General features: G+C 71.0%; 52 protein-coding genes and 1 tRNA gene (2 of these 53 cut by a window edge). 29 read left to right on the forward strand and 24 right to left on the reverse strand.

The genetic code is table 11. The annotated features are described in order from the left end of the window. Nucleotides 1–389 carry the 3' portion of a DUF5956 family protein gene (locus tag AB0O21_RS01975; RefSeq protein WP_365164994.1) on the forward strand. Its footprint begins 136 nt before the window's first position, so the window shows 389 of its 525 coding nt (coding positions 137–525); its start codon lies off the left edge, out of view; it ends in the stop codon at nt 387–389. On the opposite strand, the gene AB0O21_RS01980 is transcribed toward AB0O21_RS01975, so the two are convergent. The 4 genes from AB0O21_RS01980 to AB0O21_RS01995 are packed head-to-tail and all read right to left on the reverse strand — an operon-like array spanning nt 386 to nt 4,715. After that, nucleotides 386–2,647 (reverse strand): bifunctional polysaccharide deacetylase/glycosyltransferase family 2 protein, encoded by a 2,262-nt coding sequence (locus tag AB0O21_RS01980; RefSeq protein ID WP_365164996.1) that lies wholly within the window; start codon nt 2,645–2,647, stop codon nt 386–388. The two genes, AB0O21_RS01975 and AB0O21_RS01980, sit on opposite strands and share 4 nt — an antisense overlap. 41 nt (nt 2,648–2,688) lie before the next feature. Further along, entirely contained in the window at nt 2,689–3,207 is a 519-nt protein-coding gene (locus tag AB0O21_RS01985; protein WP_365164998.1) for a hypothetical protein, read from the reverse strand. 15 nt (nt 3,208–3,222) lie between these two features. Then, nucleotides 3,223–4,089 (reverse strand): hypothetical protein, encoded by an 867-nt coding sequence (locus AB0O21_RS01990; RefSeq protein ID WP_365165000.1) that lies wholly within the window; start codon nt 4,087–4,089, stop codon nt 3,223–3,225. Further along, complete coding sequence (locus AB0O21_RS01995; RefSeq protein ID WP_365165433.1) at nt 4,086–4,715, reverse strand: sigma-70 family RNA polymerase sigma factor; 630 nt, start codon at nt 4,713–4,715, stop codon at nt 4,086–4,088. The genes AB0O21_RS01990 and AB0O21_RS01995 overlap by 4 nt, the downstream gene beginning before the upstream one ends. A 240-nt stretch (nt 4,716–4,955) precedes the next feature. Here AB0O21_RS01995 and AB0O21_RS02000 point away from each other — a divergent pair, with 240 nt between their 5' ends. Together AB0O21_RS02000 and AB0O21_RS02005 are read left to right on the forward strand one after the other, a co-directional pair. Beyond that, nucleotides 4,956–5,996, forward strand: a complete 1,041-nt coding sequence (locus AB0O21_RS02000) for a M4 family metallopeptidase (RefSeq protein WP_365165002.1) — start codon at nt 4,956–4,958, stop codon at nt 5,994–5,996. Nucleotides 5,997–6,279: 283 nt separating this feature from the next. After that, nucleotides 6,280–7,779, forward strand: a complete 1,500-nt coding sequence (locus AB0O21_RS02005; protein WP_365165435.1) for a M4 family metallopeptidase — start codon at nt 6,280–6,282, stop codon at nt 7,777–7,779. 409 nt (nt 7,780–8,188) lie between these two features. On the opposite strand, the gene AB0O21_RS02010 is transcribed toward AB0O21_RS02005, so the two are convergent. The 5 genes from AB0O21_RS02010 to AB0O21_RS02030 all read right to left on the reverse strand — a co-directional run bounded on the left by AB0O21_RS02010 (nt 8,189) and on the right by AB0O21_RS02030 (nt 11,813). Then, nucleotides 8,189–8,869, reverse strand: a complete 681-nt coding sequence (locus AB0O21_RS02010; protein WP_365165004.1) for a hypothetical protein — start codon at nt 8,867–8,869, stop codon at nt 8,189–8,191. Beyond that, on the reverse strand, nt 8,866–9,237 hold the full coding sequence (locus AB0O21_RS02015; protein ID WP_365165006.1) for a hypothetical protein: 372 nt from the start codon (nt 9,235–9,237) through the stop codon (nt 8,866–8,868). The genes AB0O21_RS02010 and AB0O21_RS02015 overlap by 4 nt, the downstream gene beginning before the upstream one ends. Before the next feature lie 150 nt (nt 9,238–9,387). Beyond that, the gene (locus AB0O21_RS02020) at nt 9,388–10,104 is read right to left on the reverse strand and encodes a creatininase family protein (RefSeq protein ID WP_365165008.1); all 717 of its coding nucleotides are present in this window, start codon (nt 10,102–10,104) and stop codon (nt 9,388–9,390) included. Next, nucleotides 10,101–11,303, reverse strand: coding sequence for a helix-turn-helix transcriptional regulator (locus AB0O21_RS02025; RefSeq protein ID WP_365165010.1), 1,203 nt, complete (start codon nt 11,301–11,303; stop codon nt 10,101–10,103). The genes AB0O21_RS02020 and AB0O21_RS02025 overlap by 4 nt, the downstream gene beginning before the upstream one ends. A 129-nt stretch (nt 11,304–11,432) precedes the next feature. Next, nucleotides 11,433–11,813 carry a GntR family transcriptional regulator gene (locus AB0O21_RS02030; protein WP_365165012.1) on the reverse strand — a complete coding sequence of 127 codons (381 nt, stop codon included), beginning with the start codon at nt 11,811–11,813 and terminating at the stop codon, nt 11,433–11,435. Nucleotides 11,814–12,635: 822 nt separating this feature from the next. Here AB0O21_RS02030 and AB0O21_RS02035 point away from each other — a divergent pair. From AB0O21_RS02035 to AB0O21_RS02095, 13 genes are all read left to right on the forward strand, one after another. Beyond that, complete coding sequence (locus tag AB0O21_RS02035; RefSeq protein WP_365165014.1) at nt 12,636–12,815, forward strand: hypothetical protein; 180 nt, start codon at nt 12,636–12,638, stop codon at nt 12,813–12,815. Nucleotides 12,816–12,913: 98 nt separating this feature from the next. After that, a complete protein-coding gene (locus AB0O21_RS02040) occupies nt 12,914–13,183 on the forward strand; it encodes a DUF6284 family protein (RefSeq protein WP_365165016.1) in 270 nt (89 codons plus the stop codon). Beyond that, nucleotides 13,180–13,506 carry a DUF6303 family protein gene (locus AB0O21_RS02045; protein ID WP_365165018.1) on the forward strand — a complete coding sequence of 109 codons (327 nt, stop codon included), beginning with the start codon at nt 13,180–13,182 and terminating at the stop codon, nt 13,504–13,506. Before AB0O21_RS02040 ends, AB0O21_RS02045 begins: the two co-directional genes overlap by 4 nt. Further along, nucleotides 13,503–14,384 (forward strand): DUF2637 domain-containing protein, encoded by an 882-nt coding sequence (locus AB0O21_RS02050; protein WP_365165020.1) that lies wholly within the window; start codon nt 13,503–13,505, stop codon nt 14,382–14,384. Before AB0O21_RS02045 ends, AB0O21_RS02050 begins: the two co-directional genes overlap by 4 nt. Next, the gene (locus tag AB0O21_RS02055) at nt 14,381–14,719 is read left to right on the forward strand and encodes an RRQRL motif-containing zinc-binding protein (RefSeq protein ID WP_365165022.1); all 339 of its coding nucleotides are present in this window, start codon (nt 14,381–14,383) and stop codon (nt 14,717–14,719) included. Before AB0O21_RS02050 ends, AB0O21_RS02055 begins: the two co-directional genes overlap by 4 nt. Before the next feature lie 78 nt (nt 14,720–14,797). Beyond that, entirely contained in the window at nt 14,798–16,402 is a 1,605-nt protein-coding gene (locus AB0O21_RS02060; RefSeq protein WP_365165024.1) for a hypothetical protein, read from the forward strand. 1 nt (nt 16,403) lies between these two features. Further along, nucleotides 16,404–18,491 carry a hypothetical protein gene (locus AB0O21_RS02065; protein ID WP_365165026.1) on the forward strand — a complete coding sequence of 696 codons (2,088 nt, stop codon included), beginning with the start codon at nt 16,404–16,406 and terminating at the stop codon, nt 18,489–18,491. Between the two features lie 223 nt (nt 18,492–18,714). Next, on the forward strand, nt 18,715–19,200 hold the full coding sequence (locus AB0O21_RS02070) for a hypothetical protein (protein ID WP_365165028.1): 486 nt from the start codon (nt 18,715–18,717) through the stop codon (nt 19,198–19,200). An 11-nt stretch (nt 19,201–19,211) separates the two neighbouring features. Continuing rightward, nucleotides 19,212–19,385, forward strand: a complete 174-nt coding sequence (locus tag AB0O21_RS02075) for a hypothetical protein (RefSeq protein WP_365165031.1) — start codon at nt 19,212–19,214, stop codon at nt 19,383–19,385. Between the two features lie 71 nt (nt 19,386–19,456). Then, complete coding sequence (locus tag AB0O21_RS02080) at nt 19,457–20,140, forward strand: SAM-dependent methyltransferase (RefSeq protein ID WP_365165033.1); 684 nt, start codon at nt 19,457–19,459, stop codon at nt 20,138–20,140. Then, nucleotides 20,137–21,036, forward strand: coding sequence for a bifunctional DNA primase/polymerase (locus tag AB0O21_RS02085; RefSeq protein ID WP_365165036.1), 900 nt, complete (start codon nt 20,137–20,139; stop codon nt 21,034–21,036). Before AB0O21_RS02080 ends, AB0O21_RS02085 begins: the two co-directional genes overlap by 4 nt. A gap of 309 nt (nt 21,037–21,345) precedes the next feature. Then, nucleotides 21,346–22,599: a DUF3631 domain-containing protein gene (locus tag AB0O21_RS02090; RefSeq protein ID WP_365165038.1), complete on the forward strand. Its 1,254-nt coding sequence runs from the start codon at nt 21,346–21,348 to the stop codon at nt 22,597–22,599. A 553-nt stretch (nt 22,600–23,152) separates the two neighbouring features. Beyond that, nucleotides 23,153–24,670 carry a LacI family DNA-binding transcriptional regulator gene (locus AB0O21_RS02095; protein ID WP_365165040.1) on the forward strand — a complete coding sequence of 506 codons (1,518 nt, stop codon included), beginning with the start codon at nt 23,153–23,155 and terminating at the stop codon, nt 24,668–24,670. 119 nt (nt 24,671–24,789) lie between these two features. On the opposite strand, the gene AB0O21_RS02100 is transcribed toward AB0O21_RS02095, so the two are convergent. The 3 genes from AB0O21_RS02100 to AB0O21_RS02110 all read right to left on the reverse strand — a co-directional run bounded on the left by AB0O21_RS02100 (nt 24,790) and on the right by AB0O21_RS02110 (nt 26,584). After that, nucleotides 24,790–24,863 (reverse strand) — tRNA-Pro (locus AB0O21_RS02100). Between the two features lie 39 nt (nt 24,864–24,902). Further along, nucleotides 24,903–25,610 carry a Pr6Pr family membrane protein gene (locus tag AB0O21_RS02105; RefSeq protein WP_365165043.1) on the reverse strand — a complete coding sequence of 236 codons (708 nt, stop codon included), beginning with the start codon at nt 25,608–25,610 and terminating at the stop codon, nt 24,903–24,905. A gap of 35 nt (nt 25,611–25,645) precedes the next feature. Next, a complete protein-coding gene (locus tag AB0O21_RS02110; RefSeq protein ID WP_365165045.1) occupies nt 25,646–26,584 on the reverse strand; it encodes a metallophosphoesterase in 939 nt (312 codons plus the stop codon). Nucleotides 26,585–26,652: 68 nt separating this feature from the next. Between AB0O21_RS02110 and AB0O21_RS02115 the strand changes: the two genes are divergently transcribed. Continuing rightward, nucleotides 26,653–27,114 (forward strand): GatB/YqeY domain-containing protein, encoded by a 462-nt coding sequence (locus AB0O21_RS02115; RefSeq protein WP_365165048.1) that lies wholly within the window; start codon nt 26,653–26,655, stop codon nt 27,112–27,114. 69 nt (nt 27,115–27,183) lie between these two features. Here AB0O21_RS02115 and AB0O21_RS02120 read toward each other — a convergent pair whose 3' ends face one another. Further along, on the reverse strand, nt 27,184–29,472 hold the full coding sequence (locus AB0O21_RS02120) for a transglycosylase domain-containing protein (protein ID WP_365165051.1): 2,289 nt from the start codon (nt 29,470–29,472) through the stop codon (nt 27,184–27,186). 386 nt (nt 29,473–29,858) lie between these two features. On the opposite strand from AB0O21_RS02120, the gene AB0O21_RS02125 reads away from it, so the two are divergent. Continuing rightward, on the forward strand, nt 29,859–30,209 hold the full coding sequence (locus AB0O21_RS02125; protein WP_319722166.1) for a WhiB family transcriptional regulator: 351 nt from the start codon (nt 29,859–29,861) through the stop codon (nt 30,207–30,209). Nucleotides 30,210–30,238: 29 nt separating this feature from the next. Here AB0O21_RS02125 and AB0O21_RS02130 read toward each other — a convergent pair whose 3' ends face one another. Together AB0O21_RS02130 and AB0O21_RS02135 are read right to left on the reverse strand one after the other, a co-directional pair. Further along, the gene (locus AB0O21_RS02130) at nt 30,239–31,525 is read right to left on the reverse strand and encodes an ArsA family ATPase (RefSeq protein ID WP_365165053.1); all 1,287 of its coding nucleotides are present in this window, start codon (nt 31,523–31,525) and stop codon (nt 30,239–30,241) included. Further along, nucleotides 31,522–32,505, reverse strand: coding sequence for an ArsA-related P-loop ATPase (locus AB0O21_RS02135; protein ID WP_365165056.1), 984 nt, complete (start codon nt 32,503–32,505; stop codon nt 31,522–31,524). Before AB0O21_RS02135 ends, AB0O21_RS02130 begins: the two co-directional genes overlap by 4 nt. 53 nt (nt 32,506–32,558) lie before the next feature. Here AB0O21_RS02135 and AB0O21_RS02140 point away from each other — a divergent pair, with 53 nt between their 5' ends. The 4 genes from AB0O21_RS02140 (at nt 32,559) to AB0O21_RS02155 (ending at nt 35,220) form a co-directional block, all read left to right on the forward strand. Beyond that, nucleotides 32,559–32,720, forward strand: a complete 162-nt coding sequence (locus AB0O21_RS02140) for a DUF4177 domain-containing protein (protein ID WP_007264966.1) — start codon at nt 32,559–32,561, stop codon at nt 32,718–32,720. Then, nucleotides 32,717–33,193 carry a RidA family protein gene (locus AB0O21_RS02145; RefSeq protein WP_365165058.1) on the forward strand — a complete coding sequence of 159 codons (477 nt, stop codon included), beginning with the start codon at nt 32,717–32,719 and terminating at the stop codon, nt 33,191–33,193. The genes AB0O21_RS02140 and AB0O21_RS02145 overlap by 4 nt, the downstream gene beginning before the upstream one ends. Before the next feature lie 225 nt (nt 33,194–33,418). Beyond that, nucleotides 33,419–34,375 (forward strand): NUDIX hydrolase, encoded by a 957-nt coding sequence (locus AB0O21_RS02150; RefSeq protein WP_365165061.1) that lies wholly within the window; start codon nt 33,419–33,421, stop codon nt 34,373–34,375. Next, a complete protein-coding gene (locus AB0O21_RS02155) occupies nt 34,372–35,220 on the forward strand; it encodes an MBL fold metallo-hydrolase (protein WP_365165063.1) in 849 nt (282 codons plus the stop codon). Before AB0O21_RS02150 ends, AB0O21_RS02155 begins: the two co-directional genes overlap by 4 nt. Before the next feature lie 15 nt (nt 35,221–35,235). On the opposite strand, the gene AB0O21_RS02160 is transcribed toward AB0O21_RS02155, so the two are convergent. Both AB0O21_RS02160 and AB0O21_RS02165 read right to left on the reverse strand, forming a co-directional pair. After that, nucleotides 35,236–36,042: a nucleotidyltransferase domain-containing protein gene (locus AB0O21_RS02160; protein WP_365165066.1), complete on the reverse strand. Its 807-nt coding sequence runs from the start codon at nt 36,040–36,042 to the stop codon at nt 35,236–35,238. 115 nt (nt 36,043–36,157) lie between these two features. Then, entirely contained in the window at nt 36,158–36,832 is a 675-nt protein-coding gene (locus AB0O21_RS02165) for a Crp/Fnr family transcriptional regulator (protein WP_003981529.1), read from the reverse strand. 233 nt (nt 36,833–37,065) lie between these two features. Here AB0O21_RS02165 and nth point away from each other — a divergent pair, with 233 nt between their 5' ends. The 3 genes from nth to AB0O21_RS02180 all read left to right on the forward strand — a co-directional run bounded on the left by nth (nt 37,066) and on the right by AB0O21_RS02180 (nt 39,995). Beyond that, entirely contained in the window at nt 37,066–37,950 is an 885-nt protein-coding gene (nth, locus tag AB0O21_RS02170) for an endonuclease III (protein WP_365165438.1), read from the forward strand. A gap of 106 nt (nt 37,951–38,056) precedes the next feature. Beyond that, nucleotides 38,057–38,779 carry a CoA pyrophosphatase gene (locus AB0O21_RS02175; protein ID WP_365165440.1) on the forward strand — a complete coding sequence of 241 codons (723 nt, stop codon included), beginning with the start codon at nt 38,057–38,059 and terminating at the stop codon, nt 38,777–38,779. Between the two features lie 13 nt (nt 38,780–38,792). Continuing rightward, a complete protein-coding gene (locus AB0O21_RS02180) occupies nt 38,793–39,995 on the forward strand; it encodes a MarP family serine protease (protein WP_365165068.1) in 1,203 nt (400 codons plus the stop codon). 319 nt (nt 39,996–40,314) lie between these two features. Here the strand turns inward: AB0O21_RS02180 and AB0O21_RS02185 are convergent, their stop codons facing one another. The 5 genes from AB0O21_RS02185 to AB0O21_RS02205 all read right to left on the reverse strand — a co-directional run bounded on the left by AB0O21_RS02185 (nt 40,315) and on the right by AB0O21_RS02205 (nt 47,916). After that, complete coding sequence (locus AB0O21_RS02185; protein WP_365165071.1) at nt 40,315–41,283, reverse strand: alpha/beta hydrolase; 969 nt, start codon at nt 41,281–41,283, stop codon at nt 40,315–40,317. Next, nucleotides 41,280–41,738 carry a phage holin family protein gene (locus AB0O21_RS02190; RefSeq protein WP_365165073.1) on the reverse strand — a complete coding sequence of 153 codons (459 nt, stop codon included), beginning with the start codon at nt 41,736–41,738 and terminating at the stop codon, nt 41,280–41,282. The genes AB0O21_RS02185 and AB0O21_RS02190 overlap by 4 nt, the downstream gene beginning before the upstream one ends. A gap of 72 nt (nt 41,739–41,810) precedes the next feature. Continuing rightward, nucleotides 41,811–43,232, reverse strand: a complete 1,422-nt coding sequence (nhaA, locus tag AB0O21_RS02195; RefSeq protein ID WP_365165075.1) for a Na+/H+ antiporter NhaA — start codon at nt 43,230–43,232, stop codon at nt 41,811–41,813. A gap of 192 nt (nt 43,233–43,424) precedes the next feature. Beyond that, nucleotides 43,425–45,422 (reverse strand): acetate--CoA ligase, encoded by a 1,998-nt coding sequence (gene acs, locus AB0O21_RS02200; RefSeq protein ID WP_365165077.1) that lies wholly within the window; start codon nt 45,420–45,422, stop codon nt 43,425–43,427. A gap of 184 nt (nt 45,423–45,606) precedes the next feature. Then, nucleotides 45,607–47,916, reverse strand: coding sequence for a SulP family inorganic anion transporter (locus AB0O21_RS02205; protein WP_365165079.1), 2,310 nt, complete (start codon nt 47,914–47,916; stop codon nt 45,607–45,609). A gap of 252 nt (nt 47,917–48,168) precedes the next feature. Here AB0O21_RS02205 and AB0O21_RS02210 point away from each other — a divergent pair, with 252 nt between their 5' ends. Beyond that, nucleotides 48,169–49,476 (forward strand): hypothetical protein, encoded by a 1,308-nt coding sequence (locus tag AB0O21_RS02210; protein ID WP_365165081.1) that lies wholly within the window; start codon nt 48,169–48,171, stop codon nt 49,474–49,476. Here AB0O21_RS02210 and AB0O21_RS02215 read toward each other — a convergent pair. Beyond that, nucleotides 49,430–50,461, reverse strand: a complete 1,032-nt coding sequence (locus AB0O21_RS02215; RefSeq protein WP_365165084.1) for an ATP-binding protein — start codon at nt 50,459–50,461, stop codon at nt 49,430–49,432. The genes AB0O21_RS02210 and AB0O21_RS02215 overlap by 47 nt on opposite strands. 109 nt (nt 50,462–50,570) lie before the next feature. Here AB0O21_RS02215 and AB0O21_RS02220 point away from each other — a divergent pair, with 109 nt between their 5' ends. After that, nucleotides 50,571–51,392, forward strand: coding sequence for an oxidoreductase (locus tag AB0O21_RS02220; protein WP_365165087.1), 822 nt, complete (start codon nt 50,571–50,573; stop codon nt 51,390–51,392). Between the two features lie 362 nt (nt 51,393–51,754). On the opposite strand, the gene AB0O21_RS02225 is transcribed toward AB0O21_RS02220, so the two are convergent. Continuing rightward, entirely contained in the window at nt 51,755–52,630 is an 876-nt protein-coding gene (locus tag AB0O21_RS02225) for an HAD-IB family hydrolase (RefSeq protein WP_365165090.1), read from the reverse strand. Between the two features lie 539 nt (nt 52,631–53,169). Between AB0O21_RS02225 and ssd the strand changes: the two genes are divergently transcribed. Together ssd and AB0O21_RS02235 are read left to right on the forward strand one after the other, a co-directional pair. Beyond that, nucleotides 53,170–54,288, forward strand: a complete 1,119-nt coding sequence (gene ssd / locus AB0O21_RS02230; RefSeq protein WP_365165443.1) for a septum site-determining protein Ssd — start codon at nt 53,170–53,172, stop codon at nt 54,286–54,288. Then, on the forward strand, nt 54,285–55,079 hold the 5' portion of the coding sequence (locus AB0O21_RS02235) for a TadA family conjugal transfer-associated ATPase (protein WP_365165093.1). It continues 354 nt past the right edge of the window; 795 of the gene's 1,149 nt are visible here — the first part of the coding sequence; its start codon is at nt 54,285–54,287; its stop codon lies off the right edge, out of view. Before ssd ends, AB0O21_RS02235 begins: the two co-directional genes overlap by 4 nt.

Below are 55,079 nucleotides of genomic sequence, written 5' to 3' on the forward strand. Positions count from 1 at the left end.
AGGAGCTGCGCTGGGTGTTCCTCCCGTACGTGTGGCCCCCGGCGGCCCGCACCTGGATCCCGGACCGCTCCACGCACTGGGCGGTGGAGACCTCCCTGGACGGCCACGGCCACATCACCGGCGTCGAGGCCGCCCCGCTCCCCGAGGCCGACCTGCACGAGCTCGACGCGGAGAGCGACGCGGCCGTCGCCGCCCTCGGCCTGCCGCCCCGGCCCGGGGGCAGGCTCTGGCTGCTGCGGCCGGTCGGCCCGTTCGCGAACGTCGCCGAAGTCCTCGGCCACCTCGACGCCGTGGCCGCGGAACGCGGGGTGGAGGCCGGGGCTGCCTCCACGGAGTTTCTCGCACTGGTCCGAGCCGAACTCGGCGCCCTGCGGGAGCACAGCGGCTAGCCGCGCGGCGGCCAGGGCGTCACGTCGTGGGTCTCCTGCGGCCACGGCCGGCCGGGTGCGGGTACGGGATCGGCCTGCGGCGGGTCGTACGACGGGAGTGGGAGCGGGGGCTGCGGTGCCGAGCCCGGGGTCGGGACCTGGAGGCTTCCGTAGCGCTCCATTCGCTGCCAGTGCAGGCGTGATCCGGCGATCGCGGTGAACACCGACTGGATGACGACCAGGTACATCAGCTGGCGGTAGACGAACTGCTGGAGCGGCAGGCTCCACAGCGGCCCGAGCCGTTCCCGGTCGAGGCGGAAGGCGTAGACGCCCATCAGGACCTGCAGGAGCAGGAAGGCGCACCACAGGCCGAGGATGCGGACCGGGTCGAGGAAGACCAGGCCGAAGACGGCGATGACGTCCACGACGGGCGCGAGCAGCGGCAGCAGCACCTGGAACATCAGCAGGTAGAGCAGCCCGCGGCGGCCCAGCTTCCCGGCCTGGCCCCGCTGGGTGAGGGCGCCCCGGTGCTTCCACATGGCCTGCAGGGTGCCGTAGCACCAGCGGTAGCGCTGCTTCCACAGCGCGCCGAGCGTGGCGGGGGCCTCGGTCCAGGCGATGGCCCGCTCCTCGTAGACCACCCGCCAGCCGTCGCGGCACAGCGCCATGGTGAGGTCGGTGTCCTCGGCGAGGGTGATGTCGCTGACCCCGCCGATCCGCAGCAGCGCCTCGCGGCGGAACGCGCCGACCGCGCCGGGCACGGTGGGCATGCATTCGGCGAGGTCGAAGAGGCGCCGGTCGAGGTTGAAGCCGACGACGTACTCGATGTGCTGCCAGCGGCCGAGCAGGCCGCCGCGGTTGACGACCTTCGCGTTGCCCGAGACGGCGCCGACCCGCCGGTTGGCGAAGGGCTGCACGATCATGCGGACCGCGTCCGGCTCGAAGACGGTGTCGCCGTCCACCATGACGAGCAGGTTGCACGAGGCGGCGGCTATGCCGGTGTTGAGCGCCGCGGGCTTTCCGGCGTTCTGCTGGCGGATGACGCGTACGCCCGGCAGGTTCAGGGCCTCGACGATGTCGGCGGTGCCGTCGGTGGAGCCGTCGTCGACCACGATGACCTCCACCTGGTGGTCCGACGCGACCAGGGAGCGGATGGCCGCTTCGATCCCGGCGCTCTCGTTGTAGGCGGGAACGATGATGCTGACCGGCTCGGTGACCGGCCTGCCCCACGGCCTGCGGCGGGTACGGACGTGCCGGCGCGCGGCGACGAACACCGCGATCGCGCGCAGCACGCTGAGCGCGCCGGCCGCCCACAGCAGCCAGCCGAGCACGTCGAGCACCCAGCCGCTGGCGCGCAGCGCGTTGATCAGGGCCAGGCCCTGCCACTCGTCGACGGCCGAGGCCGGCTTCACGGGGGAGGGAAGGCCGACGGCGTCGCTCACCGTGGCGAAGCGGAAGCCCGCCTTCTTGAGCTCGGGCAGCAGCTGCTCCAGTGCCGCGACCGTCTGCGAGCGGTCGCCGCCCGCGTCGTGCATCAGCAGGATCTGGCCGTCGGTGCCCCGGGGAGTGGAGTTGGCGACGATCTTCTCGATGCCCGGGCGACGCCAGTCCTCGCTGTCCTGCGTGGTGAGGACGGTGAGGTAGCCCTCCTGCCCGGCCTGCACGACGGTCTCCCAGTCGGCGTCGGTCAGCGCCTCGTTGGTCGAGGAGTAGGGCGGCCGCAGCAGCGGGGTGGTGACGCCGGTGGCGCCGGCGATGACGAGCTGGCTCTCGCGCAGCTCCAGGGAGCGCCGCCACGAGGAGGCCGAGCCGAGGTCGGTGTGGGTGAAGGTGTGGACGCCGATCTGGTGGCCGTCCGCGACGATCCGCCGGGCCAGCTCCGGATGGGCGGACACCTGGGCGCCGACGGTGAAGAAGGTGGCCGGCACCTGGTTGCGGCTCAGGACGTCGAGGACCTTCGGGGTCCAGACCGGGTCGGGGCCGTCGTCGAAGGTCAGGGCGATCGTGCGGGACCCGGGGCCGGCCACCCGTCCGGCCGCGCCCTCGACGACCGGGCCGCCCGAGCGGATCTGCTCCGGTACGGAAGCCGACGCACCGGCCCCGCGCGGAGCCCCGTCGGCGGTCGTGTCGAACATGTGGTGCGCGTAGCCCTGGAGCAGCAGCGCCGCCGAGAGGGTGAGGACGAGCGCGGTCAGCAGCAGCCAGTGGGTGCGCAGGGGGACGTTGCGCACCGTGCTGTGCCGCCCGCGGGGGAGGCGGCGGCGCCGGTTCTTCGACACGGGAGGGAGTGCTTCCTGCCTGTGGGGGGATCGGGTCGGGGTTACGGCTTGGCGGTGGGCTTGCCGCCGCCTTGGCCGGGCTGGGTGGTCGGCTTGCCGTGGCCGTTCGAGCCGGCGGCGGGGGAGGCGCCGGCGCCGGCGGTGGTGGGCCTGGTGGAGGGGGCCGTTGCGGGTTCGTTCCCGGCCGACGGCCTGCCGGGGGAGGGGGCCTGGGAGGCGGCGCCGGTGGGAGCGGCGGAACGGCGCGGTCCGGCGGAGGCCGAGGGGCGCGGCTCGGCGGCGGGCGACGTGCTCGGGGCGGCGTCCGCGACGCGGGGGGCGGGCAGGAACGGCGACCGGAGCGTCGGCCCGCCGAACAGCGAGCTGAGTACGAGGACCACGTACGCGGCCGCCGGCACGACGAGCAGCCACCCCAGGCGGCGGACCCGGCGCTGGCGCCGGCCCGAGGTGTCCACGAACACCGGGCTCGGCTCGGCCGCCTCCGCCGGGCTGGGGGAGGCCGCGGTGATACGCGGGAGCTCCAGCGTGTCGTCGTCCGCGTAACCCGGCTGTGGTCGCATGGGTGGGGTCTGCCTCTACGGGGTGGGGCGGGTGGTCGGGGCGTCGTTGCGGGGCTGGGGCGGTGTCGGGCCGGTGTCAGGCCGGTCGGTCGGCCGGCCGCCCGGGCCGCCCGGGCCGCCGGAGGTGCGGGTCGGCGCCGGATCCCCGGGCCGCTTCGTCGCCTCCGGCTTGCCGCTCTTCCCGGGCTTCGGGGAGGCGCCCCGCCGGTCCTCCGTCGGGCGCGGGGCAGGCGAGCCGCCGGGCGTCGTGCCCTGGCCGCCCACGACGGGCGCGCAGTAGCCGGGGACTCCGGCGGGTCCCCCGGCCGCGGCGACCAGCGGAGCGAACCGGGGCTCGGAGAGCACCTCGGAGGGCGCCGGGGCGGGCTGCGCACCGCCGCCGTTCGCGGCGTAGGCACGGCAGAGTTCGGCGAGCTCGGCGGGCACCGCCTCCGGCGAGCCGGCGAGCTTCCGCGGGGTGGGTTCCGCGGCGTCGAGCGAGGGCGCGGAAGCGGCGCGGGCCGGGGCGCTGCTCTCGGGCTTCCCGCCCAGCGCGGCGGGGAGGTTGCCCGTCCCGGCGGCCACGGCGACCCCGCCGAGGGCGGCGGCGGCCACGGTGGCCGCGACCTTCGCGCCCAGCAGCATCGCCGGCGTGCGCAGCTTCCGCTTCCGGGGAGCGGCCACAACGGCGGACGAACCATCCGAAACCGGGGCAAGACGAGCAGACCGGAACGCCGCCATGGCCGCCTGCTCACCGGCCAGTTCGCCGTCCCCAGCGGGAGCGGACACGGCGGCGAGCAGTCCGGCGAGGGCGTCGTGGCCGGGAGCCGCGCCGGCTCCGGCGCCGTCGAGCAGCTGCTCGGCCGTGGCGCGGTCGATCCGGCGGGATCGGTTGGTGCTCATCTCGCATCCTTCAGCGTCGGAGAGGTCGTCGGTGTCACTCCCGGGGCGAAACGTCCTTCGAGCGGCTGCTGGGCACCGCCGGGTCCCGCCGTCTGCTGTTTCTGCTGTTCGAGGAGGGCGGCGAGCTTGCGCAGGCCCCGGTGCGCGGCCGTGCGCACCGCTCCGGCCCGCTTGCCGAGCACGCGCGCCGCGCTCTCCGCGTCCAGGTCCATGACCACGCGCAGCAGCACGGCCTCGCCCTGGTCGCGAGGCAGCCGGGCTATGAGCGCGAGCGCGTCGGCCTCCGCGACGGTGGCCAGCGCGCTCGCCTCGGTGTCCTCGGGGGCCCGCCGGTCGAGCAGGTACTCGACCGGCAGATCGGCCACCGGACGCCGACGGCGCCGCCGCAGCAGGTCGAGCGCCCGGTTGCGGCCGATCGTCGTCAGCCACCCCCGGAACCCGTCGAAGTCCCCGTGGAACGTCCCCAGGTCCCGGGCGACCTGTAGCCAGGTCTCGGAGGCGACGTCCTCCGCCTCCTCCCCGACCAACACGGCCAGATAGCGCAGCAGTCCCGGCTGCACCTGCCGAAACAGCGCCCGGAAGGCCGCCTCGTCCCCCTGTTGCGCCGCCCTGACCTCCCGGGACATGTCTCCCGGACGTCCTGCCTCGCTGCCGGCCTCGCCGGACTCCTCCGCACTGTGCACGCGGGACATGATGCGTCACATGAATCCGGCAGTTCACCCGATGAGCCGGATATCACCTGATGTTCGCGGGAGGAGCGGGGTGTCAGGGCCTGGCCAAATCCCGCCGGGTTGGGCAAGGATCACGTTCCGCACCACGCCACGCACGTTCTTCCGGCACATCACGCCCTTCACAGGAGGATGTTCATGCCTCGCCGTATACCCAGCGGCCTGCTCGCCGCGGCCACCGCCACCGTGGCACTCGTCCTGGCCGCACCCGCCTCGGCGTCCCCGGCCGCCCCGGCCGCATCCCTCCCCCAGGGCCGCGTCTTCATGGTCAACCCCGTCCAGTCCTCCGGCGACCAGACGCTCGCCGACGCCAAGGACTCCGCCGCCTCCGTGCCCGCTTCCGCTTACGCCACGGCCGCGTTGCGCAACCTCGACGCGAGCGGAGGGCTGTCGGGGAAGTGGGCCCGCGTCAGGTCGGACACCGGCACCTCCGCGAAGACCGCGGACGCGGCCTCGTACAACCGCCGCGATGACCAGTTCGAGCAGGTCATGGCCTACTTCTGGGTCAACGAGTCGCAGGAGTACCTCCAGGGCCTCGGCTTCGGCACCGAGCTTCCCGGGGCCAACGACCGCGTCCAGCCGGTCCGCATCAACCAGTGGGGCGCCGACAACTCCTTCTTCACCGACAAGAAGGACGAGATCCGCTTCGGCAAGGGCGGGGTCGACGACGCCGAGGACGCCGAGGTGATCGTCCACGAGTACGGGCACGCCGTCCACGAGGCCCAGGTCCCCGGCTTCGGCTCCTCCCCGGAGGCCGGCGCGATCGGCGAGGCCTTCGGCGACTACCTGGCCGTCGAGGTCGGCACGCACGCCGTCGCCCGGTACGGCTGGACCCGTACGGCCGACGAGGCGTGCGTCGCCGACTGGGACTCGATCACCTACAGCGAGGCCCCGCACTGCCTGCGCCGGATCGACGGCTCCAAGGTCTACGCGGACCGGGTGGGCGAGGTCCACGCGGACGGCGAGATCTGGTCCCGCGCGCTCTTCGACATCCGGGGCGCCCTGGGAGCCCGTACGGCCGACCGCGTCATCGTGAACGCCCAGTTCGGCTTCGCGCCGGACACCAGCTTCACGGACGCGGCGCTGAAGACGATCGCGACCGCCGAGCGCATGTACGGCGCGAGTGCGGCGGACGCGGTGCGCGCCGCGTTCAAGGCCCGGCAGATCCCCGGCGTTTGACCGATCGCCGCTCGGCCCCGGAGCCCAACTGCCTCCGGGGCCAAGCGGAATGTTCCGTTTTTGACCGTTGAGCGGACGCGAGAATCCTCTCAACGGACAACAGCTGGTCAAATTCTTGTTGCATACCTGTCAATCGAGCCCTCCTTCCTGGCACTCTCGCAGCCGCCCCCACGGCCACGAAGGAGACCGAGTGACCCACCACACGTCCTCATCCCCCACCTCCACCACCTCCCGCAGCCGGACCCGCGTGCTGCGCACCGCCGCCCTCGTCGCCTCCGCGGCGATGGTCGCGCTCGCCGTCCAGAGCGGGTCCGCCAACGCGGCCGCCGAACGCGAGGACGGAGCCACCGCCCTGCGCCTGTCGGCCTCCGCGCGCGCCCAGGCGATCGCCGCCGCGCAGACCGAATCGGCCGGCACCGCCCGCGCCATCGGCCTCTCCGACCAGGAGGGCCTGGTGGCCCGCGACGTGATCAAGGACGCGAACGGCACGGTCCACACCCGCTACGAGCGCACCTACGCCGGCCTGCCCGTCCTCGGCGGCGACCTGGTCGTCCACCAGAAGAAGGACGGCAGCCGCAAGACCACCAAGGGCACCGAGGCCCGCATAGCCCCCGTCGCCGCCCGCTCCCTCCAGGCCGCGCCCGCCGGCGCCCGCCAGGTGGTCTGGGCCGCGACCGGCACCCCCGTCTTCGCCTACGAGGCCGTCGTCACCGGCACCCAGCCCGACGGCACCCCGAGCGAGCGCCACGTCATCACGGACGCGGCCACCGGCGCCGAGCTCTGGTCGTACGAGGCCATCGAGACCGGCACCGGCACCAGCCAGTACTCCGGCTCCGTCACCGTCGGCACCACCCCGAGCGGGTCGGCGTACGACCTGACCGACGCGGGCCGCGGCGGCCACAAGACGTACGACCTGAACGGCGGCACCAACGGCACCGGCAGCCTCTTCACCGACGCCGACGACAAGTGGGGCGACGGGCTGGCGACGAACCGGCAGACCGCCGCCGTCGACGCCCACTACGGCGCGGCCGTCACCTGGGACTTCTACCAGGCCGAGCTCGGCCGCAACGGCATCGCCGGCGACGGCAAGGCCGCGTACTCCCGGGTCCACTACGGCAACGCGTACGTCAACGCCTTCTGGTCCGACAACTGCTTCTGCATGACCTACGGCGACGGCGCGGGCAACCTCAAGCCGCTCACCTCGCTGGACGTCGCGGGCCACGAGATGAGCCACGGCCTGACCGCCGCGACCGCCAAGCTGAACTACAACCGCGAGTCCGGCGGCCTCAACGAGGCCACCAGCGACATCCTCGGCACCTCGGTGGAGTTCTTCGCGAACAACTCCTCCGACACCGGCGACTACCTCATCGGCGAGAAGATCGACATCCGCGGCAACGGAACCCCGCTGCGCTACATGGACAAGCCCAGCAAGGACGGCTCCTCCGCCGACTACTGGTCGAAGACGGTCGGCCGGCTCGACGTCCACCACTCCTCGGGCGTCGCCAACCACTTCTTCTACCTGCTCTCCGAGGGCAGCGGTGCGAAGACGATCAACGGCGTGTCCTACGACTCCCCGACCTACGACGGCTCCACCGTCACCGGCATCGGGCGGACCAAGGCCTACAAGATCTGGTACAAGGCGCTGTCCACCTACATGACGTCGACCACGAACTACGCGGGGGCCCGCACGGCGACCCTCCAGGCGACGGCGGACCTCTACGGCACGTCCGGCACCGAATACCAGCAGGTGGCGGCGGCGTGGAAGGCCGTCAACGTCAAGTGACGCCCTGACGGACCACAGGTCCGGCGCCGGAGGCGAGCCCCGCCCCCGGCTCCGGTCCTGTCACTCGGATGGTCACCCACGGAAACAGGTCAGCCCGCCTGCTCAATGAGCAGGCGGGCTGACCTGGTCTTACTCTGTCGGGGTGGCGGGATTTGAACCCACGACCTCTTCGTCCCGAATGAGGTCCGACCGACGTCCAGACAACGTCTTGGTCGTGTATGTGCAGGTCAAGCCGTTGGGTTGCGTCGGTCTGACCAGGGACTCGGAAGGCATCGGGAGAAGATTTTCTCCCAGCCTTCTCCCAGGCCGGCCTGTGTCGCGCGACAACCATCCAGCGCTTGGTGCCGTCGCAGCATGGGTGGCGTAGAACGCTGCTTGGTTCGGTCGGGCCCCGGGGTCGGCCGTTCTTCTAGACCGCGATGAACAACTGTGGAAGCTGCATAAGTTCGATGACGGTGGCCCGATATTGCTCGGTGGGGAGCATCGCGAGGAGCTTGGCTGTGATCTGGTCGACGGGTTCGTCCGGAGAGATCCGAAGCCCGGTCAACAGCGTCTCGAAGATTTGCCGATTCTCGTCGGAAATGGTGCTGTCGTAGCTATTCCACTCCTTTCGGATACGATCGGGCACCCGACCCTCGAAGTTCATGCCGTCGTGCCGGAACCGGCCCTTGGCGAATGTGCGCCATCCGCCGGGGATCATTTCACCCAGACGCAGGCTGTCGCCGGCTTCGGGCTCGGCGTACCGGCGGTGGGCGGTGCCGTAGATGATGCGGGCCTGTACGTAGAAGTCGGCTGCGGGGTGCGCGTGCCAGCCGACGGCTGGCATCTTTACGGCAGAGCGCCGGAGTTCGCCCCCGTACTGCCAGACGACGTGTAGGTGTTCGGGGGCGTCTGCACACTTGTCCGGGTGGTAGTTGACGATGCCCCACGGCTCGCCAAGGAGACTGCCGTCGTCCTTGATCAGCGGGGTTTCCTGGAGTTGGCGGAACACGGCCAGCGTGACCTGTTTCTTGCCGATGGTCAGGGCCTGCACCTGGATGGATGCGGTGGTGATCGTCGCGTTCTGTGGTGTGAGCTGGTTGCCTGTCACTGCCTTCCCCCATTAGCCCGGGCACCTTCGAGCTGGTGCTGGTGGTATTCGCCGTCGGCATCGTCAGTGAATGCGCTGGTGGCGTTGTGCGTGAGCTGCTTGAGGAAGACGCCAATGTCGTCCCACAGGTCCATCCATCCATCGCTGGCCGGATAGGCAGCGTGAAGCATGGCCTCGACCTTGCGTCCGCATTCGCCCTTGTGAGCGACGTACAACGGGGACTGGCTGTGGGTTCGACCGCGGTTGGCGATGGTGGTGGCCCAGGTGACGATGCCTGCGCCGACGACCTGTTGGCGGCATGCGTCGCAGATGAATGCCGGGCAGTTCATGGCTTCTGGGGGCCCGGATCGGGCGACGTATTCGATCACGCTCTCTCCTGGTCGCTTCGGGTGCGTCTGCTGTGACGTTACGACCGAGGGGGCTTGCAGGTCCGGTAGTTGGATCAACACGGCATGACTGAGCAGTGGAGTACTGCGAAGAGGCAAGGACCTGGACAACGAGCAGCGCGTGCGAAGGACTCACGTGGAGGCTTCACCCATCGCCTCAAGATGCGCCGCGAAGCTGTTCGTCAGGCTCTCCAGCACCGCCTTGCCCTTCTCGGCCGTTGCTCGGGAAGGGAATCCAATGACTCCCGTGTTGGTGTACGCCTTCATGCCGAGCGTGAGCAGGAATGGGCGATCACTCGCATCGTGGTCCGCGGCTTCGTAGCCCGGCCGGACTAGGCCCGGTTCAGAGTGGAGCAGGATCGAAGTCTCGATCTCCCCAGCGTGCATGTCGTCATGGGCGCTGCTGCTCAGGCCTGCGTGCTCGCGCGCCCGGTTCCATTCCCCGCTCTGCGGGAATAGGCTCATGCGCGGCTCTACGAGGTTGGCCTCCTGCACGATGTTCGACAGCACGTAGTTGCCCCCGTGGGCGTTGACGAGGACGAGCTTTCGTACGCCTGACGCCTCCAGCGACGCGGCAATGTCGGTGATCACCGCGTGCAGCGTACGGGCGCTGATGCTCACCGTTCCTGGCCACGTCCCATGCTCGTGGCTGCACGCGATGCTGATGGGCGGCAGGGTGAGCACCGGATAGGCCGCACTCAGCTCGCGCGCAATGATGCAGGCGATCGCGGTGTCGGTGATGAGCGGAAGGTAGGCACCGTGCTGCTCGTACGAACCGACCGGGAGCACGGCAACTCGCGGCGCCTGTTCCTGGACATCGACGGTGGTGATCGTGGGAAGCAGGTTCACGGCTCTCCTCTGGTCCGGTCAGCTCCCTTCATACTGCCCAAGAGTCGGTTGAGCTCCGCAATCTCAATCAGCTTTCGCCAGGGCGCGAGAAACGGCTGAAGCCTGGACAGCTCTCCGAGGATCCGCGCCGAGCCCGTCGCCTGAGCGATCGCCGCAGCCTGCGACGCTGCGTTGTACGCGCCTTCTACGTCCTCAAGCTGAGCGTAGGCCGTGGCGAGTCGGGCCAGGCACAGACCGCGGTCCCGCTGCTGCTCGGCCGGCCACTCCGTGAGGCTTGCTTCAAGGGTCGCGACGGCTTGCTCAGGACGTCCGAGGTGAAGGGCGCAGGCCGCGGCCTCCATGTCGATGTACGCGACCGAGCAGTACGGGGCGAGCCCTTCCCCGACCGGTCCCCGGTCAGCGAGTGTCCGCGCTTCGTCCAGTGCACGTGCGCTTTCGTCCCCCTGACCCAGCAGCGCATCCGCGTACGCCCGCGCTCGGAGCGCAACGGCTCGTACGTCTTGGGGTAGTCCCCCGGCATGCTTCAAAGCAGCGTTTGCAAGCCCGACCGCGTATCCGGCTTGGCCGGCCTCAGCCGCGATGTTGCTGCGTCGCTGGAAGACGTACGCGCTCAGGGCAGGGTCGTCCAACTCCGACGCGTAGTCCAACGCTCGGTTCGTCCACAGCATCGCCGACTGCGAGTCTCCCGAGTCCTGGTGAAGCCATCCGAGCAGCTCCGAGTACCGGGCCCCCACCCGAACCGCTTCGTCCCGAAGCGGCCCCTGCGCCCCCTTGCAGAGCTGTTCAATGAGCGGCATCTGGCTCTGAACGGCCGGTACGAGGAACCGCGGCCCCACCACGGGCTCCGCCTGCACATGCTGCAGGAACACTGCCTTCAGGTACCCGATGACTTCCGGGCTCCCCTGCATGGCTTCGACTCGCGGTGCTGGTAACGAGGGCAAAGTATCAAGCTGTGATGGGGCCGCGTCGATGGATAAGCCCAGCTCAACCCGCGTGGCCTGGTAGACCTCGCAGAAGAGTGTCTGATACTCCGGTCCGGGCGGCCGGCGGCCGTTCTCGAACATCGAGACCTGTGCTTTCAGGCTTGCCCGGGAGGGAAGCTGGATGCCGAGCCGAGCGGCTGCATCCTCCATGGCATCCATGAGGTCGGCTTGAGACCAACCCTGTGCCGCCCTGGCGGCTTGCAGCTTTGTCTTCATGGCACCCCCGAAGTCAGGTGACGCGGCAGACGCTCATGATGCCCAAACCTGCCGCTGACATGGGGAGTTAACAGGTAACAGCGGCTGACTGTTAACCCCTGTGCACTGTGTATCGGCTCGAAATGAGGCCTACTGGTTCTCGTCAGACGGGCCAGGCCGAGCGGCTTCGAGTTGCTCGACCCGGCCCTGGAGTTCGGAGACTCGGGAGGTGAGATGCACGAGCTGGTCCTGAAGCTCTCGGAGGCCGAGCGAGGTTTCCTGAGCCGTCGGATCGCCCTTCTTGGGGTCCAGCACGTATGTCCCGCTGCCCTGCCGGCCCACGACAAGGCCGTCCTCGGCAAGCTGCTTGTAGGCGCTCTGTACGGTCATGAGGCCTACGTGGAGGTGCCTGGCCAGGCCCTTGGCTCCGGGAAGCTGGCTTCCTGTCGGATACACGCCGTCGGCGATGTCCTTGCGGAACTTGGCGGCAATCTCCTTGGCGGTCGGGGCCTTCTCCGGGTTCCAGTCCATGGGTAGAGCGTAACCAACCTAGGTCTTTTTCAAAGGTCCACGGCGGATGCTTGACGACCCGCAAGCGACCTAGGTAACTTCGAAACGAGCGAGTGACCTAGGTAACTCTCTCTAGCTCCGTCTGTGTCCCCGTGCTTCGCGGCACGGGAGCCCTCTGGGTTTCCACGGCCAGTCGGGAGTACCTGCAGCTTGAGAACTGAACAGTGATCGTGCGGGGCTGACGCGAGTCGGCGGTCGCGGTAGGTGCCTAGGGCGAGGGTCCGGGGGCAAACCGCCGTGATGGATGTCGACTCCCCCTATGCGCTTGGCAGGCGCCACCCGGACTCGGGTGTGGGGATGGACAGCGGGGCCCCAATGCACGTGGCGGCAAGAGTGAGACCGCCCCCGAGGCGACCGGGTGATGTCGTCGGCGGCACGCCATCCTGCACCGATTCGTGCAGGCCGCCTGCTGGCGTCAGAGCAGTGACGATGACGCGCCCGATCCGTGGGCTCGGGACCGGTCAGCCGTGGCAACGGTACGCCGGTAAAGCCCACCACACCTCATCTGACCTGGCATTCAGGAGTCTTCGTGATGCGGTTAAGACCCTTGGCCGTCGCCCTGCTGGACCGGCAGGGCGACGTCGCCCTTCGCGTCTCCCCGATCCGCCGCTCAACCGCACCGGAAAAGCCGGTGACCCGCGGAATCGGGACACCTGCGCGGCTGTAGCCGCGGCCGGTTGCCTCCTCCGCCCGTCCGGCGCGTTGGCGCTGTACGGGCGGGGTTGAGGGGAGCCGGGGCCGGTTCGCCGGCCGCTCCACCACCCCAACTTCGAGGGAGTTCGCATGTTCGGCAGGAAGTCGTCTTCGCAGTCCTCCTCCTCCTCGTCCTCGGATCTGTCGTCGCCGCAGGCGGTGGCGAAGAGTCAGAAGGTCTACGACCGGATCGTCTCCGGCAAGTGCAAGGACGCCAGCGCCGAGCTGAACGCGGCGCACGGCCGCGGCGTCGGCAAGAAGGCCAGCTAGCCCCTCCGCCCTCTGTCCCGAACGTGGTGCGGCCCCCGGCGGTGCAACGCCGGGGGCCGCTGTTCGGGTCCCGTTCCTCTACCGAAGGAGCAAGACCCATGAAGTCCATCGCCGCACTTCAGAACGTCGTTACCCCGTGGTCGGACGGCCTGGAGCCGACCGACGCGGAACTGGCGGCCGTCGAGTCCGAGATGCCCGTGGTCCTGGCGGAGGTCGAGTTGCTGGACGCGCTGATCGCGCTGCTGGACCGGACCGCCTCCGAGTTCGACGCCCGCCGGATCCGACGAGCCCACAACAGGGTCCTGGCGGCCCGGCGGGACCTGGCCAACCGCACCGCCGGCACGGCAGTGTCGGGGGACGCGGCATGAGCAAGCAGATCTTCGGAGCACAGCTGTCGTTGCGCTGCTGCGGTACCACCCAGCCGGAAGCGACGCCCGGGCCGTGCTGGCAGGTGTATGTGGCCATGTCCGGTCTGGTCAGCGAGTGGCCCACCTACACGTGGCCGACGTCTGCCGAGATCCCGACCATCCACCAGCGGCTCAGGGCCCTGAGGGAACTCGGATTCACGCTCGTCCAGGACGCCGAGTGGGAGTGGACGGAGAGCATCGGGCCGGACTACCACCCACACCCCGTGCGGGTCCTCCTGCTCGGCACGGTCAAGGTCCGACCGATGGCCGGGGGCGGAGCATGAACGCCAAGGCCAAGGTGCTGCTCGTGCTCGCCCTGGTCGCCGTGGTCGCCGTGGCGTTCCGGGTCTCCTGGAACGCGTTGCGGGACGTCGCGAAGGCGATCGGCGCGGATGGGACGGCGGCGACGCTGTACCCGTTCGTGGTCGATGGCCTGATGGCCCTCGCCCTCGTCGCGACGCTCGTCCTGACCGGCGATGCCCGCAGGTTCGCACTGCGGGTCCTGGCCGCGTACACAGCCGCGTCTCTGGTCCTGAACTACGTCCATGGCCTCGTCCCGTCGCTGCACTCGGCGTCGGTCGACTGGATGCGGCTGGCCCAGTGGGACCCCGCGAACTACGCCCTCGTACTCCTGGCCACGTCGCTGCCGGTCGGCTCGATCTACTTCGGATCCGACCTCGTGGCGAAGGTGCTCCACCACCAGCCGATGCCTCAGGGTGCGGGGCCGGACGGGGAGCGTGCGGACCGGCCCGCACACTTCCCGCACACCCCTGGTACGGCCGAGATCAACCGCCCGCACACCGCCGTCCCCGAAACCCCGCACGCCATGGTGCGGGAGACGTTGCCGCAGCTCACCAGCCGTGCGGGCAGCGTGTTCGCTGAGGATCCGCACACCCCGCACACCTTCTCCGCACCGGCCGCGTCCCTGGACGAGGAAGCCGAGCGGCAGGACGTGTACGAGGAGGCGGAGCTGGAGCGGATGCGGCAGGAAGCACGCCGCACGTACGGCGAGTCCGTACAGGCCGCACGCCCCCTCTCGGCCCGTGCGCTGGGCGAGGCCTTTGGCATGAGCGAATCGTGGGGCCGCAAGCAGATCCTCGCCGCCCGCGACGACAACGACCGTCCCCACCTGTCCGCCGTACCGGCCAGGACCGGCGCATGAGCACCCTCCCCGTCTACACCTGGCGGCTCGCCCCGGACGGGTTGGCCACCCGCCGCCAGCTCCGCGCCGCCGGCCTCCGCCCCGGCGGACAAGACGTCGTCGCCCAGGTGGAGCGGCCCCGCTATCGGCGCGGCCCGCTGGTCGCCTTCCTCTACCGGATAGAGCTCGCGCTGCCGGTCCGCCCCATGACCCCGGCCAAGGCTGCGGCTCTGGCGAAGGCGAACACGGCCCGCCGGACCTGCCCCGAATGCCGCCGCGATGCCGGGTACGTGATCCCGTCCTCGCTCGGCATGTGCGTGCCCTGCGCCTACCCCGAAGAACAGTGCGCCGCCTGAACAACTCAGCAGGGCCCGGCCGTCCACCTCCTACAGCGTCGGCCGGGCCCTCTTCTCCCGTGAAGGAGCACGTTCAGCATGACCGAGACCATCACCGAACCGCAGGCTCCCCCCGAAGAATCCACCCCCGCTCCCGCCTCGCCCATCGACACTGAGAGCAGCACCGCCAAGCAGGTCGACCACACGCCGGGCGGTCTTCCGGTGGTCCCGCTCTCCCTGACCGGGGCGAACACCACGGCCAGCCTTCTGGCCACGGCCGCTCTGGCCGGGGGGCCGGTTGCCGCCGCTGTGGTGATGACCGGGGCTGTTGCTCTGGGTGCGGTGGCCTCCCGCAGGCGCGGTAAGTCCGCGAAGGGTAAGTCCTCGGCCGCGTCGAAGTCGGCGTCGGCCGGGGTCCGGGCCGGCGGGGGCCGTGGCCTCTTGGGGCGGGTCCCCACGCAGCCGCGGCCTGGATCCCGTGCTGGTGGTGCCGCAGGGTCCCGCAAGTCGGCTGGGCAGTCCCGGCACCGGGCGGGCAGTTCTGCAGGAGTCGGCCGCTCGGGTTCACACACGGCCAAGGGCCGTACCTCGTCGCCGCGGCAGCGTGCTGTGCAGGCGGCCGGCCGTCTGGCCGGGGGCCGCGCGGGGCAGGTGCGTGAACTGCGCGCCGCCACCCGCGCCCAGTCCCCGACCCGCAGTGCCTCGCGTACCGGGACGGTGCAGGCGCGGCGGCAGGTTGCCGACAACCGGCGGGCCGCCAAATCCGCCGAACGCGCCTCCTCCTCCGCCTCCAAGCCCCGTGGTCTGGCCGCGCGGACGCTCGCGAAGGGCTTGGGCAAGGCCGCGGCCGTCCGCGACAAGGCGGTAGCGGGGGCGCGTACGGTGCGGGACCGCAGCGCGGGCCGTGCGGTCGCCTCCGGCCGGGACGGCATCCGGCAGGCCGCGCACCGCAAGAGGGTCGAGCACCTCAAGGCCCCCGCCCGCAAGGCAGCCCGGAAGGCACTGCGGCGGTCCGCCGCCCGCTTCCACGCCCGCCGGGCTCTTGCCGGAGCCCTGGGTGCGGCGGCTGGCGTGCTCGGGATGGTCACCACTCCCCTGGGGCGGAAGCTGCGGATGCCGTCGCTGATGCACCCCGGCCGCCGCCTCTACCGCGCCCTTGTGAACCGGGCCCGGGCGGCCCGCGAGGCCCGGGACACCGCGATCCGCGACCGGTTGGAGCAGGACGAGCAGGCCGCCGAGCAGCAGGCGGTGGCCGAGCAGAACGACGACGAGCAGCACATCGGCGACCGCGTCGAGCGGCCCGCCGGACACGTCCCGGCACCTCCCACCACCCGCGAAGGAGCAGTCCACGTGAGCACCGTTTCCGGTTTCCGGTTCGAGGAGTACGCGGCGGAGATGGAGCAGGCCGCCCAGTCCTACGACCCCGACGGCGCCATGGAGATCCTCGCCATGATCGAGGGACTCCCGCAGGCCCTGGCCTCGGTCGCCAACGTCATGCAGATCCTCGGCGAGCGCTCCGACAGTGAGTTCCCGCTGGAGAAGGCCGTCGCCGAGACCTTCCGCGACTGCTTCGGCGCCGTCATGGCCGCCGTCTCGGTCGCCGAGGAGATGGGCCCGATCTTCCGCCAGCAGCACGAGCAGGACATCGCCCGCCACGAGGACCCCCGCAACGGCCACGACGCTGAGAAGGGCTGGAACGTCTGAGATGAGCGCCCACACCCTCAAGCACGACGGGGTGGCGCTGGACTGGGCCGCCGGTCACGGACCCGTGACCGGCGCCCTGTCCGCGGCCACCGGAGCCTTCGCCGTCGCCACCGTCGGCACCCTCGCCCACATGCCGCCCACCTGGGCCCTCGCCATCGGCACCGCCGGCGCGATCGGCCACACCGCCACCGGACTGCGCCAGAAACTCGCCGGGCGCACCATCGGCGCCCGCGCCGCCTCCTGGCTCCTGGGCTCCGGCTGGACCACATGGGCCCTCGCCACCGGCCCCCTGACCTGGACCGCCCTCGGCTCCCTCGCCACCATCGGCGTCGCCATCGGCGCGTCCGCCCGTGCCACCGGCCTCTACGAGGAGGCTCGTGAGCTGGAGGCGATCGAGGTCGCCGAGCGGCAGATCGCCCGGGAACTGTCCGCAGGACGCAGGGAGATCGCCGCCGAGTGGGTCGACCGCATCGAGCGGGTCTGCCACCTCACCATCCGCGTCCTCGCGGTCGAGACGTGGCCGACCGGCGCGGGATTCACCATCGACGCCGAACTCCCCGCGGGCGGTGTCACCTACGAGAAGATCGCCTCCGAGGCTGCGCGCCTGTCCGCCGATGCGCGTCTGCCGCATGGCTGCACCGCCACTGCGAGCAAGGGCATCCATCAGGGCCGCGTGCTCATCGACGTGACCACGGTCAACGTCCTGGAACAGGAGATGCCCTACCCGAGCAATTACGGGCCGCTCTCGATCCTGACCGGAATCCCCTGGGGCATCCGCACCAACGGCGACGAGGTGCCGGTGTTCCTGCGCGAGCAGTGCGCGCTTGTCGTCGGTCCCACCGGATCCGGCAAGACCAACATGGTCCACACGATCCTCGCCGGATTCGCCCGTGCCACCGACGTCGTCACCTGGGTCATCGACCTGAACGCCGGGTCCGCCGGCCTGCCCTGGATCCGCGTCGATCACGCTGAGGGCACGGCGATGCGGCCGGGTATCGACTGGCTCGCCGCCACCCATGATGAGGCCCTGCTCATGCTGGACACGGCGATCCGGATCGCCAAGCACCGCAAGATGGCCTACCAGGACCTCATGTCCCAGGCGAACACTGACCTCCTCCCGGTCAGTGCGCAGATCCCGCAGATCGAGATCGTCATCGACGAGGGCGCCGAGATCCTCGCCTCCTCCGACCGAGACCACCGGATCCTCGCCCGGAAGATCCTCGAAGTCATCCGCATCGCCCGCGCCATGGCCATCCGCACCGTCCTGACCGCGCTCGGCGCCACCGGTGCCGTCCTCGGTGACCTGATGATCCGCCGCGAAGCCAAAGTCCGCGTCGCGCTCACTGGCGGCGAGACCGAGGGTATGGACCTGAACAAGCAGTTCCCCGGCACCCGGGGCCTGAAAGTCGACCAAGCCCCCTACAAGGGCTCCGGGTTCCTCGGCACCCCCGAAACCGGGGTGGCCCTGTTCAAGTCGTGGCGGATCAAGCCCGACCAGATCCGAGACATCGTCACCGCCACCTCCGACCGACACCCGCGCCTCGACAGCATCTCCGCCAGGGCCGCGGGCCCCGACTACGCCCGCCGCTGGGACACGGCCCGCACCGCCTGGATCAAGAGCCGCCACACCGACCCCTCGGTCGGCCCCCAGGCCGCGGGCGGCACCCCGGCAGGTGGGGGCCTGAACCTGACGGCACTCCGTGAAACTCCTCCGCAGACGGCCGCAGCGGCACCGGGCGATGTGGTGCCCGATGGGGTGGATGCCGAGTTCGAGCGGCTCATCGCCGCCGAGTTCACCACCGGCCCGCAGCCCGAGAGTCCGCCCCCGGCTCCCGAGGAACCGAAGGGGGAAGCGACGGGGCTGAACCTGGGCGCGCTCCGCGACGCCGGACCGGGATGGCTGCCCGATGCGATCACCGCGATCCATGCCGCTGGAGCCGAGGGCATGAAGCCCGCGGCTGTCGCCGACCTCGTCGGCAAGGACCGCAAGACCGTCCGTGCTGCCCTGCGGGCCGCGGCCGGCCGGGGCGAGCTGGTCTACCGGGACAACGGCCCGCACTCGGTCTACGTCCACCCCGACCACGCCTGAAACGGTCACCGAAAGCTACTGGGTAGTGGGTAGTGGGGCACGCCCCACTACCCACTAGAACACCCCAGTAGAGCCCTCACAGTCCCTCAACGGCCCGTTTCTACTGGGTACCCCACTACCCACTACCCAGTAGCCACACCCCACTACAACCACGCAGAGCGACCACCCACCACGGGCGGCCCCGTGGTGGTGGGGCCGCCCGCACCGTGTCCAGGAGCCTGCAATGCCCTATGAGCACACGACCGCGAGCACCACCCCGCCCGCCCGCTACGGCGACCCCGTCCTCTACCCCACAGCCGTCCAGCACCCCGTGATGCTGCCCGCCGAACTCCCCCCGGGAGTCGAGATGGTCACCCTCCCCGGCGGCATCCGCACCCTCGCCTACACCCACACCACGCCCCCGGCCGTGCCCGTCGCGGTGCAGCCGATCCCGGCGTGGGCCAAGACGACCGCGCTCCTCGCCCCCACCGTCGGCGGCGGGGTCGCCGCAGCCGGATTCGGGATCTCCTACGCCGCCCCGGGACTGATCGCCATGACCGAAGCCCTCTGGGCCGCCATCGCCCTCATCGCCGCCGGCGTCATCGCCCCCGCCCTCCTACGGACCACCCGCCGGACCGGACGAGGCACCGCGCCGGTCCAGCACATCACCCAGAACATCAGCGCGTCCGGCATGTTCGGCCGCGCCTCCGGCACCCTCAACAACCGCTGAAAGGACCTGGCATGGACCGAAAGCCCTTGGTCGAGCACGTCGCCGACGCGCTCGCCCGCCTCACCGGCAAGACCACCGTCCGCTGCCCGCACTCCGGATGCAGCGTCCGCATCCGCTACCGCGCCGCCACCCCCGCCGCAGCCAAGCGGCTGACCGACCTGGCCACCGACCACACCCGCCACTGAAACGACGAGGGCGGCCCGCTCTCGCCAAAGCCCGGGCCGCCTTCTTCCAGCACCTACTGGAGGTATTTAGCATGACCCACCCGACCCCGATCCGGCGAGACGGCCGCCCCCGTCTCCTAGACGCCTACTCCTGCCAGGGCGGCGCCGGCATGGGCTACCACCGTGCCGGATTCGAGGTGACCGGCGTCGACAAGGACACCCAGCCCCGCTACCCGTTCGGCTTCGACCAGGCCGAGGCGGTCACCTTCATCCGCACCTTCGGTACGGGCTTCGACTTCATCCACGCCTCGCCGCCCTGCCAGCACGACACCGATTGCCAGCGCATCCAGAACAACACCCACCCCGACCTGATCGGCCCTACCCGCGATGCCCTCGACTCCACAGGTCGGCCGTGGGTCATGGAGAACGTCCGCGGCGCAGCCCACAAGCTCCATCGGCCGGTGATGCTCTGCGGGGCCATGTTCGGGCTGAAGACGTACCGGCACCGCTACTTTGAGACCGGCGGCGGTTTCACCCTCCCCCAGCTCCCACACCCCGCGCACACCGCCCCGCAGGCCAAGATGGGCCGCCCGATCCCAGACGGCTGGTACGGGCAGTTCGTCGGGAACTTCTCCGGCGTTGCCCTGGCCCGCCAGGTCATGGACGTGCCCTGGATGAACCGCGACGGCATCCGCGAGTGCATCCCTCCGGCCTACGCACAGTGGATCGGCGCCCAAGCCCTCGCCCAGCTGGGTGCCCTGGCGGTGGCCGCATGATCCGCGCCACAGGACATCTGCGGACCGCGCTCTGGCTCGCCGAACTCGGCCTGCCCGTCCTGCCCCTGCGCGCGAGCAAGCTCCCCATGGGGAACTGCCACGCCTGCACCAGCAGCAAAGGCGCAGGGCCCTGCCGGTGCGGGGACCGCCCGAACATGAAGTTCGCCGGGCCCTGCCAGTGCCCCGCCCCCTGCCACGCCTGGGCCGCCGCCACCACCAACCCAGACGTCCTCACTTCTGCGGCGTGGGCCCGCGCCTGGCGGGAGGCCGGAGGGGTCGCCTACCACCCCGGCGGCGCCCGCCTCACGGTCGTGGACCTCGACAACGCCGAAGCCGTCGCCTGGGCCCGCCACGCCCTCTCCGCGACCAAGACCGTGGCGACCACCCGGGGTGAGCACTGGATCTACCGGGGCGCCATGCAGTCCGCCAACGGGGTCCGGCCCGGCGTGGACATCAAGTCCCTGATGTCCTACGCCCGCTGGATCAGCACCGGGACCGGCACCATGACCGTCCTGCCCGACACCGTCCGCGCCCTGGTCGTCAGGGAAGAATCCACCCGCCTCCGGCGGGGGGAGGTGGACTCTTCACCCCCGGCCCGCGCCACCTGGGACCGATCCGTCGCCACCGGCTGCCGCCACACCGACACCTTCATCCGCACCGGACTGGAACGCGGCCTCGCGAGGATCACCGCCTGCCGCGACGAAGGCGCCGGATCCAAGGCCTACGGCGTCGCCCGCTTCCTCGCCAACCAGCACACCGCCTGCCCCGGCCCCTGCGGTCTGGAGATCCTCGCCCGGCACATCATCGACGCGGCCGTGTCCGTGGACGTCCCCGAGGCGTACGCCGAGCGGGCCGTCACCAACGGATTCGGCGCTGCGCTGGTGAGGGCATTGTGACCGCCCGCCCCGGCCCCGCCGAACCGGCACCCGCCACCCACAGCGGTGGTGCGCCGAAGGTCGTCGCCGAAGGCGTCCTTTCATGTCTTCTCCCTGACCCGCATGCCGACGCCGGGCGCCAGCCCGTGGCCTGGCTCCACATCGCCGCTCCGCCCTCGTACGGCGCCAGTCCGAGCGCCCGCTCCTGGTGTTCCTGCGGCCGGGACCTCTTCGCCGCCGGACGCGCCCGCGCCCTGGCGTTGATCGCCGACCACGAAGAACACCGCATTGCTTGCCCCCTCCTCGCCTCCTCTGAAGGGACTGCCGCTGATGAGCGACCCGACCACGCCCGCCGCACCGATCGACGGCGCCGCGCTGCTTGACGAGGTGGAGGCCTTCCACCGACGGTTCAACATCTTCCCCAGGGAGGCCGCATACGTCGCGGTGACGCTGTGGGACGCGCACGCGCACCTGCTCGATGCCTTCGACGCCACCCCTCGGATCGCGTTCCTCTCGCCCGAGCCCGGCTCGGGCAAGAGCCGTGCCCTGGACGTGATCGAGACGCTTGTGCCCAACTCCATGGCAGCGGTGGACGCCTCTCAGTCCGCACTGTTCCGGTCCGTCGCCGGAGTCGAAGGGGAACGGCCCACGATCCTCTTCGATGAGATCGACACCATCTTCGGCCCCAAGGCCGCAGGCGATGAGAGCCTGCGCAAGTTCCTCAACGCCGGGCACACCCGGGGCCGGAAGATGTACCGGTGCGTTGGGGACGGCGCCAACCAGACCGTGGAGGGCTTCCCCGCCTACTGCGCCATCGCCCTCGCCGGACTCGGCTCTCTCCCTGACACCGTCTTCACCCGCTCCGTCATCATCCGCATGCGCAAGAAGGCCCCCAACGAGTCCTGCGAGCCCTGGCGGGAGCGCATCCACAAGAAGCAGGGCAACGCTCTGCGCGACCGTCTCACCGCCTGGGCCGAATCCGTCCGCAAGCAGGTCACCGAGTCCTGGCCCACGATGCCCGATGGGATCACCGACCGGCCGGCCGACGTTTGGGAGCCCCTCCTCTCCGTTGCCGAAGCCGCGGGCGGGGATTGGCCCGAGCGGGCCCGCGCCGCCTGCCTGGAGCTGGTCGCCGCCGCGAAGGAGAACGATGCCTCCTCGCTCGGTATCCGGCTCCTGACGGACTTGAGGGACCAGGTCTTCCGCGGGGAGGAGAGGATGCCGACCGCGGCCATCCTCGAATGCCTCGTCCGCATGGACGACGCCCCCTGGGCCGATATGGACGGCAAGCCTCTTAGCTCCCGGATGCTGTCGCAGATGCTCGGCCAGTACGTGACCTCTGCCAACAAGCCCATCAAGCCCCGTGGGATCCGAGTCGGCTCTGCCACCCCCAAGGGCTACTACGCCGAAGACCTGGCCGACGCCTGGGCCCGCTACTGCCCCCCGCACCCCCAGAAGTCCGCAACATCCGCCACGTCCGCCACACCGCAGGTCAGCGGGGGTGAATCTGTGGCGGATACCGCCACAGTCATCCGCCACACGCCCGCACAAACCGCCACACCGCTCTACCCGGTCGCCGGATAGCAGGCCCCGCGCCTAGGTGCCGCCACGCCCCGCGTGTGGCGCCACCTATCCGCCACAAAACCGCGATCCGCCACAAACGCAAGCCGCTGACCAGCAGTGTTGCGGCGTGGCGGCTGTGGCGTATCCCCAGAGCGAGAAGGGATGACCTTTGACTGCAAGTACAGGCGCGCTGCCGCACCTCTATTACCCGGCGGACATCGGAAAGGCGCTCGGCATGTCCGAGTGGTGGGTGAAAGAGCAGGCTCGCAAGCGCCGGATCCCGTTCACGAAGCCTGGCCGGGCCTACCGCTTCACGGGCGAGCAGTTCGCAGAGATCCTCCGTCTCTTCGAAGCCCGACCGGCCAACAGCGCTGCGGCACAGCCGATCAGGAGTGTTCAACCGGCCGAGCCGCCCCGCGCCGTGCCCCGGCCCGTAAGGCAGACATCGGTGCCTCTCAGGCTCCGAGCCCGGCCCCCGCGCCGGAGCGTCCTTCAAGACCAGCAGCGCGACGCCGCCTGACAACTGCCCCGCCCGGCCTGCCCGGGCGGGGCTCGCACCTGTAGAGAGAGAACCTTGGGATTTGCAGAGAACCGCGGGGACTACTGGCGCGGTCGGTACAAGGCTGCCCCCGGCAAATACCCCGCCGTGACCGACGACAACGGCAAGACCATCCGCTTCCGGACGAAGCGCGCCGCCGAGAAGGCGGCGGCAGTTGAGGAGGAGAAGGCCCTCGCCGCCAGTCAAGCGGCACCCGCGCCACAGATCGAGCGCATCACGTTCGGCGAGTACGCGAGCAGGTGGTACGGCGAGCAAGACCTTGCCGCTTCGACCATGCAGAACTACCGGCGCCACGTCGAGGAGCACCTGCTCCCCGAGTTCGAGGACGCCATCGTCGACGAGATCACCAAGGGGGAGATCGACGCCTGGGAGCGCGGCGAGCGGGCCCGCGGCTACGCAGCCAGCAGCATCAAGACCTGGCGCGGCACCCTGCACCTGATCCTTGCCGACGCCGTCGACGAGGGACTCCGCGATGCCAACCCGGCCACCCGTCGCCGCGGCCGGGGTAAGCGCGCCGGCCGCTCTCGGAATCGTGGTCCCGAGAAGGTGGTGACGTCGGCTCTCGGCGTGCTGCTGATCGCAGAGCGGGCCGCTCTGCTGTCAGGCCGGGACGACGAGTTCGTTGCCGTCGTGCTCAAGGGCTACACCGGGATGCGATGGGGCGAGATCGTCGGCCTGGAGACGAAGTTCATCCGACCAGCCTCCGTGCGCGTCGAGTCGCAGCTCTACGAACTGGACTCCGGCGAGATGCACCGATGCCCGCCCAAGGACGACTCGTACCGGACGCTCGACGCGCCGGACTGGCTGGCCGGTCTGCTGGCCGGGCAGGTCGCGCGGGCGGGAGAGAAGCCGTGCGCGTGCCACGGGCTGCGGTACCTGTTCAGCGGGCACTCTGCCGCCAACGGAGCGGCCAGCCGCCCCGGCGCCAAGCTGGCCGACGTGGCGCGCGTCGCCGGAGTCTCCACCGGCACGGTCTCGAACGTGCTCAACCGCCCTGCCGCGGTCGCCGAGGCAACGCGGGCCGCAGTCGAGAAGGCCATGGCCGACCTCGGGTTCATCCGGTTCTGGTCGTCGAGTGAGAACGCGGCGCACTGGCGGCGGAACGGCTTCGCCACTTGGTTGTTCCAGCCGGCAGCGACAGGGTGGTATCCGAAGAAGTCACCGCAGGAAGCCCGTCCGGTGCCGCTCCGGGCGGAACCCTGGCCGGGTGTCCCTGCTCGCGGCCGGGGTGCCGCGGCCCGCGCCGAGGCTTCGTGGGTGCCGATCGCGCGGGGGCTTACGCCGCATGGGCTGCGGCACAGCCACAAGACGATGATGGACGAGCTGCGGACGCCGCCGAAGTTGAAGGACGAGCGGATGGGTCACGAGGACGGTTCGGTCCAGGCCCGGTACTCCCACATCACCCCGGAGATGCGACGCGAGCTTCTCGCCGGTCTGACCGGCATGTGGGAGGAGTCCCTCGACGCGCGCCGGCGGATGGCTCCGGGGTCGCCCGTGACCGTCCTCGACGCGCTGCTGCGGGGCCGCTCGTAGGAGTGAGCCGGGAGACGTTTCGGCGGAGATTTCTCCCAGGTTTCTCCCGAGAGGGTGGGGAGAAACAAGCAGAGCCGGTGTCTTTTGCAAGACACCGGCTCTGACCTGGTACTTCTCTGTCGGGGTGGCGGGATTTGAACCCACGACCTCTTCGTCCCGAACGAAGCGCGCTGCCAAGCTGCGCTACACCCCGATCGCCGCCTTGCAGCAGATGCTGTCCTGGCGACATCGATTACTTTAGCGGACCCGCGGCCGGAGACGAAATCCGGTTTTCGCGGGCCGGTCGCGGGGCCAGCGGGGACGCCGGGCGGTAGCGGTCCGCCGCGACCAGGGCGAGGCCGAGGGCGTAGAAGAGGATGCCCAGGACCAGCGCGTTCAGGGCCACGCGGCCGTAGCCGTACTGGGCGACGTCGATGAAGGGGTACGTGTACCGGGCCTTCGCGCCGGGGGACAGCAGGGCGCCGCGGACCAGGGCGAAGGCGATGTACACCAGCGGGTACGCCAGCCAGTGGAGGGCGTGGCGCGGGCGCAGGGTGCCCGGGGCGGTGAGGAGGAGGAAGTCCAGGACGGCGCCTATCGGGGTGACCGTGTGCAGGAGCTGGTTGGCGACGGCCTTGGCGCCGGTGAGCTTGTTCAAGTCCTCCAGCACGTTGAAGGGGCTCGACGGGTTCGCCAGGACCAGGTGGAAGACCAGACCGACGATCACGATGAAGAGCAGGACCCCGCCCCGGTAGAGGGGGTCGACGTCCGGGCGGCGCTGCCAGGCGCGGGCGGCCGAGAGCGAGAAGACGACCGCGACCGCGATGTTCGTCCAGACGGTGAAGAAGCTCAGGACGACGGGGACGCTGCCGTGGGTGAGCTCGATGCCGAGCCCCACCACGGCCGCGGCGGCGATGAGGGCGCGGAAGGCCGCCTGGGCTGCGTACGTCGGTGAGGTCATCGCATCAACGTACCGGGGGGAGGGGCGCGGAACCCTTAAGCCTTCGGGGTGAGCGTCAGGAGTGTCGCCTCCGGCGGGCAGGCGAAGCGGACCGGCGTGTACCGGTTGGTACCGCAGCCCGCCGAGACGTGCAGGTACGAGCGCTGCCCGGCCGCCTCGTAGGTGGACAGCCCCTTCACCCGCTTGGTGTCGAGATCGCAGTTGGTGACGAGCGCCCCGTAGAAGGGGATGCACAGCTGCCCGCCGTGTGTGTGGCCGGCGAGGATCAGCGGGTAGCGGTCCGCGGTGAAGGCTTCGAGGACGCGCAGGTACGGGGCGTGCACCACGGCGATCGAGAAGTCCGCGTCCGATTCCGGTCCGCCCGCGACCCGCTCGTAGCGGTCCCGCTTGATGTGCGGGTCGTCGAGGCCGGTGAAGGCCAGCTCCAGGCCGTCCAGCTTCAACCGCGCCCGGGTGTTGGTGAGGTTCAGCCAGCCCGCCGCGTCGAAGGCGTCCCGCATGTCCTCCCACGGGTTGTGGACGGCGCCGACGACCGGCTTGTTGCCGTTCAGCCCGTGCCGGCCCTGGGCCTTCTCGATCAGGTAGCGCCCGGGGTTGCGCAGCCGGGGCCCGTAGTAGTCGTTCGACCCGAAGACGTACACGCCGGGGAAGGACATCAGCGGGCCCAGGGCGTCGAGCACCTCGGGGACGCCCTCGGTGTCGGACAGGTTGTCACCGGTGTTCACGACGAAGTCCGGGCGCAGCCCGGCCAGCGACTGCAGCCAGGCGCGCTTCTTGCGCTGGCCGCGGACCATGTGGATGTCGGAGACCTGCAGTATGCGCAGCGGGCGCATGCCTTGGGGCAGGACGGGGGCCGTCACCCGGCGCAGGCGGAACGACCGCGCCTCGAAACCGGCGGCATAGGCCACACCCGCGGCCCCCACCGCAGCGATTCCGGCAGCCGCCTTCAGGGGTACTCCGTAACGCGCACGCATGGACCCATCGTCGCAGACCCGGAAAACGGGTGGGCGCCACCGCCCCCGCACCTGGCAGACTCAGGTGCATGACCACGCTCAAGGCCAAGCTCCAGGAAGACCTCACGACCGCCATCAGGGAGCGGAACGAGCTGCACTCGTCCACCCTGCGACTGACCCTCTCCGCCATCACCAACCAGGAGGTCGCGGGCAAGGAAGCCCGTGTGCTCTCCGACGAGGAAGTCCTCAAGGTGATCGCCAAGGAGGCGAAGAAGCGCCGTGAGGCCGCCGATGCCTTCGAGAAGGGCGGCCGTGCCGAGCAGGCCGCGCGGGAGACCGCGGAGGGCGAGTTCCTCGACACGTACCTGCCCAAGCAGCTCGGCAACGCCGAGCTCGACGCGATCGTGGCGCAGGCCGTCGAGGAGGCCAGGGCCGCGGGCGCCGAGGGGCCGCGCGCGATGGGTGCCGTCATGAAGATCGTGAACCCGAAGGTCGCCGGCCTGGCCGAGGGCGGGCGGGTCGCCGCCGCCGTGAAGAAGCACCTCTCCTGACGCCGGAGACACGAACGACCGAGGGCCCCCAGCCGAATCCGGCCGGGGGCCCTCGTCGTTCGCGTGCCGCTACTCGGTCTCGCGACCGCCGATGATGCCGCCCGGGCCGAGCGTGATCCCGGGGAACGGCGTCTGCGTGTCGCCGTCGCCGCCCGTGGTGCCGCCGGTGGCCCCGACGGTCGTCGTGCCGCCGGGCCGCCCGCCGGGCTTGTTGTCGCCGCCCGGCTTGCCGGGCCTGTTCGGGCTCGTGGTGGGCTTGTTGCCGCGGGCGCCGCCCGACGGAAGCGCCGGCTCAGCGATGCTGACCGTGGTGAAGCCGGGTGCCTCGCGTCCGGACAGCGCGCCGCTGACGGCGTCCTTCCAGATCGGGCCGGGCAGGCCGCCGCCGAAGACCTTGGGGTAGTACGTGCCGCCGATCTCGATGCCTTCCATCGTGATCTTCTTCGCGCCGCCCGAACCGACCCACACCGCACCCGAGATGTTCGGGGTGTAGCCCACGAACCAGGCGTTCTGGCGGGCGTCCGTCGTACCGGTCTTGCCCGCGCTGTCGCGGTCGCTGAGGCCGGCCCGCTCACCGGTACCGGAGTCGACCACCCCGCGCAGCAGGGTGTTGATCGTGTCGGCGGTCTCCGTCGCCATCGCCCGGTCGCACTTGCTCTTCGGCACCGCCAGCGCCTTGCCATGGGCGTCGGTGATCGACTCTATGGCGATCGGGGTGCAGTAGACGCCCCGGTTGGCGAAGGTCGCGTACGCGTTGGCCATCGTGAGCGGGGAGAGTTCGGCGGAGCCGAGTGCGATCGAGGGGCCCTCGGGCAGCTTCGAGCCGTCGGCCGGGACCACGCCGAGCTTCTGCGTCATCTCCGTCACCGGGCAGAGGCCGATCTCGGAGATCATCTCGACGAAGTAGGTGTTGATCGACTTCTCCATCGCCGTCTTCAGGGCGTAGGGGCCGACCTCGTCCTCGGTCTCGTTCTTCGCCGTCTCCCGCTTGGACGGCGGGTTGATGTACGACGTGCCGTCGCAGCGGCTGATCGGGCTCGGGTAGTCCATCTTGTTCGGCGCCGCGTACACCTTCGTGGCGGGCAGTCCGCGCTCCAGCGCGGCGGCCGCGATGAACGGCTTGAAGGTGGAGCCGACCTGGAAGCCGAAGTTCGAGCCGCCCATCCGCTTGTCCACGGAGAAGTTGATCTGCGTCTCGTTCTTCCCGAAGCCGTACGGCTTGGACTGACCCATCGCCAGCACCCGGCCGGTGCCCGGCTGGACCATGGTCACGGCCGTCGCGACCGAGTCCTCCTGGTAGACGTGGTCCTTGATCGACTCGTTCGCCGCGTCCTGCGCCTGCGGGTCCAGTGTCGTCCGTACGGTCAGACCGCCCTGGTTCCAGACCTTCGCCCGCTCCTCGCGCGTCTTGCCGAACACCGGGTCGGTGAGGAAGGAGTTGCGCACGTAGTCGCAGAAGAACCCGGCGCCCTTGACCGCGGTGATGCAGCCGTTCTTGGGCCTCGTCACCTTCAGCACGACCGGCTTCGCCTTGGCCGCGTCCGCCTCCGCCTGGGAGACGTCCTTGATGTCGGCCATGCGCTGGAGCACGACGTTGCGGCGCTTCGTGGCCTCCTGCACGTCGTTCACCGGGTCGTACCGGCTCGGCGACTGCACGACGCCCGCCAGCAGCGCGGCCTCTTCCAGGGCCAGGTCCTTGGCCGGCTTGCTGAAGTAGCGCTGGGCGGCGGATTCGATTCCGTACGCCTGCTGGCCGAAGTACGTGATGTTGAGGTAGTTCTCGAGGATCTTCTTCTTCCCGAGCTCCTCCTCGACCTGGATGGAGTACTTCAGCTCGCGGATCTTGCGCCCGAGGCTCTTCTCCTGGGCCTCTCGCACCTTCGTCTCGTCGTCACCGGCCTCTTCGACGAAGACGTTCTTCACGTACTGCTGGGTGAGCGTCGAGGCGCCCTGTGCCGCGCCGCCTTCCTGCGCGTTGCGGTTCACCGCGCGCAGGATGCCCTTGAGGTCGATCGCGCCGTGCTCGTAGAAACGCGAGTCCTCGATGGCGACGATCGCCTTCTGCATGTACGGGGAGATCGCGGTCAGGGGGACGACCTGCCGGTCGCGCGAATAGACCGTGGCGATCAAGCCACCCTCGGCATCGAGAATCGTGGTCCGCTGGCTCAGCGGCGGAGTCTTGAGATTGGCCGGGATCTCATCGAATCCCTCGACCGTGCCCTTGGCCGCGAGCCCCAGGGCACCCGCCGCCGGAATCGCCATGCCGGCCAGCACAACTCCGGAGAGAACGGACACACCGAGGAACTTGGCGGCCTGCTGGCTCCCCGTGAGCCCGCCGCCCGAGCGCTTCTTTCCCATGGAGGGCAGCCTACGTTCTGATTCGCCGGACACACGCGAATGCCTTGGCCTAAGCTGTCCCCAACTGTCACAGCAGTCGGGTGTCACATCAACCCCTCGGCTTGATTTTCACCCTTCCCGAATGGGGTGGACTCATGTCCGAATCCCACCTGCTGCGTTGAGCGCACTCCGCCGATTCCACCCGAATCGCCGGAATGGTCGGGCATGTCGTCCGATCACTCCGTCGGGTGATCTGCCGCTTACCCATAGTCCGTTCGGACCATTCAAGATTGGGCCCGTCGGGGGTGTTGCACTGTGCCCGCCTTCCGTAACGTCCTCAACTGGCAGCGGTGAATATGCCGCTACCGCCGTGGGGGAGCCTCGATTCGGGAGAGGACGGCGCCGGGATGGGCTGGGTTACCGACTGGAGTGCGCAGGCAGCCTGCCGCACTACCGATCCGGATGAACTGTTCGTTCAAGGAGCGGCACAGAACAGGGCCAAGGCGGTGTGCACCGGATGTCCGGTGCGGACCGAGTGCCTGGCCGATGCGCTCGACAATCGCGTCGAATTCGGCGTGTGGGGCGGAATGACCGAGCGGGAACGACGCGCGCTGCTGCGCCGGCGTCCCACCGTCACCTCGTGGCGACGGCTGCTCGAAACCGCCCGCACGGAGTACGAGCGCAGCACGGGCATCCTCACCATGGATGCCGACACGGAGATCGACGTTCCGTACGAGACGTACGCGGCAGCCGGGTAGACCACGCGGCCGCCACGACGTACGAACGCCTACGCTCCGGCCGGAACCCCGGCCGCGAGTCGCTCTCCGATGGCCCGCAGCCCGGCGAGGTCGTGCACATCGCCGGGCAGGGCGGCCACTTCGGCCACCGCCACTTCGGGGTGCAGTGAGGTGAAGCGGTCGCGTGTGCGCTGCTCACGCGCGATCACCTGCATCCGCTCCGCGTGCAGGCGCAGCAGTCCCGCGGTGATCCCGTCGACGACGGGGGAGCTGTCGGATGGGTTGTCGCTGTCGCTGTCGGGGGAGGCGTCGGAGGTGCCGTCGTCGTCGGCCGGGTCACGAAGTCCAGCTTTCCCGGACTCCTGATCGACAATGCCGGCGTCCTCAAGATTCTCCGCGGCGGCCAACGCCCGTTCGGCGGACAGCTGGTCGGCGCCACTGCCGTGCACCCGGTTCAGTACGAGACCGGCCAGCGGCATTTTCTCCGCGGCCAGCCGCTCCACGAAGTACGCCGCCTCGCGCAGGGCGTCCGGTTCGGGCGCGGCGACCACGAGGAAGGCCGTGCCGGGAGCCTGGAGCAGCCGGAAGGTGGCGTCCGCGCGGGTGCGGAAACCGCCGAACATCGTGTCCATCGCGGCCACGAAGGTCTGGACGTCCTTCAGCAGCGAGGCGCCCATCAGCTTGCTGAGCGTGCCGGTCATGATCGACATGCCGACGTTGAGGAACTTCATCCCCGCCCGGCCGCCCACCTTCGCCGGAGCCATCAGCACCCGGATGAACTTCCCGTCCAGGAAGGACCCGAGGCGCTTCGGCGCGTCGAGGAAGTCCAGCGCCGACCGGCTCGGCGGGGTGTCCACGATGATCAGGTCCCAGTCGTCCCGGGCGCGCAGCTGCCCCAGCTTCTCCATCGCCATGTACTCCTGCGTGCCCGCGAAGCCGGCCGACAGCGACTGGTAGAAGGGGTTGGCGAGGATGGCCCGGGCCCGCTCGGCGTCCGCGTGCGCCTCGACGATCTCGTCGAAGGTCCGCTTCATGTCCAGCATCATGGCGTGCAACCCGCCGCCGTCGGCGCCCACGCCGCCGACCTCGCGCGGGGTGTTGTCCAGCGAGTCGATCCCCATCGACTGCGCGAGCCGCCGCGCCGGGTCGATGGTCAGCACGACCGCCTTCCGCCCGCGCTCGGCCGCCCGTACGCCGAGCGCCGCGGCCGTCGTGGTCTTGCCGACCCCGCCCGCCCCGCAGCACACGATGATCCGGGTCCCCGGGTCGTCCAGCAGCCCGTCGACCGCCAGCAGCGGCGGAGAGTCCAGCCCCACGGTGTCCACCCCCTCGCTCATTCGCCCACCGACTGCTTGCGCAGTTCCTTGGCCAGCTCGTACAGCCCGGCCAGATCCATCCCGGCGCCGAGCAGCGGGAGTTCGTACGTCGGCACGTCCAGCTCCCCCAGCACGGCGCGCTGCTCGCGCTCCAGCTCCACCCGGCTCGCGTGCTCGGCGGCCTGCGCGAGCAGCGGCTCCACCAGGCGCTCGGCGAGCCCGCCGCGGCGCGCGCCGCCCAGCCCGGCGCGGGACAGCGCCCGCGCCACGCCGGCGCGGTGCTCCTCGGCGGCGGCCCGCAGGGTGTCCTCGTCCAGGTGGTGCGGGCGCACCATGTTGACGATGACCCGCCCGACGGGCAGCCCCGCCCCGCGCAGCTCCTCGATCCCGTCCGCGGTCTCCTGGACGGGCATCTCCTCCAGGAGGGTGACCAGGTGTACGGCCGTCTCGGGGGACTTGAGCACCTTCATGACGGCCTGCGCCTGGTTGTGGATCGGCCCGAACCGGGCCAGGCCCGCCACCTCGTCGTTGACGTTCAGGAAGCGGGTGATCCGCCCGGTCGGCGGCGCGTCCATGATCACGTGGTCGTAGACGAACCGGCCGGCCCGGTCCTTGCGCCGCACCGCCTCGCACGCCTTGCCCGTCAGCAGCACGTCGCGCAGCCCGGGGGCGATGGTCGTCGCGAAGTCGATGGCGCCGAGCTTCTTGAGCGCGCGGCCGGCCGAGCCGAGCTTGTAGAACATCTGGAGGTAGTCCAGGAGTGCCCGTTCGGCGTCGATGGCGAGCGCGAAGACCTCCCCGCTGCCACCGGGCGCGACCGCGATCTTCCGCTCCTCGTAGGGGAGCGCCTCCGTCCCGAAGAGCTGTGCGATGCCCTGCCTGCCCTCGACCTCCACCAGAAGAGTCCGCTTGCCCTCGCGTGCGAGGGCGAGCGCGAGTGCCGCGGCGACCGTGGTCTTGCCGGTGCCGCCCTTGCCGCTGACCACCTGGAGCCTGCTCACAGAGCCCGAGCCTAATTCCTTCGCCCCGGACCGCAGGCACTACCCTCGCTCCCATGACCAAGAAGTTCGAATACGCGACGGTCCCGCTGCTGGTCCACGCCACCAAGCAGATCCTGGACACCTGGGGCGAGGACGGCTGGGAGCTCGTCCAGGTCGTGCCCGGGCCGAACAACCCCGAGCAGCTCGTGGCCTACCTCAAGCGGGAGAAGGCATGAGCACCGGCGCCGTCGAAGCGAAGCTCGCCGAGCTCGGCCTGACCCTCCCCGAGGTCGTCCCGCCGCTGGCCGCCTACCAGCCGGCGGTCCGGTCGGGCGCGTACGTCTTCACCGCGGGCCAGCTCCCGATGGTCAAGGGCAGCATGGCGCTGACCGGCAAGGTCGGCGCGGAGGTCTCGGCGGAGCAGGCCAAGGAGATGGCCGCCACGTGCGCGCTGAACGCCCTGGCCGCCGTCAAGTCGGTCATCGGCGACCTCGACAAGATCGCGCGCGTCGTGAAGGTCGTCGGCTTCGTCGCCTCGGCCCCCGACTTCACGGGTCAGCCGGGCGTGCTGAACGGTGCGAGCGAGCTCCTGGGCGCGGTCCTCGGCGACAAGGGCGTGCACGCCCGCAGCGCGGTCGGCGTGGCGGTCCTCCCGCTGGACGCCCCGGTCGAGGTCGAGATCCAGGTCGAACTGACCCCCGACGCCTGACCCCCTTCGGGGACGGTTCCGTGACTGCGGCGCCGCTGCCGGGGGCTCCGCCCCCGGACCCCCGCGCCTCAAACCAGACGGACGGCAGGAGCAAGACCAGCCCCTCCGGCGTTTGAGGAGCGGGGTGCGGGGCGGAGCCCCGGATCTTTGAGCCGCGCCCGGCCCGCGGCAGGCGTCAGGCGGGCGGCCCTCGAACATCGGGCCGGATGGCCGTAGCATCCCGCCATGCCGAATGAGCAGCAGGCGCAGCCCACCCCGCCGCCCCCCGCCGGAGGCCAGTGGTACCCCCCGGAGTGGCCCGACCGCATCCGCGCGCTCGCGGACGGCTCCCTCACCCCGGTGGAACCGAAGCGCGCCGCCACCGTCATGCTGCTGCGCGACACCCCGGCCGGCCCCGCCGTGCACATGCTGCGCAGACGGGCCTCCATGGCCTTCGCCGGAGGCGCGTACGCCTATCCCGGCGGCGGGGTCGACCCCCGCGACGAGGAGCACCAGGTCGGCTGGGCCGGGCCCGGCCTGGCCGACTGGGCCGAGCGGCTCGGCACGGACGCCCGTACCGCCCAGGCCATCGTCTGCGGAGCCGTACGGGAGACCTTCGAGGAGGCCGGCGTCCTGCTCGCCGGGCAGAGCGCGGACACCGTCGTCGGGGACACCACCGGCGACGACTGGGAGGCCGACCGCGAGGCCCTCGTGGCGCGGGAGCTGTCCTTCGCGGAGTTCCTCGACCGCCGGGGCCTCAGGCTCCGCTCCGACCTGCTCGGGGCGTGGGCGCGCTGGATCACCCCGGAGTTCGAGCAGCGCCGCTACGACACGTGGTTCTTCGTCGCGGCCCTCCCCGAGGGCCAGCGCACCCGCAACGCCTCCACCGAGGCCGACCGGACCGTCTGGATCCGCCCTGCCGACGCGGCCGCCGGGTACGACAAGGGCGAGCTCCTGATGATGCCGCCCACCATCACCACCCTGCGCTCCCTGGAGCCGTACGGGAGCGCCGCGGACGCGCTCGCGGCGGCCGGCGGCAAGGACCTCACCCCGGTGCTGGCCCGGGCCGCGCTGGAGGGCGGGGAGCTGGTCCTCAGCTGGCCGGGCCACGACGAGTTCACCAAGCGCGTCAGCCTCGGCCCCGACCGCCCCGACCGCCCCGACCGCCCCGACCGCCCCGACCGCCCCGGAGGCACCGGATGACAGACGCCGCCGCACTGCCCGGACAGCCCCGCGGAGTGGTCAGCTCCGGGCCCGCGACCGCCCGCGCGGTCAACGTCCTGGCCCCCAACGCCTCCGCGATGACCCTGGACGGCACCAACACCTGGCTGCTGTCGGAGCCCGACTCCGACCTGGCCGTCGTCATCGACCCCGGCCCGCTCGACGACGTACACCTGCGCGCGGTCATCGCCGCGGCCGAGCAGGCGGGCAAGCGGATCGCCCTCACCCTGCTCACCCACGGCCACCCCGACCACGCCGAGGGCGCCGGCCGCTTCGCCGAGCTCACCGGCACCAAGGTGCGCGCCCTGGACCCGGCCCTGCGCCTCGGCGACGAGGGCCTGGCGGCCGGGGACGTGATCCGCACGGGCGGGCTCGAGCTGCGCGTGGTCCCGACCCCCGGCCACACCAGCGACTCGCTCTGCTTCCACCTGCCGGCCGACCGGGCGGTGCTGACGGGCGACACCGTCCTCGGCCGCGGCACGACCGTCGTCGCCCACCCCGACGGCCGCCTGGGCGACTACCTGGACTCCCTGCGCCGGCTGCGCTCGCTCACCGTCGACGACGGCGTGCACACCGTCCTGCCGGGCCACGGGCCCGTGCTGGAGGACGCGCAGGGCGCGGTGGAGTTCTACCTGGCGCACCGCGCGCACCGGCTCGCGCAGGTCGAGACGGCCGTGGAGAACGGCTTCGTCACCCCGGAGGCGGTCGTCCGGCAGGTCTACGCGGACGTGGACCGCTCGCTGTGGCCCGCGGCGGAGTGGTCGGTCAGGGCGCAGCTGGAATACCTCCAGGAGCACGGCCTGATCCCCGGCGGCCCCGAGCTCTAGGCTCCAGGCCTTGCCTTAGGCCGGACGGGGGGTTTTCGTGCCGTGCCGGGCCGTGTATTCGTCGGCGAGCCACGGTCCCAGGTCCTCGATGTACGCGCGCAGCACCGCCGGGTCCGCGACCGGCTCCAGTGCCACGGCGGCCGCGGCCCGCATCTGCGCCGCGCGCTGGGGGTAGTACAGGCCGAAGACCTCCGCGGATTCGGCCAGGTCGCTGGTCCAGCCGCCCCACCGGGGCATGACCAGCGTGAATCCGGTGCGGACCAGGCGCCGCGCGAAGAACCGGCTCAGCCTCCGGTACTCCTGCGGGGTGGACGCCGCCTGCGCCCTGGCGCGCCAGCCGGGCAGCAGTGCGGCCAGGTCGCCGTTGGTCTCGCGGGCGAGCAGGCCGTCGGGGCGGTAGCGCGGCAGGTGCTCGGCCAGGTCCGCGCCGAGCAGCGGGGTGCACAGGCAGGCGAGGAACCAGCCCAGGTCGAATCGTTCCGCCTCGCTCAGCAGGGTGTCCTTGCCGTAGAGCAGGAGGCCGACGCCGTCGATCTGTGCGAAGTCCTCGTCGAGCCCCTGCGTCAGCACCTCGGCGGTGTCCCGGTCCTCGGGGGAGGGCTCGTGGTGCAGGGCGAGCAGCAGGTCCAGGTCGGACCGCCCGGGCCGGGCGGTGCCCCGCGGCACGGACCCGTACAGGTAGGCGCTGTGCAGCCGGCGCCCGTACGCCTCGACGATCCGCTCCCGCGCGGCCGCGACGACCCCCCGGAACTCGTCCTGCACCCGCCCGAGCGACCCCTCGCGCTCGAAGTACCCGTACGCGTCCACACCTCTGTGCTCCATGCGTCCACTGTGCCGGTCCCCTCGCCACGGGCGATTTCAGCCGCGCCGCACCCGGAAACGCCGAAGGGGGCCCCGCCCAACCGGGCAGGACCCCCTCACACGGCCAGGACCGGCGTCAGCGGGACCGCTTCGCCAGCCGCTCCACGTCCAGCAGGATCACCGCACGCGCTTCGAGCCGCAGCCACCCGCGACCGGCGAAGTCGGCCAGCGCCTTGTTCACGGTCTCGCGCGACGCGCCGACGAGCTGCGCCAGCTCCTCCTGCGTGAGGTCGTGCACGACGTGGATGCCCTCTTCGGACTGCACGCCGAACCGGCGCGACAGGTCCAGGAGCGCCCGCGCCACACGGCCGGGAACGTCGGAGAAGACCAGGTCGGACATCTGGTCGTTGGTCTTGCGCAGGCGGCGGGCGACGGCGCGCAGCAGCGCGGTCGCGACCTCGGGCCGGGCGTTGAGCCAGGGCTGGAGGTCGCCGTGGCCGAGGCCGAGCAGCTTGACCTCGGTCAGCGCGGTGGCGGTGGCGGTGCGCGGGCCCGGGTCGAAGAGCGACAGCTCGCCGATCAGCTCGCCGGGGCCGAGGACGGCCAGCATGTTCTCGCGGCCGTCGGGGGAGGTGCGGTGCAGCTTCACCTTGCCCTCGGTCACGACATACAGCCGGTCGCCGGGGTCGCCCTCGTGGAACAGGGCGTCGCCGCGTGCGAGGGTCACCTCGCCCATGGAGGCGCGGAGCTCCGCGGCCTGCTCGTCATCGAGCGCCGCGAAGAGCGGGGCGCGCCGCAGAACGTCGTCCACGAGTCTCTCTCCTATGTCGACCAGCTCAGGGGACCGGTCCCCCATTTTGCCGGACGGCTCAAACAGTGCGATCAATCACTACCAAGGATGCCGGACGGAGGCGCGTGCTGTGCGGTGGGAGACCAATCGGGGTGGTGTTACCTGAGGTCCGGGCGGGTGTCAGCGCCCGGCCTTAGGCTGGCCGGGTGTCCAATAAGCCGGTGAGAGCACAGGCCAAGGGGTCCGCGGGAGTGATGGCGGCCCAGAATTCAGCCGTGGGCGAACAAGCCTCCGGGAAGGCGTCCGCGAAGCCCCGACCCGCCCCTCAGGGCAAAGGTTCGGCCAAAAAACCAGGGTCGCCCAAGCCGGAGTCGCGCCTGGCCATGGTGCGCAGGGCCCGCCGCATCAACCGCGAGCTGGCCGAGATCTATCCGTACGCCCATCCAGAGCTCGACTTCCGCAATCCCTTCGAGCTGCTCGTCGCGACGGTGCTGTCCGCCCAGACCACCGACCTGCGGGTGAACCAGACGACCCCGGCCCTCTTCGCCGCTTACCCGACCCCGGAGGACATGGCCGCGGCCGCTCCGGAGGACCTGGAGGAGCTCATCCGGCCGACCGGGTTCTTCCGGGCCAAGGCCAAGTCCCTGCTCGGCCTCTCACAGGCCCTGCGGGACAACTTCGGCGGGGAGGTCCCGGGCCGCATAGAAGACCTCGTGACCCTACCCGGAGTCGGCCGCAAGACGGCGAACGTGGTGCTCGGCAATGCGTTCGGCGTCCCGGGGATCACCGTCGACACCCATTTCGGCCGCCTGGTGCGCCGCTGGAAGTGGACCGAGCAGGAGGACCCGGAGAAGGTCGAGGCGGAGATCTGCGCGATCTTCCCGAAGAGCGAGTGGACGATGCTCTCGCACCGGGTCGTCTTCCACGGCCGCCGGATCTGCCACTCGCGCAAGCCTGCCTGCGGAGCCTGCCCGATCGCCCCGCTGTGCCCGGCCTACGGGGAGGGCGAAACGGACCCGGAGAAGGCGAAGAAGCTGCTCAAGTACGAGAAGGGCGGCCAGCCGGGCCAACGCCTGACCCCGCCCCCGGACTACCCGGGCCTCCCGGCCCCGGCAAGATCCAGCCCCTCCGGCGTTTGAGGAGCGGGGTCCGGGGCGGAGCCCCGGCAGCGGCGCCGCAGCCGGAGGAACGAATCGGTACCCAAACCGCGTTTGGCGGTGTGGAAGCACACGGACGGGGATGCCTATGACGCGCGGCAGCGATATGACGGACGAGACGGCACCGGCAGCCCGCGAGGGCACCAGCATCAAGGTGTCCACCACCGGCCTGCCCGCCTGGCTCTCCCCCGTCGCCGAGGCGGCCCGCTCCATCGAGGGGCCGCAGCTGAGCCGGTTCCTGCCCCCGGCGGACGGCCGCGGCCGGCAGTCGGCCGTGCTCGTGCTGTTCGGCGAGGGCCCCCGCGGCCCGGAGCTGCTGCTCATGGAGCGCGCCGGCACCCTCCGCTCGCACGCGGGCCAGCCGTCCTTCCCGGGCGGCGCCCTCGACCCGGAGGACGGCGATCCGGCCACCACCGGCCCGCTGCGCGCCGCCCTGCGCGAGGCCGAGGAGGAGACCGGCCTCGACCCGTCCGGGGTGCAGATCTTCGGGGTGCTGCCCCGGCTCTACATCCCGGTCAGCGAGTTCGTCGTGACCCCGGTGCTCGGCTGGTGGCGTACGCCCAGCCCCGTCGGCGCCGTGGACCCGGCCGAGACGGCCCGCGTCTTCACGGTTCCCGTGGCCGATCTCACGGACCCGGCGCACCGGGTCACGACCGTCCACCCGGCCGGCCATCTGGGGCCGGGCTTCACCGTCGAATCGGCTCTGGTCTGGGGGTTCACCGCCGGCGTCATCGACCGGATCCTGCACTTCGCGGGCTGGGAGCGCCCGTGGGACCGATCACGGCAGGTCCCGCTCGACTGGCGCGCATGAGACGGTGGCCCACGTGAACGTGCTGGACATCTTGTTGTTGGTCGCCGCCGTGTGGTTCGCGATCGTCGGCTACCGCCAGGGCTTCGTCGTCGGCATCCTGTCGGTGATCGGCTTCCTCGGCGGTGGCCTCGTCGCCGTGTCCTTGCTGCCGCTGATCTGGGACCGGGTGACGGACAACGGCACCCAGGTGTCCACGACGGTCGTGGTCATCGTCGTCGTCGTGATCATCGTCTGTGCCTCGATCGGCCAGGCCCTGACCACCCACCTCGGCAACCGGCTCCGCCGCCAGATCACCTGGTCGCCGGCGCGCATCATCGACGCGACCGGCGGCGCCCTGGTCAACGTGGTCGCGATGCTGCTGGTGGCCTGGCTGATCGGGCTGCTGGTGGCCCAGACGGCGCTGCCCACGCTGGGCAAGGAGGTGCGCAACTCCAAGGTGCTCCTCGGCGTGACGCGGGTGCTGCCCGACCGGGCGGACAGCTGGTTCTCGGATTTCACTTCCACCCTGGCGCGCAACGGCTTCCCGCAGGTGTTCACCCCGTTCTCGAACGAGCCCATCCCGGAGGTGCAGGCGCCGGACCCGGACCTCGTCGACAGCCCGGTCACCGAGCAGGCCAAGCGCTCGATCGTGAAGGTCGTCGGCACGGCGCCCAGCTGCAGCAAGGTGCTGGAGGGCACGGGCTTCGTCTTCGCGCCCGGCAAGGTGATGACCAACGCGCACGTCGTCGGCGGGGTCGGCGAGCCGACCGTGCAGATCGGCGGCGAGGGCAAGCTGTACGACGGCAAGGTCGTGCTCTACGACTGGGAGCGCGACATCGCAGTCCTGGACGTGCCCAAGCTGAAGGCGCCCGCGCTGGAGTTCACCGAGAAGGACGCGGTGAGCGGCAACGACGCGATCGTCGCCGGCTTCCCGGAGAACGGCGCGTACGACGTGCGCGCGGCCCGCGTCCGCGGGCGGATCAACGCCAACGGTCCGGACATCTACCACCGGGGCACCGTCCGACGGGACGTCTACTCGCTGTTCGCGACGGTCCGCCAGGGCAACTCCGGCGGCCCGCTGCTGACGCCCGACGGCAAGGTGTACGGGGTCGTCTTCGCGAAGTCCCTCGACGACCCGAACACCGGCTACGCGCTGACGGTGGACGAGATCCGCGACGACATCCGGATCGGCAAGACCGCCGACCGGCGTGTGGACAGCCAGGGCTGCGCCCTCTGACGCCGCGGACCCGCGGTCCCTCTACGTCCGTGGATGACGCAGGCGCGCCGAGACCCACAGGGCCCGGCGGCGCAGGATGCGCGGAATCCCGAGTCGGAGGTCGTGGCCGTGCCGGCCGGTCCTCTCGTGGGTGCCCGGCGCTGCGGCCGAGCGGTCTTCGTGTGCGGTGTCACCGTAGTCGTGCGTCCAGCCCATACTCCGAGCTGTGCCCGTGCCCCAAGGTCGGTAACCCCCTACGGGACGGCCAATTGGCCTATGCGCCAGGCAATTGAATGCTTGTCATACTGGTTATGCCGGTTATGTGAGACTCGGTCAGTGGTCAGCGGTCCGGCTCGGGGTCCTTGAGCCAGTTCACCAACTCGGTGGAGAAGGCCACCGGGTCCTCCTCGTGCGGGAAGTGCCCGAGACCGTCGAACAGCCGCCACCGGTACGGGGCTTCGACGTACTCCCCGGAACCGGCCGCGCTCCGCGTCCGCATCACCGGGTCGAGCGAGCCGTGCAGGTGCAGCGTCGGCACCCGCACCGGGCGCTTCATCCGCCGGTTGAACTGGAGCCCGTCGGGCCGCGCCATCGACCGCATCATCCAGCGGTACGGCTCCACCGAGCAGTGCGCGGTGGACGGGATGCACATGGCGCGCCGGTACACGGCGATGTCCTCGTCGGTGATGGACTCCTGGAGCCGGGGACCCGACCACTCCCGGATCAACTCCCCTACGAGCGCCCCGTCGTCGGCGACGAGCTGCCGCTCGGGGATGAACGGCCGCTGGAAGCCCCAGATGTGCGAACTGGCCCTGGTCTGCCCGAAGTCCGACAGCATTGCCGAACGCCAGCGGCGCGGGTGCGGCATCGAGGAGACGACGAGCCGGCGCACCAGCTTCGGCCGCATCACGGCCGCCGTCCAGGCGAGGTACCCGCCCAGGTCGTGCCCGACGAGGGCGGCGTCCGGCTCGCCCAGGGACCGCACGACCCCGGTGATGTCGAGCGCCAGGTTGGCGGGGTCGTAGCCGCGCGGGGTGCGGTCGCTGCCGCCCACCCCGCGCAGGTCCATCGCCACCGCCCGGTACCCGGCGTCCGCGAGCGCGGTCAGCTGGTGCCGCCAGGTCCACCAGAACTGCGGGAAGCCGTGCAGCAGCAGCACCAGAGGCCCGTCACCGACCTCGGCGACGTGGAAGCGGGCGCCGTTGGCGGCGACGTCCCGGTGCGTCACCGTTCTCCCGCCGGGGAGGTCGAGCCGTACCGCCGTGGCAGCAGTGGGAGGTGTGCTGGGGTCCGGCGTGGGCGCTGTCATGAGGACGAGCGTGCCACACCCACAGCCTGGTCACTCACCGCGCGCGGATGCGGCTTGACGGTTCCGAGGAGCGCGGAGGTCTGCTTGACGGCCTCGATGGTCTTCACCGGAGGCTTGACCTTCTTGAACTTGGCCCGGGCGATCAGCCCGATCACGCCCGCGAGCAGCCAGAACACGACGCCGACGATGAGGAAGGACCACGCGAGGCCGAGACCGAGATTGTGGATCCCGTACGCCGCGGCGAAGCTCAGCACCGGCAGGGAGAAGAGCACGAGCACCCCGGCGACGATCGCGGCACCGCTGCCGATGCCCGCGGCCTTGACGTCCTGCTTGATCTCCACCTTGGCGAGGGCGATCTCGTCGTGCACCAGGGCGGACATCTCGGCGGTGGCCGAGGCGACCAGCTGGCCCAGCGTGCGCTCGGCTCCCTGTGCCCCTTGGTCCACTGCGCTCATCGCTCTCTCCCTTTGTCGTCTGCTGCGTTGGCTGCGTCTGTCGCCGGCGGCTGTCCTCCGTCGTCAGTCAGATCATGCCGGACGGTCGGCCTCGTTGCTGGCCCCGGCTGCCGCTTGGGCCGCCGCTTCTGCCTTGCGGCGGTGCGCCGCGGCCCTGTCCTCGTAGATCTTCGCCATCCGCAGGTGGTACGCCGGGTTGTGCTCCTCGTAGATGTCCGGGATGCCGTCCTGGTCCTCGTCGCGCTCCTCGGCCTCGGTGAGCGCCTTGTACTTGCGGTCGCGGAGCTTGAGCAGGACGCAGGCGATGACCGCGGCGATGAGGGAGCCGATCAGGACGGCGGCCTTGATCTCGTCGGTGAGGACCGGGTCGCCGGCGAACGCGAGTTCGCCGATCAGCAGCGAGACGGTGAAGCCGATGCCGGCGAGGGAGGCCACGGCCAGTACGTCGGGCCAGGCGAGGTCCTCGTTCAGCTCGGCCTTGGTGAAGCGGGCGGCCAGCCAGGTGCCGCCGAAGATGCCCAGCGTCTTGCCGACGACCAGGCCGAGGACCACGCCGAGGGTCTCGGGGCGGGTGAAGACCTCGGCGATGGCCTCGTCGGAGAGGGAGACACCGGCGGAGAAGAGCGCGAAGAGCGGTACGGCGAGACCGGCCGAGATCGGCCGGACCAGGTGCTCGATGTGTTCGCCGGGGGAGTGCTGCTCGCCCTCCCTGGTGTGGCAGCGGAGCATCAGGCCCATCGCGACACCGGCGATGGTGGCGTGGACGCCGCTGTTGTACATCAGACCCCAGATGGCCAGGGCGAGCGGTACGTAGACGTACCAGCCGCGCACACCGCGGCGCAGCAGGAACCAGAAGAGGACCAGTCCGACGACCGCGCCGCCGAGCGCCAGGAAGTCGATCTGCTCGGTGAAGAACACCGCGATGATGATGATCGCGAAGAGGTCGTCGACGACGGCGAGGGTCAGCAGGAACGCGCGGAGCGCCGAGGGCAGCGAGGTGCCGATGACCGCGAGGACGGCGAGCGCGAAGGCGATGTCGGTGGCGGTGGGGACGGCCCAGCCGTCCATCGAGCCGCTGCCGAGGACGTTGACGAAGGCGTACACCCCGGCCGGGACGGCCATGCCGCAGATGGCGGCGATGACCGGGAGGGCTGCCGCCTTGGGGTCGCGCAGGTCGCCCGCTACCAGTTCGCGCTTGAGCTCGATGCCGGCCACGAAGAAGAAGATCGCGAGCAGCCCGTCGGCCGCCCAGTGCTGGATCGAGAGGTCCAGGCCGAGGGCGGCGGGGCCGATGTGGAAGTCCTTGACGGTCTTGTAGCTCTCCGCCAGGCCCGGGGTGTTCGCCCAGATCAGGGCGGCGATCGCGGCCACGAGGAGCAGCACACCGCCGACCGTCTCGGCGCGCAGGGCATCTGCGATGAAGCGCCGCTCGGGCAGCGAGAGCAGGCCGAGGAACTTGCGGCTCTGGTGATCGGTGCGGTCGGGCGTGGCCACAGCGGGGCACCTCCGGGGGTCGGTTGGACGGCATGGCGAAGCTCATTGCCGACCAGACTTCCCGGCGCACCCTGTGGTTTTTACGCTTTCAATATTTTACAGGGTGTACGCGAGGGCATATCCGGTGATCATCACCTTATGCGCGAAAGGGGCACCCGGCGCGGCGCGCAGGATGCCCCTTCGTGTCGTGTCTCAGTCCTCGCTGGAGGCGCTCGGCAGCTTGCTCTGGATCAGGCTCATCACCGAGGAGTCGGCCAGCGTGGTGACGTCACCGACGGCGCGGTTCTCGGCCACGTCGCGCAGCAGACGGCGCATGATCTTGCCGGAGCGGGTCTTCGGCAGCTCCTGGACCGGCAGGATCCGCTTCGGCTTGGCGATCGGGCCGAGGGTGGTGCCCACGTGGTTGCGCAGCTCCGCGACCAGGCCGTCGGTCTCCGAGGCGCTGCCCCGCAGGATCACGAAGGCCACGATGGCCTGACCGGTGGTCTCGTCGTTCGCGCCCACCACGGCCGCCTCGGCGACCGAGGGGTGCGAGACGAGCGCCGACTCGACCTCGGTGGTCGAGATGTTGTGGCCGGACACCAGCATCACGTCGTCCACCCGGCCGAGCAGCCAGATGTCGCCGTCCTCGTCCTTCTTGGCGCCGTCGCCCGCGAAGTACTTGCCCTCGAAGCGCGACCAGTAGGTGTCGATGAACCGCTGGTCGTCGCCCCAGATCGTGCGCAGCATCGACGGCCACGGCTCGGTGAGGACGAGGTAGCCGCCGCCGCCGTTCGGGACCTCGTGCGCCTCGTCGTCCACGACGGTGGCGGAGATCCCGGGCAGTGCGCGCTGCGCCGAGCCCGGCTTGGTCTCCGTGACGCCGGGCAGCGGGGAGATCATCATCGCGCCGGTCTCGGTCTGCCACCAGGTGTCCACGATCGGGCAGCGGTCGCCGCCGATGTGCTTGCGGTACCAGATCCAGGCCTCGGGGTTGATCGGCTCGCCGACCGAGCCCAGGACGCGCAGCCTCGACAGGTCGAACTTCGCGGGGATGTCGTCGCCCCACTTCATGAACGTACGGATGGCCGTGGGCGCCGTGTAGAGGATGGTGACGCCGTACTTCTGCACGACCTCCCAGAAGCGGCCCTGGTGCGGGGTGTCCGGCGTGCCCTCGTACATCACCTGGGTGGCGCCGTTCGCGAGCGGCCCGTAGACGATGTACGAATGCCCGGTCACCCAGCCGATGTCGGCGGTGCACCAGTAGACGTCGCTCTCCGGCTTCAGGTCGAAGACCGCGTGGTGGGTGTACGCGGCCTGCGTGAGGTAGCCGCCCGAGGTGTGCAGGATGCCCTTGGGCTTACCCGTGGTCCCCGAGGTGTAGAGGATGAACAGCGGGTGCTCGGCTTCGAAGGCCTGCGGGGTGTGCTCCGCGGACTGCCGGCCGACCAGGTCGTGCCACCAGAGGTCGCGGCCCTCGGTGAAGGCGGTGTCCTGGCCGGTGCGCCGCACCACGAGCACGTGCTCGACCTGCGGGCACTTGGCGACGGCCTCGTCGATCGCGGGCTTCAGGGCGGTCGCCTTGCCGCGGCGGTAGCCGCCGTCGGCGGTGATGACCAGCTTGGCGTCGGCGTCCTGGATGCGGGAGGCGACGGCGTCGGCGGAGAAGCCGCCGAAGACCACGGAGTGCGCGGCGCCGATCCGGGCGCACGCGAGCATCGCCACGACGGCCTCGGGGATCATCGGCAGGTAGACGGCGACGCGGTCGCCGGCCTGGACACCGAGTTCGGTCAGGGCGTTGGCGGCCTGCGAGACCTCGTCCTTGAGCTGGGCGTAGGTGATCGCCCGGCTGTCACCGGGCTCGCCCTCGAAGTGGATCGCGACGCGCTCGCCGTTGCCGGCCTCGACGTGGCGGTCCACGCAGTTGTAGGCGACGTTCAGCTTGCCGTCCGCGAACCACTTCGCGAAGGGCGGGTTGGTCCAGTCGAGCGTCTCGGTCGGCTCCGTGGCCCAGGTCAGCCGCCGGGCCTGCTCGGCCCAGAAGCCCAGCCGGTCCGCGTCGGCCTGTGCGTACGCAGCCTCTGTCACGTTGGCGGCGGCGGCCAGATCGGCGGGCGGTGCGAACCGCCGCTCCTCCTTGAGCAGATTGGCCAGGCTTTCATTGCTCACGAGATCTCCCTTTCCCAGGGTGTCCGTTGTGTCCCCGGGCATAGCTCATCAGTCGGTGGCCCGGGTGACAAGGGGTAACCGACAATTGGTTTAGACCTATTTCGCGTCGTGGTACCGCGAGGGAACGGCGCGCGAAGACCCCTTCCCGCTGCAGGGTGCGAGAAGGGGCCACACGATTGCACGGATACGGGAGGGTATCGGTTCAGATGCTGGTCCAGATGCCTGTTCAGGCGCTCTGCCCGACGCTGTCGAAGACCCGGCAGTCGAAGAAGTCCTCGCCCTCGGACAGCAGGTAGGCCTGTGCCTCACCCACGTGGAAGTACATCCCGTGCAGCTCCAGGGTCCCGTCGGCGAGCCGCCTGGCCACCGACTCGTGCGCCCTCAGGTGCTCCAACTGCTGAACCACATTGGTCAGGCACAGCTGCTCGACGGCGTCGGCCGGGAGCCGCCCGGCGATCCGGGCCCAGGCGTGGTGGCGGCTGGCCATCCGCTCCAGGCTGGGCAGCCCGTGCCGCAGCCAGCGGCGCAGCGGGGTCATCGGCTGCCCCGGAGCGGAGCTGAGCAGGGCCTGCATGGCCCCGCAGCCCGAGTGGCCGCACACGGTGATGCTGTCCACCTTGAGCACGTCCACGGCGTACTCGATGGCCGCCGCGACCGAGTCGTCCGTGGACTCCGCGCCGGGGAGCGGGACCAGGTTGCCGACGTTGCGGACGGTGAACAGGTCGCCGGGCCCGCTGGCCGTGATCATGCTGGTGACCAGGCGGGAGTCCGCGCACGTGAGGAAGAGCTGCGAGGGCCGCTGCCCCTCGCGGGCCAGCCGGGCCAGTTCGTCCCGTACGTGGGGCGCGGTATCGCGCTGGAAGGCGCTGATCCCATTGGCCAGTTGACCGGCTCCGCGCCGCCGGGGCCTCTTCGCCGTGGAGGCGGCCTCCAAGGCCTCGGCTGCCGCCTCCACGCCGCCGGGCTCGGGCGTACGGGGCTGCGCCGGCCGGTGGTCGCAGTGGTTCTGCCAGGGCGTCCAGGGCCGGCAGCACTGGTGCGTCCCGCGCTGCGGCGCACCCCGGTGCGGCTCGGCCGACCCGGCGCGGCCGGTGACCTTCAGCGAACCGCCGTGCGCCACATGGGCCTCCTGCCAGTCGTGCAGGGTCTCGTAGGCCGCGTGGTCCATGAACGAGCCGTCCAGCTCGATCACCGCCTGCCCGTCCTGCGGGATCTGGTTCAGGACCCGGCTCAGCCGCGGCACCGCCAGGAAGGTCAACTGCCCGCGCGCCCGCACCCGGTGGACTCCGCCGTCCAGCTGTTCCACCGTGATCCGGGTCCGGGCGAGGCGGTGCAGGGCCAGTGCGACGGCGACCGCGATCCCGATGGCCACACCCTCCAGGACCCCGCCGAACACCACGGCCGCGATGGTCGTCGCGTAGACCAGGGCCTCCCGGTGCCGCGTGACAGTGCGCAGGTGATTGATGCTGACCATCTGCACGCCCACCGCCATCACCAGCGCGGCCAGCGCGGCCAGCGGAATCAGGTCGAGGACCGGGACGAGCAGTGCAGCCGCCAGCAGCACCCAGAAGCCGTGCAGGATGGCCGACCTGCGGCTGACCGCGCCGGACTTGACGTTGGCCACGCTGCGGACGGCCACACCCGTGATGGGCAGACCGCCCAGCGCCCCGGAGACGATGTTCGCTGCGCCCTGCCCCCGCAGCTCCCTGTCGAGGTCGGCGCGCGGCGGGCGGTTGGCCGTCTGCCGCTCCGAGGCGATCACCTTGTCGGTGGCGACCGCGGACAGCAGGGACTCCACGCTGCCCACCAACGTGACGGTCAGTACGGCCGCGATGATGCCCAGGACCGGCCCCTCGGGCAGCTCCGGCAGGGCGTGGCTGCGCCAGGACGGGAGGTCCACCCGGGGCAGGCTGATCCCGGCCAGCGCGGCGAAGGCGGTGGCCGCGGCGACGGCGGCGAGGGCCGCCGGCACCTTGCGCAGGGCCCGGCCCGCCAGTCCGGGCAGCCGGGGCCAGCCGAGCAGGACGACCAGGGTCAGCGTGCTGACGCCGAGCGCGCCGGGGTGGAGGTCGGCCAACTGGCCCGGCAGCCCGAGGACGTTCGCCACGGCCGAGCTCTGCGGGGTGCCGCCGAGCACGATGTGCAGCTGGGCCAGTGCGATGGTCACGCCGATGCCCGCGAGCATGCCGTGCACGATGGCCGGGCTGACCATGAGCGCCGACCGGGCGGTCCGCAGCGCGGAGAGCGCGAGCTGGCAGCAGCCGGCTAGCACGGTGATGGCGCACGTGGTCCGCCACCCGTAGTGCTGGATCAACTCGGCGGTGACCACGGTGAGTCCGGCCGCAGGCCCGCTCACCTGGAGCGGGGCGCCGCCGAGCCGTCCGGCCACGATCCCCCCGACCGCCGCGGCGACCAGGCCCGCCTGGAGCGGGGCTCCGGTGGCCAGGGCGATGCCGAGCGAGAGCGGGAGGGCGATCAGGAAGACCGCGACGGAGGCGGAGAGGTCGGCGGGGACGTCTTTGGCGGTGGCAGTCATAAGGTCCCGTCTCCTCTGGTCTGGTCTGCTCTGGGGAGGGTGAAGCGGCGGGAGTTCCAACACTCAGTAAACGAACGGTAATGGAGAGTAAAGGGAAGTGATAGGTAATACGGGCAAATGGCCCATTAATTAGCACTCAAGGGTGATTGGGCTTTTTATCCGGCTTGTCACACCTTCTTCAAAGCAGACCGCATGGGACGTTGCGGCGCGGAAGTCCTGCGAGGGATGGATCTGCGAGGGAGAGGTGGGCGGATGATCGCCGCCACGAAGAAGATCGCCGGCGGCCTGGTCGCCACGGCTCTGGTCCTGGGGGTCGCCGGGTGCACCGCCTCGGAGCCCGCCAAGTCCCCGGCCGCGGGCCCTCAGAACGCCAGGAAGGGGGCAGCCGCCCCCGAGGCCCCGGGCAGCGTCAACCGGCCCATCGGAGACGGCTCGACCGCCTACACCGGCCCCCAGCCGAACGTGCGGAAGCCGCAGAAGCTGGGGCCCGGCGAAAAGCCGCCGCAGTTCGTGGTGTTCTCGTGGGACGGGGCCGGCGAGGACAGCCAGAAGCTCTTCTCGCACTTCCGTGAGGTCGGCAAGAAGCACAACGCCCGCATGACGTACTTCCTCAGCGGCGTGTACCTGCTCCCCGAGGAGAAGCGCTCCCTCTACACGGCCCCGCAGCACTCGCCCGGCCGCTCCGACATCGGCTTCGGCGACCTCCAGGGCATCAAGGACACCGCCACCCAGGTCCGTGCGGCCTGGCTGGAGGGCAACGAGATCGGCACCCACTTCAACGGCCACTTCTGCGGTCCGGACGGCGGCGTCGGCACCTGGTCCGTGGAGGAGTGGAAGAGCGAGATCAACCAGGCCAAGTCCTTCGTCAAGAACTGGAAGACCAACGCGGGCCTGAAGGCCATGGAGGCGCTCCCGTTCGACTACGACAAGGAGCTCATCGGCGCCCGCACCCCCTGCCTCGAAGGCCAGAAGAACTTCATGCTGGCCGCCAAGGACATGGGCTTCCGCTACGACTCCAGCGGCATCAGCAAGCAGATCTGGCCCAAGAAGACGGACGGCCTCTGGGACATCCCGCTCCAGCTCGTCCCCATGCCGGGCCGCGCCTTCGACACGCTGAGCATGGACTACAACTACATGGTCAACCAGTCCGGGACGACCTCGCAGGGCGACCCCTCACAGCACGCCTACTGGGGCGACCAGATGCGCGACGGCCTGCGCCAGGCCTTCGACCGCGTCTACCAGGGCAACCGCGCGCCGCTGATCATCGGCAACCACTTCGAGTCCTGGAACGGCGGCACCTACATGCGCGCCGTCGAGGAGTCCATCAAGACGATGTGCACCAAGCCCGAGGTCCGCTGCGTGCCGTTCCGTGAACTGGCGGACTGGCTGGACGCCCAGGACTCGAAGACCGTGGAGTGGATGCGCACCCTCGACGTCGGCGAGGCGCCGAAGGAGGGCTGGGCGAAGTTCCTGACCGCGGGGCCGCCGGCGAAGCCGGCCGCCCCCGCGGGCGTCAAGCCGGCTGCGGAGCCGGCTGATGCTGCTGGGGACGAGGGCTGAGGATCACGTCCCTGCCCGCCGCGTCCTCGCGGAGCACGAAATCGGGGTCGATCTGGTCCGCCAGGTCGACCCCGGTCTTGGCATTGCCCCAGCTCTCCGCGTTGCGGAGGTGGAAGCGCACCATCTGCTCGGTGTACCGGCCCCAGTCGCGGTGCGCGTAGGAGTCGTCGGCGGTGTCCTGCAGGGCCTGGAGGGCCAGCCGGTTGCTCGCCTCCAGCAGCTCGAAGGCGGCCGGGCGGCCCTTCTCCATCGCCCGCACCCAGTCGGAGTGCCCGACGGTGACCAGCAGGTCCTCGCCGGCCTCGTCCTGGAGGAACTCGATGTCCTCCGGCCCCTGCACCTTGTTGCCGATGACCTTCAGCGCGACCCCGAAGTCCCGTGCGTACTCCTTGTACTGGCGGTAGACGGAGACGCCCTTGCGGGTCGGCTCGGCGACCAGGAAGGTCACGTCGAAGCGGGTGAACATGCCCGAGGCGAAGGAGTCCGAGCCGGCCGTCATGTCGACGACCACGTACTCGTCCGGCCCGTCGACGAGGTGGTTGAGGCACAGCTCGACCGCTCCGACCTTGGAGTGGTAGCAGGCCACGCCCAGGTCGGCCTCGGTGAACGGTCCGGTGGCCATGAGCCGTACGGGCTCCCCGTCCAGCAGCAGCGTGCGCGCGCAGGCCCCGTACACCGGGTTGTCCTCGGTGACGCGCAACAGGCGCGAACCGCGGCCGGGCGGGGTGGTCTTGATCATCGTGTCGGCGGACGCGATGCGCGGGTTGGAACCCCGCAGGTACTCCTTGATCAGGGGCAGGTGCGCGCCCATGGCCGGCAGCCCGGCGGCCTCCTCCTCGCTGAGTCCGAGCGCGGTGCCCAGGTGCTGGTTGATGTCGGCGTCCACCGCGACGACGGGGGCTTCATTGGCGGCGAGGTGGCGGATGAAGAGGGAGGACAGGGTCGTCTTGCCGCTGCCGCCCTTTCCCACGAAAGCGATCTTCATGTTCACCAAGCGTAGTGGGTCGACAGCGGGGAGTTGTCAAGGTGAGTGAAGAAGACCACTCCAAGGAGGGGTCGGTGGTACGGGGGCGCAGTGCGTAGGCTCCTTACTTATGAGTAGCGCTGCTGACCCGCTGGCCGCACTGGCCGGGCTGCCGGGTGTCGCCGATTCCGTGGATTCCGTACGCAAGGCCGTGGACCGGGTCTACGGGCACCGTGTGATGCGCCGGCGGAGCGGAGAGATCACCTCGGAGGCCGCCCTGCGCGGCGCCCGCGCCAGTGCGGCGCTGTCCGGCGCCGACTGGGCGCTGGAGGAGGTGCGCCGCCGGACCGACTTCGGCTCGGAGCCGGAGGCCCGTACGGTCGGCGCCGCGCTGCGGCTCACCGCCGAGGCGGGGCAGCTGCTGAGCATCTGGCGCCAGTCGCCGCTGCGGGTCCTGGCGCGACTGCACCTGGTGGCGTCGGGGTCGACGGTGGAGGGCGACGTCGTGGGCCGCCCGCGGCTGGCGGGCGAGGCGGTGGACGAGCCCCTGGTGGAGCTGCCGCTGCCGAGCGCGGAGGAGGTCGCGGGGCGGCTCGACGGGCTGTCCCGCCTGGTCATCGCGGGCGGTTCCGCCCCGGCGCTGATCACGGCTGCGGTGGTGCACGGCGAGCTGCTGGCGCTGCGTCCCTTCGCCACTTACAACGGGCTGGTCGCGCGGGCCGCCGAGCGGATCGTCCTGATCAACAGCGGTCTGGACCCGAAGGCGATCTGCCCGGCGGAGGTCGGTCACGCGGAGCAGGGGCGCGATGCGTACCTGGCGGCCTTCGAGGGCTACGTCTCCGGCACGGCCGAGGGGATGGCCGCCTGGATCGCCCATTGCGGGCGGGCGGTCGAACTCGGTGTGCGCGAGTCGACGGCGGTGTGCGAGGCGCTGCAGCGGGGCGCGGCCTGAGGTTTTTTGCCCGGACATGGGTTGCGGCGACACCATACTGCTTTGGTGTCGCCGCTGGCATTTACGCCCAGTTACCAAGCGTCCTCGATAGTTGCCCATCAGGTCGGGAGCTTTGCCCGTTCCCTGGTGCGGCTGGCCCGTAATCGACGGGTCGACGTCGCGTGGGTGCTCGGCGTTCATGCTTCGGTCCGTGGGCCTTACTGCGTTTTAAAGATGATCCTCTCGGATGTTCTTTGGTCTCGCGGGCCGTTGCTTTATTTGTACTCCGCTTCGGTGCTATGCGAAACCCCTGGCTCCACTTTTTACTTTCCGGGGCGGGATCGGGCGAACCGGACGCCCCGTATCACCGCAGGTCAGGGCAATCAGGTGGATGCGGCGGCGGCGAGCGCGCTGGCCCGGCGGCGGCTCGCGTACCAGACCAGCCCGGCGGTGGCGGCCGCCGCCCCCACGGCGGCCGCGGCGACGAGCGCGGGCCGCGCGGGCATCGACAGTCCGGGCAGCCGCTGCTTGAGCCGCACGGGCCGGTCGAAGACCAGTACCGGCCATTCGCGGGCCAGTGCCTCGCGGCGCAGCGCCCGGTCGGGGTTGACGGCGTGCGGGTGGCCGACCGCCTCCAGCATCGGGATGTCGGTGGCCGAGTCGCTGTAGGCGTAGCAGCGGGCGAGGTCGTAGCCCTCGGACTCCGCCAGCTCGCGGACGGCCTCCGCCTTCGTGGGCCCGTACGCGTAGTACTCGATCTCCCCGGTGAAGCAGCCGTCCTCGCCCACGACCATGCGCGTGGCGACGACCCGGTCCGCGCCGAGCATCTCGCCGATCGGCTCGACCACTTCCGCGCCGGACGTGGAGACGATCACCACGTCCCGGCCCGCGGTGTGATGGGCCTCGATGAGGGAGGCGGCCTCGTCGTAGATGATCGGGTCGATGAGGTCGTGCAGGGCTTCCGCGACGATCTCCCGCACCTGCTGCACGTTCCAGCCCTTGCAGAGGCCGGACAGGTATTCGCGCATCCGCTCCATCTGGTCGTGGTCGGCGCCGCCGGCCAGGAAGATGAACTGCGTGTACGCGGTGCGCAGCACGGCGCGGCGGTTGATCAGTCCGCCCTGGTAGAAGGACTTGCTGAACGTCAAGGTGCTCGACTTCGCAATGACCGTCTTGTCCAGGTCGAAGAAGGCTGCGGTGCGAGGCGAGGAGTGCGGCAAGGGCTGATTTTCCACGCCCCGAGCATATGCGCCCACCATTCGGCGTAAGGTGTGGCGCGTGGGTTTGCCTGAGAGGGCTCTCGGGTACACCATGGAAGTCACGGATCGTTCGCGACCGTGCTAACCCGGTCTGGCTCCTCCCCCCCCGAGTCGGACCGTGGGGACGACCCCCGCTCTCCCCCCCGGCGGGGGTCGTCGCATGTCCGGACGCGGTTCGCGTCCCTGCCTTCGGCCCCAAGTGACCATCTCCCGGCCCTTCCTCTTGTGTGGGGCCGTGCGTGGCGAAGGCCCTCACCACGTCAGACTCGTGACGGTGCGTAGTGGTTCCGCCGCGCTCCGGAACTCACCTGTGAGGGTGACCGGGTTATTCACAATCGGTCCGCTGTCCACAGTTTTCGAGCAAGATCCACTTCTTTTTCCCGATCCCGCCACGGTGATTCCAGCCGCGAAGTCCGCGGTGCTGCATTTGTCGTGAGAAGGGGGCGGAGATCGTGGCTCGATCGAAGTCGTGTGAAACGCGGGCCGGGGATGCGGTGGAGGCTGTGGCCGGGGCTCCGGCCGGGGCCGGGTCGGGGAGCGTGGCCGGGGTGGCGCCGGCCGGCGGGCGACCGCTGATCATCACCGAGGATCCCCTGCTGCTGGACGACCTGTTGCGGCTGTGCGCCGCCGCGGGCGCCGAACCGCATGTGCACCACGCGGTGCCCGAGCAGAGTGCGGGGAGTGACGGCAGCGGTGGGAGTGGTGGGGGTGTCGGGTGGGAGTCCGCGCCGCTCGTGCTCGTCGGGGACGACGCCGCCCGGCGGGTGCGCGGGGCGCCCCGCAGGGGAGGGGTGTTCCTCGTCGGCCGGGAGCTGGACGACCCCCTCGTGTGGCAGCGGGCGGTGGAGATCGGAGCCGAGGAGGTGCTGCGGCTCCCCGATGCCGAGGGCCGGCTCGTCGACCGCATCGCCGATGTGGTGGAGGGAGCCGGTCGGCCAGCCCTCGCCGTCGGGGTGATCGGCGGCAGCGGCGGTGCGGGGGCCTCCACCCTCGCCTGCGCGCTCGCCCTGCGGGCGGCCCGCGCCGGGGAGCGGACCATCCTCATCGACGGGGACCCGCTGGGCGGGGGCATGGACGTGCTGCTCGGGGGCGAAGCCGCGGAGGGGCTGCGCTGGCCGGACTTCGCTGGCTCGCGGGGCCGCGTCGGCGCCGGAGCCCTGGAGGAGTCCCTGCCCGAACTGCACGCCCTGCGCGTGCTCAGCTGGGACCGCGGGGACCGGGTGGTGGTGCCGCCCGCCGCGATGCGGTCGGTGGTGGCCGCCGCCCGCCGCCGGGGCGGGGTCGTGGTGGTCGACCTCCCGCGGCGGGTCGACGAAGCCGTGGCCGAGGCGCTGGCCCAGCTCGACCTGGTGCTGATGGTGGTGCCGGGCGAGCTGCGGGCGGTGGCCGCGGCGGGCCGGGTGGCGGCCGGGGTACGGATGGCGGCCCGGGACGTACGCGTCGTCGTACGGGGCCGCTGCCCGGGCGGGCTCGATCCGGAGGCCGTGGCCGGGTTGCTGGGGGCGCCGCTGGCCGGCGAGGTGCCGGTCGAGGTGGGGCTGCCGGGGCGGGTGGCCGAGGGGGAACCGCCGGGTGCGCAGGGGCGCGGAGCGCTGGCCCGCTTCTGCGACGGCTTCTGGCAGCGCGCGCTCGGCCCCGCCCAGGGGGTGCCGGCATGAGCGCGGTGCTGCTGGAGGCGGTGCGCAGGCGGCTCGCGGAGAGCGGTGCGGAGCCGACCCCGGCGCGGGTGGCGGCCGCCCTGCGGGCGCAGGGCCGGCTGCTCGGGGACGCGGAAGTGCTCGGGGCGGCCGCCGAGTTGCGGTCCGAACTGGTCGGAGCCGGCCCGCTGGAGGCGCTGCTCGCCGACCCCGAGGTCACCGATGTGCTGGTGGCGGCGCCCGACCGGGTGTGGGTGGACCGCGGCGGCGGGCTGGAACTGACCGGGGTGACCTTCGCCGACGCGCAGGCCGTGCGCCGACTCGCCCAGCGGCTGGCCGCCGTCGCCGGGCGGCGCCTGGACGACGCCCGGCCCTGGGTGGACGCCCGGATGCCGGACGGCACCCGGCTGCATGCCGTCCTGCCCCCGGTGGCGGTCGGGTCGGCCTGCCTTTCGCTGCGGGTCGTGCGGCCGCGCGCTTTCACGCTGGAGGAGCTCGTCGCGGCGGGCACGCTGCCGCCCGGCGGGCACCGGCTGCTCCGGGCGATCGTCGACGCCCGGCTGTCGTTCCTCGTCTCCGGCGGTACCGGAACCGGCAAGACCACCCTGCTCAGCGCCCTGTTGGGGCTGGTCGGCCCGGGCGAGCGGATCGTGCTGGCCGAGGATTCGGCCGAGCTGCGCCCCGACCATCCGCATGTGGTGCGGCTGGAGACCCGGCCGGCCAACCAGGAGGGCGCGGGCCTGGTGACGCTGGCGGACCTGGTCCGGCAGGCGTTGCGGATGCGGCCCGACCGGCTGGTGGTCGGCGAGGTC

Source organism: Streptomyces sp. NPDC091371 (assembly GCF_040684275.1).
GTDB lineage: Bacteria > Actinomycetota > Actinomycetes > Streptomycetales > Streptomycetaceae > Streptomyces.

Bases quoted from the DNA above. Each gene is read 5' to 3' on its own strand.
- AB0O21_RS02050 (WP_365165020.1), top strand. From the start codon at position 13,503: ATGAACGCCAAGGCCAAGGTGCTGCTCGTGCTCGCCCTGGTCGCCGTG.
- AB0O21_RS02160 (WP_365165066.1), bottom strand. From the start codon at position 36,042: ATGGAGCACAGAGGTGTGGACGCGTACGGGTACTTCGAGCGCGAGGGG.
- AB0O21_RS02065 (WP_365165026.1), top strand. From the start codon at position 16,404: ATGAGCGCCCACACCCTCAAGCACGACGGGGTGGCGCTGGACTGGGCC.
- acs (WP_365165077.1), bottom strand. From the start codon at position 45,422: ATGCCCGGGGACACAACGGACACCCTGGGAAAGGGAGATCTCGTGAGC.
- AB0O21_RS02105 (WP_365165043.1), bottom strand. From the start codon at position 25,610: ATGACCTCACCGACGTACGCAGCCCAGGCGGCCTTCCGCGCCCTCATC.
- AB0O21_RS02150 (WP_365165061.1), top strand. From the start codon at position 33,419: ATGCCGAATGAGCAGCAGGCGCAGCCCACCCCGCCGCCCCCCGCCGGA.
- AB0O21_RS02125 (WP_319722166.1), top strand. From the start codon at position 29,859: ATGGGCTGGGTTACCGACTGGAGTGCGCAGGCAGCCTGCCGCACTACC.
- AB0O21_RS02045 (WP_365165018.1), top strand. From the start codon at position 13,180: ATGAGCAAGCAGATCTTCGGAGCACAGCTGTCGTTGCGCTGCTGCGGT.
- AB0O21_RS02145 (WP_365165058.1), top strand. From the start codon at position 32,717: ATGAGCACCGGCGCCGTCGAAGCGAAGCTCGCCGAGCTCGGCCTGACC.
- AB0O21_RS02030 (WP_365165012.1), bottom strand. From the start codon at position 11,813: ATGGACTGGAACCCGGAGAAGGCCCCGACCGCCAAGGAGATTGCCGCC.
- AB0O21_RS01990 (WP_365165000.1), bottom strand. From the start codon at position 4,089: ATGAGCACCAACCGATCCCGCCGGATCGACCGCGCCACGGCCGAGCAG.
- AB0O21_RS02205 (WP_365165079.1), bottom strand. From the start codon at position 47,916: ATGACTGCCACCGCCAAAGACGTCCCCGCCGACCTCTCCGCCTCCGTC.
- AB0O21_RS02215 (WP_365165084.1), bottom strand. From the start codon at position 50,461: ATGAAGATCGCTTTCGTGGGAAAGGGCGGCAGCGGCAAGACGACCCTG.
- AB0O21_RS02085 (WP_365165036.1), top strand. From the start codon at position 20,137: ATGATCCGCGCCACAGGACATCTGCGGACCGCGCTCTGGCTCGCCGAA.
- AB0O21_RS02210 (WP_365165081.1), top strand. From the start codon at position 48,169: ATGATCGCCGCCACGAAGAAGATCGCCGGCGGCCTGGTCGCCACGGCT.
- AB0O21_RS02040 (WP_365165016.1), top strand. From the start codon at position 12,914: ATGAAGTCCATCGCCGCACTTCAGAACGTCGTTACCCCGTGGTCGGAC.
- AB0O21_RS02005 (WP_365165435.1), top strand. From the start codon at position 6,280: ATGGTCGCGCTCGCCGTCCAGAGCGGGTCCGCCAACGCGGCCGCCGAA.
- AB0O21_RS02115 (WP_365165048.1), top strand. From the start codon at position 26,653: ATGACCACGCTCAAGGCCAAGCTCCAGGAAGACCTCACGACCGCCATC.
- AB0O21_RS02075 (WP_365165031.1), top strand. From the start codon at position 19,212: ATGGACCGAAAGCCCTTGGTCGAGCACGTCGCCGACGCGCTCGCCCGC.
- AB0O21_RS02000 (WP_365165002.1), top strand. From the start codon at position 4,956: ATGCCTCGCCGTATACCCAGCGGCCTGCTCGCCGCGGCCACCGCCACC.
- AB0O21_RS01985 (WP_365164998.1), bottom strand. From the start codon at position 3,207: ATGCGACCACAGCCGGGTTACGCGGACGACGACACGCTGGAGCTCCCG.
- AB0O21_RS02140 (WP_007264966.1), top strand. From the start codon at position 32,559: ATGACCAAGAAGTTCGAATACGCGACGGTCCCGCTGCTGGTCCACGCC.
- AB0O21_RS02175 (WP_365165440.1), top strand. From the start codon at position 38,057: ATGACGCGCGGCAGCGATATGACGGACGAGACGGCACCGGCAGCCCGC.
- AB0O21_RS02220 (WP_365165087.1), top strand. From the start codon at position 50,571: ATGAGTAGCGCTGCTGACCCGCTGGCCGCACTGGCCGGGCTGCCGGGT.
- AB0O21_RS02185 (WP_365165071.1), bottom strand. From the start codon at position 41,283: ATGACAGCGCCCACGCCGGACCCCAGCACACCTCCCACTGCTGCCACG.
- AB0O21_RS02190 (WP_365165073.1), bottom strand. From the start codon at position 41,738: ATGAGCGCAGTGGACCAAGGGGCACAGGGAGCCGAGCGCACGCTGGGC.
- nth (WP_365165438.1), top strand. From the start codon at position 37,066: ATGGCGGCCCAGAATTCAGCCGTGGGCGAACAAGCCTCCGGGAAGGCG.
- AB0O21_RS01995 (WP_365165433.1), bottom strand. From the start codon at position 4,715: ATGTCCCGGGAGGTCAGGGCGGCGCAACAGGGGGACGAGGCGGCCTTC.
- AB0O21_RS02155 (WP_365165063.1), top strand. From the start codon at position 34,372: ATGACAGACGCCGCCGCACTGCCCGGACAGCCCCGCGGAGTGGTCAGC.
- AB0O21_RS02035 (WP_365165014.1), top strand. From the start codon at position 12,636: ATGTTCGGCAGGAAGTCGTCTTCGCAGTCCTCCTCCTCCTCGTCCTCG.
- AB0O21_RS02060 (WP_365165024.1), top strand. From the start codon at position 14,798: ATGACCGAGACCATCACCGAACCGCAGGCTCCCCCCGAAGAATCCACC.
- AB0O21_RS02130 (WP_365165053.1), bottom strand. From the start codon at position 31,525: ATGAGCGAGGGGGTGGACACCGTGGGGCTGGACTCTCCGCCGCTGCTG.
- AB0O21_RS02090 (WP_365165038.1), top strand. From the start codon at position 21,346: ATGAGCGACCCGACCACGCCCGCCGCACCGATCGACGGCGCCGCGCTG.
- AB0O21_RS02120 (WP_365165051.1), bottom strand. From the start codon at position 29,472: ATGGGAAAGAAGCGCTCGGGCGGCGGGCTCACGGGGAGCCAGCAGGCC.
- AB0O21_RS02110 (WP_365165045.1), bottom strand. From the start codon at position 26,584: ATGCGTGCGCGTTACGGAGTACCCCTGAAGGCGGCTGCCGGAATCGCT.
- AB0O21_RS02055 (WP_365165022.1), top strand. From the start codon at position 14,381: ATGAGCACCCTCCCCGTCTACACCTGGCGGCTCGCCCCGGACGGGTTG.
- AB0O21_RS02225 (WP_365165090.1), bottom strand. From the start codon at position 52,630: ATGGTGGGCGCATATGCTCGGGGCGTGGAAAATCAGCCCTTGCCGCAC.
- AB0O21_RS02070 (WP_365165028.1), top strand. From the start codon at position 18,715: ATGCCCTATGAGCACACGACCGCGAGCACCACCCCGCCCGCCCGCTAC.
- AB0O21_RS02025 (WP_365165010.1), bottom strand. From the start codon at position 11,303: ATGAAGACAAAGCTGCAAGCCGCCAGGGCGGCACAGGGTTGGTCTCAA.
- AB0O21_RS02080 (WP_365165033.1), top strand. From the start codon at position 19,457: ATGACCCACCCGACCCCGATCCGGCGAGACGGCCGCCCCCGTCTCCTA.